43 protein-coding genes (2 of these 43 cut by a window edge) are annotated in these 57,671 nt (G+C 64.2%); 17 read left to right on the top strand and 26 right to left on the bottom strand.

Annotation, left to right across the window (positions count from 1 at the left end; translation table 11 throughout):
• The 10 genes from AC1RL5_RS03245 to AC1RL5_RS03200 all read right to left on the bottom strand — a co-directional run.
• A protein-coding gene (locus AC1RL5_RS03245) for an autotransporter domain-containing protein (protein WP_492588943.1) crosses the window boundary here: on the bottom strand, positions 1-2,889 show its 5' portion. 228 nt of this gene lie to the left of the window's left edge; only the first 2,889 of its 3,117 coding nucleotides appear in the window; the start codon lies at positions 2,887-2,889; its stop codon lies beyond the left edge, outside the window.
• 65 nt (positions 2,890-2,954) lie between these two features.
• Entirely contained in the window at positions 2,955-5,933 is a 2,979-nt protein-coding gene (eprS, locus tag AC1RL5_RS03240; protein ID WP_492588944.1) for an autotransporter serine peptidase EprS, read from the bottom strand.
• Positions 5,934-6,141: 208 nt separating this feature from the next.
• Positions 6,142-7,827: a polyurethane esterase B gene (gene pueB, locus AC1RL5_RS03235; protein WP_011061489.1), complete on the bottom strand. Its 1,686-nt coding sequence runs from the start codon at positions 7,825-7,827 to the stop codon at positions 6,142-6,144.
• Between the two features lie 49 nt (positions 7,828-7,876).
• Positions 7,877-9,226 (bottom strand): TolC family outer membrane protein, encoded by a 1,350-nt coding sequence (locus AC1RL5_RS03230; RefSeq protein ID WP_370059185.1) that lies wholly within the window; start codon positions 9,224-9,226, stop codon positions 7,877-7,879.
• A gap of 14 nt (positions 9,227-9,240) precedes the next feature.
• Entirely contained in the window at positions 9,241-10,557 is a 1,317-nt protein-coding gene (locus AC1RL5_RS03225; RefSeq protein WP_373366087.1) for an HlyD family type I secretion periplasmic adaptor subunit, read from the bottom strand.
• Between the two features lie 14 nt (positions 10,558-10,571).
• Positions 10,572-12,353 carry a type I secretion system permease/ATPase gene (locus tag AC1RL5_RS03220; protein ID WP_011061492.1) on the bottom strand — a complete coding sequence of 594 codons (1,782 nt, stop codon included), beginning with the start codon at positions 12,351-12,353 and terminating at the stop codon, positions 10,572-10,574.
• A gap of 209 nt (positions 12,354-12,562) precedes the next feature.
• Positions 12,563-12,949 (bottom strand): AprI/Inh family metalloprotease inhibitor, encoded by a 387-nt coding sequence (locus AC1RL5_RS03215; RefSeq protein WP_011061493.1) that lies wholly within the window; start codon positions 12,947-12,949, stop codon positions 12,563-12,565.
• Between the two features lie 93 nt (positions 12,950-13,042).
• On the bottom strand, positions 13,043-14,491 hold the full coding sequence (locus AC1RL5_RS03210; protein WP_011061494.1) for a serralysin family metalloprotease: 1,449 nt from the start codon (positions 14,489-14,491) through the stop codon (positions 13,043-13,045).
• 299 nt (positions 14,492-14,790) lie between these two features.
• Positions 14,791-15,891: a DmpA family aminopeptidase gene (locus tag AC1RL5_RS03205; protein ID WP_072450232.1), complete on the bottom strand. Its 1,101-nt coding sequence runs from the start codon at positions 15,889-15,891 to the stop codon at positions 14,791-14,793.
• 9 nt (positions 15,892-15,900) lie between these two features.
• Entirely contained in the window at positions 15,901-17,265 is a 1,365-nt protein-coding gene (locus AC1RL5_RS03200; RefSeq protein ID WP_011061496.1) for an APC family permease, read from the bottom strand.
• A 204-nt stretch (positions 17,266-17,469) separates the two neighbouring features.
• Between AC1RL5_RS03200 and AC1RL5_RS03195 the strand changes: the two genes are divergently transcribed.
• A complete protein-coding gene (locus tag AC1RL5_RS03195) occupies positions 17,470-18,273 on the top strand; it encodes a helix-turn-helix transcriptional regulator (protein WP_072450231.1) in 804 nt (267 codons plus the stop codon).
• A 206-nt stretch (positions 18,274-18,479) separates the two neighbouring features.
• On the opposite strand, the gene feaR is transcribed toward AC1RL5_RS03195, so the two are convergent.
• From feaR to AC1RL5_RS03175, 4 genes are all read right to left on the bottom strand, one after another.
• Entirely contained in the window at positions 18,480-19,418 is a 939-nt protein-coding gene (gene feaR, locus AC1RL5_RS03190; RefSeq protein ID WP_019095317.1) for a transcriptional regulator FeaR, read from the bottom strand.
• Between the two features lie 149 nt (positions 19,419-19,567).
• Positions 19,568-20,161: a DUF3156 family protein gene (locus AC1RL5_RS03185; RefSeq protein ID WP_103407281.1), complete on the bottom strand. Its 594-nt coding sequence runs from the start codon at positions 20,159-20,161 to the stop codon at positions 19,568-19,570.
• Entirely contained in the window at positions 20,127-21,647 is a 1,521-nt protein-coding gene (locus AC1RL5_RS03180) for an APC family permease (RefSeq protein ID WP_072450229.1), read from the bottom strand. Before AC1RL5_RS03180 ends, AC1RL5_RS03185 begins: the two co-directional genes overlap by 35 nt.
• A gap of 251 nt (positions 21,648-21,898) precedes the next feature.
• Positions 21,899-23,386 carry an aldehyde dehydrogenase family protein gene (locus AC1RL5_RS03175; protein WP_011061501.1) on the bottom strand — a complete coding sequence of 496 codons (1,488 nt, stop codon included), beginning with the start codon at positions 23,384-23,386 and terminating at the stop codon, positions 21,899-21,901.
• A gap of 284 nt (positions 23,387-23,670) precedes the next feature.
• Here AC1RL5_RS03175 and AC1RL5_RS03170 point away from each other — a divergent pair, with 284 nt between their 5' ends.
• The 5 genes from AC1RL5_RS03170 (at position 23,671) to AC1RL5_RS03150 (ending at position 28,977) form a co-directional block, all read left to right on the top strand.
• Entirely contained in the window at positions 23,671-25,005 is a 1,335-nt protein-coding gene (locus tag AC1RL5_RS03170; protein ID WP_492588945.1) for an aspartate aminotransferase family protein, read from the top strand.
• A 175-nt stretch (positions 25,006-25,180) separates the two neighbouring features.
• A complete protein-coding gene (locus tag AC1RL5_RS03165; RefSeq protein ID WP_019095321.1) occupies positions 25,181-25,855 on the top strand; it encodes a helix-turn-helix transcriptional regulator in 675 nt (224 codons plus the stop codon).
• 87 nt (positions 25,856-25,942) lie between these two features.
• Positions 25,943-26,758, top strand: a complete 816-nt coding sequence (locus AC1RL5_RS03160; RefSeq protein WP_377706128.1) for a molybdenum cofactor biosynthesis F family protein — start codon at positions 25,943-25,945, stop codon at positions 26,756-26,758.
• A 78-nt stretch (positions 26,759-26,836) separates the two neighbouring features.
• Complete coding sequence (locus AC1RL5_RS03155; protein ID WP_072450226.1) at positions 26,837-28,219, top strand: aspartate aminotransferase family protein; 1,383 nt, start codon at positions 26,837-26,839, stop codon at positions 28,217-28,219.
• Complete coding sequence (locus tag AC1RL5_RS03150) at positions 28,216-28,977, top strand: SDR family oxidoreductase (protein WP_145711961.1); 762 nt, start codon at positions 28,216-28,218, stop codon at positions 28,975-28,977. Before AC1RL5_RS03155 ends, AC1RL5_RS03150 begins: the two co-directional genes overlap by 4 nt.
• Before the next feature lie 164 nt (positions 28,978-29,141).
• On the opposite strand, the gene AC1RL5_RS03145 is transcribed toward AC1RL5_RS03150, so the two are convergent.
• Genes AC1RL5_RS03145 through AC1RL5_RS03130 form a run of 4 tightly spaced genes read right to left on the bottom strand, consistent with a single transcriptional unit; the run spans position 29,142 to position 32,953 of the window.
• The gene (locus AC1RL5_RS03145) at positions 29,142-30,233 is read right to left on the bottom strand and encodes a polyamine ABC transporter substrate-binding protein (protein WP_492588946.1); all 1,092 of its coding nucleotides are present in this window, start codon (positions 30,231-30,233) and stop codon (positions 29,142-29,144) included.
• 47 nt (positions 30,234-30,280) lie between these two features.
• Positions 30,281-30,622 carry a cupin domain-containing protein gene (locus AC1RL5_RS03140; protein WP_019095326.1) on the bottom strand — a complete coding sequence of 114 codons (342 nt, stop codon included), beginning with the start codon at positions 30,620-30,622 and terminating at the stop codon, positions 30,281-30,283.
• A 57-nt stretch (positions 30,623-30,679) separates the two neighbouring features.
• Positions 30,680-32,086, bottom strand: coding sequence for an NAD(P)/FAD-dependent oxidoreductase (locus tag AC1RL5_RS03135; protein ID WP_093403400.1), 1,407 nt, complete (start codon positions 32,084-32,086; stop codon positions 30,680-30,682).
• 51 nt (positions 32,087-32,137) lie between these two features.
• Entirely contained in the window at positions 32,138-32,953 is an 816-nt protein-coding gene (locus AC1RL5_RS03130; RefSeq protein ID WP_011061511.1) for a helix-turn-helix domain-containing protein, read from the bottom strand.
• A gap of 277 nt (positions 32,954-33,230) precedes the next feature.
• On the opposite strand from AC1RL5_RS03130, the gene AC1RL5_RS03125 reads away from it, so the two are divergent.
• Positions 33,231-33,500, top strand: a complete 270-nt coding sequence (locus AC1RL5_RS03125; protein WP_011061512.1) for a DUF1652 domain-containing protein — start codon at positions 33,231-33,233, stop codon at positions 33,498-33,500.
• 45 nt (positions 33,501-33,545) lie between these two features.
• Here the strand turns inward: AC1RL5_RS03125 and AC1RL5_RS03120 are convergent, their stop codons facing one another.
• Positions 33,546-36,011, bottom strand: a complete 2,466-nt coding sequence (locus AC1RL5_RS03120; RefSeq protein ID WP_492588947.1) for a UvrD-helicase domain-containing protein — start codon at positions 36,009-36,011, stop codon at positions 33,546-33,548.
• Between the two features lie 275 nt (positions 36,012-36,286).
• Between AC1RL5_RS03120 and AC1RL5_RS03115 the strand changes: the two genes are divergently transcribed.
• On the top strand, positions 36,287-36,982 hold the full coding sequence (locus AC1RL5_RS03115) for a pirin family protein (RefSeq protein ID WP_011061514.1): 696 nt from the start codon (positions 36,287-36,289) through the stop codon (positions 36,980-36,982).
• 59 nt (positions 36,983-37,041) lie between these two features.
• On the opposite strand, the gene pgm is transcribed toward AC1RL5_RS03115, so the two are convergent.
• Positions 37,042-38,688: a phosphoglucomutase (alpha-D-glucose-1,6-bisphosphate-dependent) gene (gene pgm / locus AC1RL5_RS03110; RefSeq protein WP_072450222.1), complete on the bottom strand. Its 1,647-nt coding sequence runs from the start codon at positions 38,686-38,688 to the stop codon at positions 37,042-37,044.
• Between the two features lie 211 nt (positions 38,689-38,899).
• The gene (locus AC1RL5_RS03105; protein ID WP_011061516.1) at positions 38,900-39,922 is read right to left on the bottom strand and encodes a zinc-dependent alcohol dehydrogenase family protein; all 1,023 of its coding nucleotides are present in this window, start codon (positions 39,920-39,922) and stop codon (positions 38,900-38,902) included.
• Between the two features lie 269 nt (positions 39,923-40,191).
• On the opposite strand from AC1RL5_RS03105, the gene AC1RL5_RS03100 reads away from it, so the two are divergent.
• A complete protein-coding gene (locus AC1RL5_RS03100; RefSeq protein WP_011061517.1) occupies positions 40,192-41,106 on the top strand; it encodes a LysR family transcriptional regulator in 915 nt (304 codons plus the stop codon).
• 166 nt (positions 41,107-41,272) lie between these two features.
• On the opposite strand, the gene AC1RL5_RS03095 is transcribed toward AC1RL5_RS03100, so the two are convergent.
• Positions 41,273-42,343: an SDR family oxidoreductase gene (locus tag AC1RL5_RS03095; RefSeq protein WP_072450221.1), complete on the bottom strand. Its 1,071-nt coding sequence runs from the start codon at positions 42,341-42,343 to the stop codon at positions 41,273-41,275.
• Positions 42,344-42,417: 74 nt separating this feature from the next.
• Between AC1RL5_RS03095 and AC1RL5_RS03090 the strand changes: the two genes are divergently transcribed.
• The 8 genes from AC1RL5_RS03090 to AC1RL5_RS03055 all read left to right on the top strand — a co-directional run bounded on the left by AC1RL5_RS03090 (position 42,418) and on the right by AC1RL5_RS03055 (position 54,656).
• Complete coding sequence (locus tag AC1RL5_RS03090) at positions 42,418-42,807, top strand: MerR family transcriptional regulator (protein WP_492588948.1); 390 nt, start codon at positions 42,418-42,420, stop codon at positions 42,805-42,807.
• A 282-nt stretch (positions 42,808-43,089) separates the two neighbouring features.
• Entirely contained in the window at positions 43,090-44,337 is a 1,248-nt protein-coding gene (gene mexE / locus AC1RL5_RS03085) for a multidrug efflux RND transporter periplasmic adaptor subunit MexE (RefSeq protein ID WP_011061523.1), read from the top strand.
• A 15-nt stretch (positions 44,338-44,352) separates the two neighbouring features.
• Positions 44,353-47,532, top strand: coding sequence for an efflux RND transporter permease subunit (locus AC1RL5_RS03080; protein ID WP_011061524.1), 3,180 nt, complete (start codon positions 44,353-44,355; stop codon positions 47,530-47,532).
• Entirely contained in the window at positions 47,529-48,950 is a 1,422-nt protein-coding gene (locus AC1RL5_RS03075) for an efflux transporter outer membrane subunit (protein ID WP_019095825.1), read from the top strand. The genes AC1RL5_RS03080 and AC1RL5_RS03075 overlap by 4 nt, the downstream gene beginning before the upstream one ends.
• A gap of 310 nt (positions 48,951-49,260) precedes the next feature.
• Positions 49,261-50,160, top strand: a complete 900-nt coding sequence (locus AC1RL5_RS03070) for a bestrophin family protein (protein ID WP_123577883.1) — start codon at positions 49,261-49,263, stop codon at positions 50,158-50,160.
• Positions 50,161-50,234: 74 nt separating this feature from the next.
• Entirely contained in the window at positions 50,235-51,290 is a 1,056-nt protein-coding gene (locus AC1RL5_RS03065) for a tetratricopeptide repeat protein (RefSeq protein ID WP_011061527.1), read from the top strand.
• 196 nt (positions 51,291-51,486) lie between these two features.
• A complete protein-coding gene (locus AC1RL5_RS03060; protein WP_011061528.1) occupies positions 51,487-52,989 on the top strand; it encodes an ATPase domain-containing protein in 1,503 nt (500 codons plus the stop codon).
• Complete coding sequence (locus AC1RL5_RS03055) at positions 52,986-54,656, top strand: ATP-binding protein (protein WP_072450218.1); 1,671 nt, start codon at positions 52,986-52,988, stop codon at positions 54,654-54,656. The genes AC1RL5_RS03060 and AC1RL5_RS03055 overlap by 4 nt, the downstream gene beginning before the upstream one ends.
• 10 nt (positions 54,657-54,666) lie before the next feature.
• Here the strand turns inward: AC1RL5_RS03055 and AC1RL5_RS03050 are convergent, their stop codons facing one another.
• From AC1RL5_RS03050 to AC1RL5_RS03035, 4 genes are all read right to left on the bottom strand, one after another.
• Complete coding sequence (locus tag AC1RL5_RS03050) at positions 54,667-55,044, bottom strand: response regulator (protein ID WP_011061530.1); 378 nt, start codon at positions 55,042-55,044, stop codon at positions 54,667-54,669.
• Positions 55,045-55,144: 100 nt separating this feature from the next.
• A complete protein-coding gene (locus tag AC1RL5_RS03045) occupies positions 55,145-56,326 on the bottom strand; it encodes a hybrid sensor histidine kinase/response regulator (protein WP_011061531.1) in 1,182 nt (393 codons plus the stop codon).
• Positions 56,316-56,924 (bottom strand): chemotaxis protein CheB, encoded by a 609-nt coding sequence (locus tag AC1RL5_RS03040; RefSeq protein WP_011061532.1) that lies wholly within the window; start codon positions 56,922-56,924, stop codon positions 56,316-56,318. The genes AC1RL5_RS03045 and AC1RL5_RS03040 overlap by 11 nt, the downstream gene beginning before the upstream one ends.
• Positions 56,921-57,671: the 3' portion of a CheR family methyltransferase gene (locus AC1RL5_RS03035; protein WP_011061533.1), read on the bottom strand. It continues 65 nt past the right edge of the window; the window shows 751 of its 816 coding nt (coding positions 66-816); its start codon lies off the right edge, out of view — the gene reads right to left on this strand; the stop codon is at positions 56,921-56,923. Before AC1RL5_RS03035 ends, AC1RL5_RS03040 begins: the two co-directional genes overlap by 4 nt.

The following is a 57,671-nucleotide window of genomic DNA, read 5'->3' as shown; positions in this document are numbered from 1 at the left end:
CCAACCCAGGGTAGCCGACAGCTCCAGGCTTCGGGTCGAGCTCAGTTGCAGGCGTTGGCCAGCGCGCAGGCCCAGGGTCGTGAGCCAGGCCTCGCGGTGGTCAGCCGCGCCCCTCAAGGCCGCGTCGCCGCCCTTCTCCTTGAAGCTGTCGCTGGCCACATTGACATAAGCCAGGTTAGCGAAGGGTTCAAGCGCCAGGGGTTGCAGGTCCAGGCTCCAGGCGGCCTCGGTGAACAGCTGGGCGCTCTGGGCGTCACGCTTGGTCTTGAGCCGCTCGGATTCCCCGGCAAACTGCAACTCGCGCTTGACGTCGATGCGGTGCCAGCTGTAGGAACCGCCCACACTCAGGCGCACGGCATCCAGTTGCTGGCCGACATAGGCCCCCAGGTGGTAGCTGTCGACCTTGGCCGAGGAATGGGTACCGTCGCCCATGTTCAGGGAACTGTCGCTGTAGCCACCGAACAGCCCCAGGCGCCGGCCCTCGCCCACTTCACCATCCACCCCGGCCAGCAAGCCGCCGATGGAGGTGTTGTAGCCGGCCTGGGAATGCCCGCCATCGGCCTTGCCCCAGGCGCCCAGGACCTTGAACCAGGCGCCTTCATCAAGGCTCTGGGTGCCGTTGCCGACAGCCCCGGCGTCCTGGCGCAGGCGCTCGCCCATGGTGTCGCGCAGGTGACGGCCCTGGTTGATCAGGACACTGGCCACCGCCGGGTGGATCTCCCCGGACAATTGCTGGAAGGCCTGCTGGGCACTGGCGGCAGTCGGCGCCAGCAGCAGGCTTTCGAACAGCGGGCTGCCGGCCCCCAGTTGCTCGGCGGCAGCCGCCACCGACACCTGGTTGTCGGTCAGGCCGACACTGGCGAACGAGCGTGCACTGCGCTGTACCGCCAACTGCACACCAGTGGCCGAGTAGTCCAGGCTGCCGGCAAGGAACAGGTAGCTGGGCAGCACCGTGCCGAAGCTGCCCTGGATCCCCCCTGCCGCATCGAGGATGTCGAACTGGCGCCCCAGCACGCTGCCGCTGCCAGTGCTCGAAGGCTCCAGGACCATGGCCAGGTTGGCCCCGGCAATGGTCACCTGGCCGCTGCTGACGATCCGGTCGCTGGCGGTCGGCGACACCTCCACGGCGTAGGTCGAGCCCGGCTGGAAGGTCACGTCGCCGGCCACGTTCAGGGTGCCGATGGAGTTGCCCGGGGCCACCGTGGCCCCGGCGTTGGCCGTCAGCCCGCCGATCCGGCCATTGCCGCCGAGGGTTGCGCCCTGGTTCACCGTCACCGTCGACGTCAGGCTGCCGTTGACCGCCAGGCGGCCCTGGTTGACCAGGGTCGGGCCGGCGTAGCTGTTGTTGCCGCTGAGCACCAGGGTGCCGATGCCCTCCTTGGTCAGGCCGCCATGGCCGCTGATGTCGTTGCTCCAGATGTCGAAGCCGCAGTTGAACTGGGTACAGCGCCGCTGGGTGGGCTTGCCGGCGTCCAGTAGCGCTCCCACCCCCGGCAGGTTGGCTACCCACTGGGACGAGCCATAGGCGCCATCGATCCGCAGTTCCTGGGGGATATCCTGCTCGGTGACCAGCATGCCCGGGCCGCGAATGCCCTTTTGCAGGTCGATCATGCCCCAGCCATACAGCTCGTCGATGCCCGGGGCGCCCATGTCCCGGGCGGTGGTGCGCAGCACCCCGGCGATCTGCGCCGCATCCATGTAGGGAAAGCGCTCCATCAGTACCGCTGCCGCACCGGCGGCATGGGGCGCGGCCATCGAGGTGCCGTTCTTGTTGGCGTAGCCGACCGTCATGTCTTCCAGGCTGGTGCCACCGATCACGGCGCTGTAGATCCGTGTACCCGGGGCCGAGACACAGAAGCTCGCGGTGTAGCCGCAGCGTGAGGAAAAGGTACTGATGGTGTAAGGCTCGGCGCTGCTGGTGTCCGGGTTCTGCTGCAAGGCCGCCACTGTCAGCCACTGCGGGGCGATTTCCGGGACGAAATAGCCCAGCCCGGCGATGGCGTCCGGGTTGTTCAGGTTGTAGTCGTTGCCGGCGGCGAAGATGGTCAGCACGCCACTGCGGGCCGCATTGATGGCACCGTCATAGGCACCGCCTTGCAAGGTGCCGAGCAAGGGCCGGATCTGGCTGAACTGGGCCTGGGCGTCACTCAGGCCGAAGTGCGGGAACGCCGGATCGCGCCCGCCCTTGGCGAATGCGTCGGTGATGCCGATGCCCCAGCTGTTGTTGATGATCCGCGCGCCACTGGCTACCAGGCCGTCCCAACCGGCCTTGTACACCGCCCCATCGTTGCCCAGGATGATGCCGTCCTCGGGGCCGGGGTCGCCGTTCTCGGCACTGATGATCTGGGCGTCGAAGGCCACCCCGTGCATGGCGCCGCCATCGCGGCTGCCGGCGGCGATACCACCCACGTGAGTGCCGTGGGAACCGAGCTTGCCGTCCGAGCCCACCGAGGGCGTGCCGTCATAACGGAAGGCGTCTCCAGCCTTTACCGGAATGTAGGGATCGGTGTACTGGCGGATGCCGCTGGTCACCAGGGTGATGACCTTGTCGCTGCCGGCGAACTCGGGGTGCTGGGCATACACCGGCTGGTCGAAGATCCCCAGCTTGATGCCCTGGCCGGTGTAGCCGGCGGCATAGGCACTGTCGGCATGTATCGCCCCCAGGCCCCAGTCGGCCTTGAATTCGGCGCTGCGCCAACTGGCGGCGTCGCCGAGCTTGCCGGTTTCCACATAGGGCGCCGCCTGGGCACCAGTGGCCAGGGCCAGGCAGCCGGCCAGGGCGCTGGCCAGCGGGCTGTACGCCCAGGGTAGCTGCCGGCAGCGAGGCCATCCGGAGCGGGGATTACGAAGATGCGGTTGTCCAGGTTGAAACTGCTTCACTACGACCATCCTTAGTTGTATGGGCAATCGACCGGCGCGACGACGCTCTGCGCCGGGGTATGGCGACCGGCGCTTCAGAAGCGCCAGTCGAGGTTCAGCCCCACGTTGTGGAACTGTTCGGCATTGCCCAGCCGGCCCTGGTAATCCAGGCTCAGGTCCAGCTGGGCGGTGACTCCAAGGCGCGCCTGAAGCCCCAGCAGCGCCGCATCCCGGGACGCGCTTGCACTGTCCACGGCAAAGCCCGGGCCGCCGCTGGCGAATGCCAGGTGCTGGCTGGAAGTGTCATGCCCCAGGCGGTGCTGCCAGGCCAGGCTGCTGGACAGCTCCAGGGGCTGGCCGCGGCTCAGGCTGAGCCGCTTCAGGCCCCGGGCCCCCAGGCTGCCCAGCAGGGCCTCGGCGCTGTCGTCCCCGGCGCGCAGGGCCGCGGCGTCGCCCTTCTCGTGGAAGGCGTCACGCTGCAGGTGCAGGTAGGCCAGGTTGGCGAAGGGCTCCAACGTCAGGGCCGGTAGCTGCAGCCGATACGCCGCCTCGCTGAACAGCTGGCTGCTGCGACCGTCGATCCGGGCCTTCTGCTTGGCGCTGGCTTCGGCGTATTGCAGGTCGCGGCGCACCTGGGCGCTATGCCAGCTGTGGCTGGCCCCCAGGCTCAGGCGCAGGTCGCCCAGGTCGCGCCCGGCATAGGCGCCCAGGTGGTAGCTGTCGATCTGCGCGCTGGAGTGGCTGGCGCCGCCCATGCGCAGCGTGGTGTCGCTGTAGCCGGCGGCCAGGCCGACCCGAGTGTCCGCGTCCAGGTCGCGGTCCAGCCCCAGCAGCACCCCACTGCCCTTGCCCTGGTAGGAACTGTGGCCCGAGTCGCCGTCAGTGCGCGCCTGTCCACCCAGGCCCTTGATCCAGAAACTCGCCTCGCCCTCCCCGGCATTTGGCCCCGGGCGCTGCAAGCGCTGGCCAAAGGCCTCGCGCAGGTCGCGGCCCTGATTGAGCAGGGTCTGCTCCAGGGCCGGGTAGATCTCCCCGGACAACTGTTGCAACGCCCCTTGAGCCGAAGCCGGCGAGGCCGACAGCAGCAGGCTTTCGTAGACCGGGTCGGCCGTGCCCAACTGCTCCACCGCCGAGGCCACCGCGCGCTGGTTGGGGCTGGCGGCCACGCTGGCAAAGGTCGCGGCGCTGCGCACCAGGCCCAGTTGCACGCCGCTGGCGGAGTAATCGACCACCGCGCCGAGAAACAGGTAGTTGGGTTGCACCAGGGCGAACTGGCCATCGATACCGCCCGCGGCCTGCAAGATGTCGAACTGGCGCCCGACCAGCCCCCGGACCTGCCCGGCGCTGAGCAGGTTGGCGTTGTGTTCCAGGCTCAGGCTGAGCTGGGCGCCCTCCAGATGCGCCCGGCCGCCGGCGACGATACGGTCGCTGGCGGTCGGCGACAGCTCCACGGCGTAGGTCGAACCTGGCTGGAAACTCACATCGCCGGCCACATTCAGGGTGCCGATGGAGTTGCCCGGGGCCACGCGCGCGCCGCGGGTCGCGGTCAGCGCCGCGACCTGCCCGCTGCCACCCAGGCTCGCGCCACTGTTGACCGTGACCGCGGATGCCAGGCTGCCATTGACCACCAGCAGCCCGCCATCGACCGTGGTCGGCCCGCGATAGCTACTGTCACCGCTGAGCAACAGCCAGCCGGCCCCGGACTTGACCAGGCTGCCCTGGTACAGGCGCTGCGCGGCCGCCGCATCCCGGGCCATGCCGACCGCGTAGTCGGTCAGTTCCTGCTGGCTGGCCTGGGCCCCCGGGCCCTGCTCCCAGCCACGATCCTTGAGGGTCTGTTGCCAGGCCTGGCGCTCGGCGGCATCCTCCACCTGGCGCTGGGCCAGGGCCTGGTCGGAGATGCCGTTGCTCCACACATCGCCCTGCCCGGCCTCCAGGTTGACCTTGAATTCCCCCAGCAACTGCCCGGGCCCGTGCAATGCCCGGCCCAGGTCCGGCACGCCCCAGCCCACCAGGCTGCCAGGGGCCTGGGTCAGCGAGCCATCGAGCTGGCGGGCGGTGGTCAGCAGCACCTGCAGGGCCTGCTGGTTGTCCAGATAGGGGTAGCGCTCCATCACCAGGGCCAGGGCCCCGGTGGCATGGGGCGCGGCCATCGAAGTGCCATTGTAGGTGGCGTAGCCGCCCCCGGGCACAGTGCTGGTGATGGCCGCGCCGGGCGTGGCCAGGCACCAGTACTTGGCGATCCCGCACTGGTTGTATTTCTGCTGGTTGTTCTTGTCCAGGCCCGAGACCGCCAGCCAGTGCCCTTCCAGCTCCGGCTGAAAATACGGCAGTGCCGATCGCACGCTGGCATTGGCATAGCCGCTGTTGCCGGCGCTGAAGACGTTGATCACCCCCTGGCGCGAGACCTGCGCCGCCGCGTCGAGCCAGGTGTCCTGGCCGAAGTGCTGGGCATAGGCGGCGTGCAGGCCCTGGAGGGTCTGGTAGCTGACGTCCTTGGGCTGGCTGCCCCAGCTGTTGTTGATGACCCGCACCCCGGCGTCGGCCAGGGCACCGTACACCGCCTGGAAATAGCGCGGGTCGGGGCCCGGGCCGAAGAGCATGTTGTCGTTGCCGTTGGTGTTGCCGACGTAGACCTGGGCATTGAAGGCCACCCCGTGCATGCCGTTGCCGTCGCGGGCGGCGCCCATGGTGCCGGTGACGTGAGTGCCGTGGGTGTCGTTGTTGGCGTTGAGCACCCCGGACACCTGGAACCCGCTACCGTCCTGGTAGTTGCCGCTGGCGATCACCGGGTGAAAGCGCAGGGACGAGGCTTCGGCATGGGCCACATCGAAGCCCGAATCCAGGGCACCGATCTTGACCCCGCTACCGGTAAGGCCGGCGGCGTAGGCCTGGTTCGCCTGCATCCGGTCCAGGCCCCAGTCCTGCAGGTATTCGGCGGAGCGCCAGCTGGCGGCATCACCGGGGCGACCGGTTTCCTGGTAGGTCGCCTGGGCCCCACCCGGCAGGTTCGCGGCAAACGCCAGGAACACCCCGGCCGCCAGCACATTGAGCTGATGAACATTCACATCCATGTTGATGACTTCTCTTGTTGTTGTTCTGGGATCGACTTTCCGTAACCGATCAGCAACCACGGCTTACTTCATGGGACTGGCTCCTTGAGGGTTCGCGCCCCACGCCCAGGGGCACCTGTGCGGCCATGGCGTTTTGCGGGCAAAGCTGTCGCCGCCGCAGCCCTTTTCAGGGGGCTGCGGGGTCTCTAGCACTGGATATCGGTGAGGGTCAGGCGAAGACCAGGCCCGAGCCCGAAAGGCTGTCCATGCCGACCCCCACCAGGGTCACCGAGAACTCGCCGACACTGAGCAGGGTGTCGTTGCCGTTCTGCGACAAATGCTGGCTGTAGTCGTAATGGGCATCGACTCCGGGCACGCCCATGAACACCAGCTTGTCGGTGTTCTGGTAGCCGTGGATCAGGTCGAAGCCGAAGTTACCGCTGAACAGGAAGGTATTGCCCCCGCCACCGCTGGAGTGCATGACGTCGTTGCCGGTGCCGCCGACGAAGGTCACGTTGGCCTTGTCGCTGCTCAGCAGGTCATCGCCGCCATGGCCGAACAGCCAGTCGCCATCGACGCTGGCTACCAGCGCATTGCCGTAGGCATCGCCGTTGAGGGAATGGTTGTAGGCGGTCCACTGGTTGCCGTTCTGCAAGCCGTCGGCGGTGACGCTGTGGCTCACGTCCTTGCCGAACAGTTGCCACCAGCTTCCGGTCTCGTGGCTGACCAGGGCGCCGACGTCTCGGGTCATGCTGATGCCGCCGTAGGCATCACGGATATACAGGGTGCCGTCGCCGTCATTGGCGATGGAAAAGTTCTTCAGCGGCTGCTGCAGTTCCAGCACGTTATGGCCCTGCCCGCCATGGATGATGTTGTAACCGCCGTCATCGCGGAAGCGATCATCGCCGGCCCCGCCATCCAGGTAGTCGTTGCCCTTGCCGCCGTGCAGCAGGTCGTTGCTCTGGGTGCCGATGATGAAGGTGCTACCGGTGTGTTTTTCCGCGTACAGGTTGAGGTCCTTGACCCAGACCTGATCGCGCTTGCCCTCGGACAGATTGGAAATAACCACGGTGGAGTCGCGGCTGGTCAGGTCATAGAAATCCGAGTTGATCAGGCGGTTGAGGCCGCCGGCATAGTCCACCGCGCTGTGGGCCGACCAGGACTGCGGATTGAGGATGCTCTGGGGAATCAACTTGCCGAGGAACGATGAATAGTGATCGGTGAAGCTGACGATGTTGTTGGTCGCCGACTCCTGGGGCTTGTCGTGGGTGCCCAGGGACGAGGCGTTGAAATGAGTGCCGTCCAGGGCGCGGAACACCGGGTCGTTTTCATAACCGATGTTCAGCACCTGCGAGCTGTTGGCGCTCTGGGTCGGCGAGGCGAAGGCCACGTAGCTGGCGTCCTGGTAGAAGCCGCCCCAGTGATCGCTGCTCATGGCCGCCAGGCTGTTGACCCCAAGGCCGCCCAGGCTGTGGCCGGTGACCAGCACATCGCTGCCGCTCAAGCCCTGGGCCGCGGCGAAGGCCGCGACCTTGCCCAACAGGTTGTCGAAGGCCAGGCGGCTGTAGTTGTCGGCAAAGCCGGAAACGAAGGCCGCCTGCAGGTCGTTGATACCGTCCTTGAGGCTGTCGGTGCCGCGAAAGCTGATGCCGATGGACAGCAGCTGCCCGCTGGCGTCGTATTTGCCCAGCACCTCGACCTGGGCGTCGCTGACAATCGCCTGCTCGCCGGAAATCGTGCCCTGGGCGCTGACGTTGCCCTGGTAGCCCAGCTGGCTGGCGCTGATGGGGCGCCAGGCGGTGCCCGGCAGCGCCTCGCCGGTGGGTGTGGAGGCGTACAGCGCCAGAGTAATGGCTTCGCTGTAGAGGGCCTTGCCGTCACCGCCAAGGGCGGTCTTGTAATCGAAGATACTCATGCTCATTCCTCTTTTTTATTGTCCCTGAGCCTGCGGTCGGCAAGGCCTCCTAAGGCTGCGCGCGCTGGCCGAAAGCCTCGTCGACCCTGGCCAGATCCTCTTCCCGCAGAGTGCCTGCGTAGTAGTGCAGCTTGGTCCAGGCCATCAAGTAGTCATAGCGCGCCTGGGCCAGGTCGCGGCGGGTGGTGTAGAGCTGCTGTTCGGCGTTCAGTGCATCGAGGTTGACCCGTTCGCCCCCCAGGATGCTCTGCTTGGTCGAGACCACCAGGGCCTCGGCCGAAGTCAGGGCTTTCTGGTAGGCCCGCAACTTGCTCACCCCCGATAGACAGGCACTGAATTGGCGGCGGAGTTCAATCAGGGTTTCCCGGGTCTTGCCGTCCAGTTCGTACTCGGCCTGTTCCATGGAGCGGCTGGCCTGGCGGGTCGAGGCCGAGACCCCGCCCCCGGCATACAGCGGCACGCTGACTTCGATACCGATGGTGTTGGTGTCGTAGCGCTGGTTGTAGGTGTTGCCGCTTTCCGATTCGTTCTGGCGCATGGTGGCGTAGGCGCTGAGCTTGGGCAGGTGCCCGGCGCGGTTGCGTTCCACCTCGTAGCGCGCGACCTCGACCCGCTGGCGCTGGGAAGCCAGCACCGGGTTGTTGCTCAGGGCCATCTCGTGCCAGGTGTCGTAGTTGGCCGGGGTCAGGGAGAAGGACTGGAAGTCTTCCTGCAAGGGGTCCAGATCCCGCACATCGAGGTTCGGCTCGCCGGTCAGGGCCGCCAGCTCGCGCAAGGCCGCGTCCTGCTCGTCCCGGGCTTCGATCTCTTCGGCGGTGGCCAATTCGTAGCGCGACTCGGCTTCGAGGATGTCGGTGCGGGTGCCCTCGCCCTGCTGGAACATGTGCCGGTTCTGCTGGAACTGCTGCTCGAAGGCCTTTTTCTTGGCCAGGGCGATGTCGATCTGGTCCTGGGCGAACAGCGCCTTGGTGTAGTAGCTCAGCACCCGCACCAGCAACTCCTGGCTCTTGCCGCGAAAGTTCTCGTCGGCAAACAGCGCCTGGGCCACGCCCTTGCGGTAATTGGCGTAGGCCTCGTAGTCGATCAGCGGCTGCTGCAGGGTCAGGGACGAACCGTAGCTGTCGTAGTTGCGTTTTTCGGTAATGGTGCCGCGCACCGTATCCAGGTAGCTGACCTTGGAGTTGTTATGGCCCTTGTTGTAGCTGTAGCCGACCTTGGGCAGCAGCCCGGCACGGCCGATGGCGCGGTTTTCAAGGCCGGCGTCGCGTTCCTTGATGGCGCCGAGGAACACCGGGTCGTTGCGCAGGGCCTGTTCGTAGATCTGGAACGGGCCCACCGCCTGGGCCGTCTGGCAGGCCAACAGCGCCAGAGCCGCCGCGAGAATGGAAAGCTTACTCATACGACGCGACATCCTTATTCTTCGGTCAGTGCAGAACCTGCCCGGTCGAGCAGTGGCTTGAACAGGTAGTTGAGCAGGGAACGCTCGCCAGTGCGCACGAACATTTCCGCCGGCATGCCGGGCTTGATCACCAGGCCGTTGAGCTTCTCCATGGCCTGGTCGCTGACACTGCTGCGCAGCACGTAGTAGGGCATGCCGGTTTTCTCGTCGAGCATCTGGTCGGCGGAAATCAGGCTGACTTCGCCCGGCACTCGTGGCGTGCGGCTCTGGTTGAAGGCGGTGAACAGGATGTCCACCGGCAAGTGGGTGCCGACCTTGTCCACCAGGTTCACCGGCAGCCGCCCTTCCACCTCCAGGTGAGTGCCCTGGGGCACGATTTCCAGCAGGGTCTCGCCCTGGCGCACCACCGCGCCCTCGGTGTGCACCCCGAGGTTGACCGCGATGCCGTCGGCGGTGGCGATGATCTCGCTGTGCTGCAGGTCGAAACCGGCAGAGGTCAGTTGCTGCTCCAGGGTCTGGGTCTTGAGCTGGGCTTCGGCCAACTGGCTGCGCACCTCTTTCTGGTACTCCTCGCTGTGCTGTTGCAGCTTGAGCCGGGATTCGAGGATGCCCTGCTCCACTCGCCCGCTTTCCCCGGTGTTCTGCGCCAGTTCCTGCTGCACCTGGGACAGTTGGCGCTGATATTCCAGCAGGCGGTTGCGCGGGATGTAGCCGTTGTCCGCCAAAGGTTGCAGGTTGCTCAGTTGCTGGCGCAGGGATTCGGCCTGGCTACCGAGGTCGGTGCGGGCCCGGCGCATGCCGGCCAGTTGCGCGGTGGCGCCTTCGATATTGGCACGGATGCCCGCCTGCTCCCGGGAGAATGCCTCGCGCCGGCTGCTGAACAACTGGCGCTGGCCCTCCAGCACCAGGGCCAGGCGCGGATCGTCGCTGTCGCTCAGGGGCGCGGGGAAATCCACCTGCTTGAGGTTGTCGCGCTCGCTGCGCCAGCGCGCCAGGCTGGCCATGGCCATGCGGTACTGGGCTTGCAGCGATTGCACGTCCGCCGCCACCTGGGTCTGGTCCAGGCGAAACAGCGGCTGGCCCTGCTTCACGCTTTCGCCCTCGCGCACCAGGATCCGGCTGACCACCCCGCTGCTCATGGACTGCACCGCCTTGCGCTTGCCGGACACCACCACCGTGCCTTGCACCGGAATGCCCTGGTCCAGGGGCGCCAGCGCCGCCCAGACGAAGAAACTGCCCGCCCCCACCAGGGCCAGGATCCAGCCCATGCGGGCGAAAAAGCCCGCGTCACGCTCGACCCGTTCCGGCGCGTAATCCTCTTCGATCATCATGTTGCTGTCCTTGCTCATGCGCCTGAATTCCGTGTCGGAGCCTGGTATTGCCGGCTCATGCTGAGGCCGCCGGGCGCCGCTGCAACGGGCTTGGGCGCCTCCTGGGCCTGGGCTTGCTGGCCGCCGGCCAGGGCCTTGAGCACTTCCTGGCTCGGGCCGAAGGCCTGCAAGCGGCCTTCGTTGAGTACCAGCAGTTTGTCGGCCAGGGCCAGCACCGAGGAACGGTGGGTCACCAGCACCACGCTGGTGCCCCGGGCCTTGAGTTGGGCAATGGCCGCCGCCAGGGCACTTTCGCCCACGGTATCGAGGTTGGAATTGGGTTCGTCCAGCACCACCAGGCTCGGGCTGCCATACAGCGCCCGGGCCAGGGCCACCCGCTGCTTCTGGCCACCGGACAGGCCGCTGCCGTCATCGCCGAGCACGGTGTCGTAGCCCTGGGGCAGGCGCAGGATCAGCTCATGCACCCCGGCCATCTGCGCGGCCTGGACCACCTGCTCCGGGTCGGCCTGGCGAAAGCGTGCGATGTTCTCGGCGATGCTGCCGGTAAACAGCTCGATATCCTGGGGCAGATAGCCGATGTAGGGCCCCAGTTCGTCGCGGTTCCAGCGATGGATATCGGCCCCGTCCAGGCGCACGGTGCCGCCCAGGGTCGGCCATACGCCCACCAGTACCCGGGCCAGGGTCGACTTGCCGGAACCGGAGGCCCCCAGCACGCCAAGCACTTCGCCGGCATTGATGCTGAAGTTCACCTGTTGCAGGGTCGCCATCCGCCGTCCGGGCGGGCCGGCGCTGACCTGCTCGAAGCTCACCTGGCCCTTGGGCGCCGGCAAGGACATCGCCGTATCGCTGGGCGGGAACTCGCGCAGCAGTGCATCCAGGCGGCCGTAGGCCAGCTTGGCCGAACTCCATTGTTTCCACACCGCGATCAACTGGTCGATGGGGCTCAGCACCCGGCCCATGAGGATCGAACCGGCAATCATCATCCCGGCGGTCATGTCGCCCTTGATCACCAGCAAGGCACCCAGGCCCAGCACCAGGGATTGCAGGCACAGGCGCAAGGTCTTGCTCAGGGAGCTAATCACCGAGCCGGTATCGCTGGCCTGGTTCTGCAGGCCGAGGAAGCGCGAGTGCACGGCGAACCAGCGTTTGCGCAAGGCGCCGAGCATGCCCATGGCCTGGATGGTTTCGGCGTTGTGCAGGTGGCTGGTGGCCAGCTGGGTGGAACGCTGCGAAAAACCGCTGGCCTCGGCCAGGTCCTTCTTGGTCATCGCTTCGTTGAGGTACGCCAGGGCAATCAGCAACAACGCGCCTACAGTGGCGAACACTCCGAGCCAGACGTTGAAGGCGTAGATCACCAGCAGGTAGATGGGGAACCAGGGTGCATCGAAGAAGGCGAACAGTGCCGGCCCGGTGAGGAACTGGCGAATATGGGTCAAATCCCCCAGGGACTGCCCCGCATGGCCTTCGCCCCGGGACAGGTTGCGCTCGAACGCGGCCTGGTAGACCCGCAGGTTGAAGCGGCGCTCCAACTGGCTGCCGATGCGGATCACGATAAAGCTGCGCAGCACTTCCAGAAGACCGATAAAGACGAAGAAGCCCACCACCATCAACGACAGCATCACCAGGGTGGTTTCATTCTGCGACGACAGTACCCGGTCGTAGACCTGCAACATATAGATGGAAGGCACCAGCATCAGCACGTTAATCAACGCAGTGAAACAACCGACACTGATGAGGATGCCCTTATATTCGCCCAGTGCCTTGAACAGTGGTGCAGGATGATTGTTCTTCACCATTTCTAACATTTTCCCTGAGCTGTTAATCCGCGCCCGCTAGCGTGGAACCAATGTAGCCTACAACTAACAACCCGCACTACTTAGTTGCTGAATCCTGCGGACACGAATAATTCGGACAGCTGTATCCAACAGCAGCCCGAACATGTTCCTGCCGGCCAAGAGAGTGGCGATATAATGGCCGTCGTTTATTAGACGAACACACTCATCGCTTAATTAGCGGCGCGTTGTAACACAATCAGACCGTCGGCTTTCAGGCGGGCTTCGTAGAGGCCCTCTTTCTGGCGACTGAAGAAAATGATTTTCGAGCCTTCGCGGCCGGTAATGGCAATGCCATCGGGCTCCGGGAACCAGCCCACCGCGGCTTCCCCGAGCCATTTCGACAGGCAGTCGGCGCCGTCGCCCAGGGCGGCGTTGTGCAACAGGTCCAGGGTGCAACCTTCAGCGGGTGCGGCTGCCTGTTGCAGCTGCCAATGTCCAACCAGTTCCGAGGGGTCCGCCAAGCGCAGGCTGCTTGCCATGGTGATTGCTCCATAAAAGATCATCAGTGTCGCCAGCAGCCATCGGGCCGCCCGGCAACAGGAAATATGCAGGGTCATAGGGTGCTCCGTTCGCCCGGTAGACTCGCTCAGGCCAGGGCCCAAAGCAAGAACGCAGAGCCGCTCGACTGCGCGGCCCTGTGCTCATTTCACTCAGGCGACGATGTCGCTGACCGCTGCCTGGCCCACGGTGCTGACCAGGAAGTCCGCCACGCCATGCCCGGAGAAGTCCACGGACAAGGTGCTCACGCCCCCGGAGGTGGTGAGGATCGCGTCACCCGCCGCGCCGGTGAAGGCGTTGACGAAGTGCAGGCCGGCGCCCTTGGTGATCCCGGTCAGATCGATCTTGTCCAGGCCGCTGACAAAATCCATGATCTGGTCGGCCGCACCCGGCTTGGAGTCGGTGCTGGCGGCGAACACGAAGGTGTCCGAGCCCGAGCCGCCCCACAGCTGATCTGCACCGCCGGCGCCGTAGATGATGTCGTTGCCGGCACCACCCTTGAGCACGTTGGCGGCGTTGTTGCCGATCAACAGGTCGTTGCCCGAACCGCCGATGGCGTTCTCCACGGTCACGCCCTGAGCGATGGAAACGTTACCCACCATGCCGCCAACGTCGGAGAACGAGGCTTCATTGAGGTTGATCTTCTGGTTCTGGGTGAAACCGGAGAAGTCCAGGGTATCGTTGCCGCCACCGTCCCACACCGAGAACACCAGCTTGTCGGAAGACGAGCTGGCGCTGTAGAAATCACGCCCGGTGTTGGAGTTGAAGCCGTAGGTGGTATCGCCGGCACGGGTGCTGTAGTTGGCACCGTAGAGTTTCTGGATAGCCGCGATATCGTCCATCAGCGGGCCGGACGAATAGGCTTCGACCCCGCCCTTACTGAAGTTCTGGCTGGTATTGCTTTCACTCCAGTAGCTCATGACGCTGTAGCCACGGGTGTCCTGGCCGTAGCTGGCGTCCTTGTAGCTGGGGTTGCCTTCGCCGGCGTTGTAGTCGCCAGGGTGAGCCAGGCCCAGGGTGTGACCGATCTCATGGGTCAGGGTCTGACGGCCATAGTTGTTCAGGTCGGGGTTCTTGTTCTGGGTGTAGCTGCTGTTGATCAGGTACCACGAGGTGCCGTCGTAGCCGGCGCCGGTACCTGGCAGGTAGGCAAATGCCGCCGCGCCATCCTGGCCACCGCTGTAGTTGCCGAAGGTCATGTGGGCGTCGCCACCCGAGGCTTTCTCGGTAAACACGACGTTGGCCACGTCTGCCCAGGACTGCATGGCCAGGACTGCCTGGGCCTTCTGCTGGGCGCTGAACTGGCTGAACCCGGAGATGCCATGCTTGTACATGGTGCTCGAGGAAGCCGAGGTCAGGAAGGTATAGGTCAGATCGATCTTGCCGTTACCGTTCAGGTCCTTGTAGGCAGCGCCGTCACGCAGCAGTTGCGTGGCGGCCTGGTCGACCGAGAACGAAGGTTTGCCATTGACCGTGAGATTGCCGCCACGATCGTATTGGTGGCTGAAGCTATTGATCTGGTTATACGCCGAACTTGCTGCGGCCAAAGGCACCAGTTGTTGTTCGGCAGATGCAATAGCGTTCTCTGTTACTTTCGACATAAACACACTTCCTTGTAATCAATGGAACAGTTTTTGTCAGATAGCGACAATCCCTGGCGAGATCGTCCTATCACTCGCCCTAAGCAGGCGCAAGAAAACTGACACAATTTGAAATCAGGCGTCCACTACTTTTTTGACGTCAAATCTCACTGTTCCAGCGAACTCCAGCAAACAATGACTGTACAGTCGAAAGATTCTTTTCCAACTGATTAACGGCAGTCATTGTCCGACAATCTACAATTTAATTATTAAATATCCATATAAACAGTTATGTCGACCGCGTCGCACTTCTTAGTCCGTTAACTTCTGTTCCAACCAGTTAGTTCCAATGTTTCCAGCAACACTTGCGCAGTCAGGGCCGGCACTTGCACGCCGTCGGCGCTGGTCATGGGCACCCCCGCCAGCAGGGCGTTGATGATGGCTTCCTCCACCGCTTCGGCGGCTGCGCTGAACAAGGGCGAGATGTGATCGTTGTTGAGCATCGCCAGCGGCGTGCTGAAACCCAGGCCCTTGCGCCCGTAGTCCGCCGTCGGCAAGTCCCGGTTTCCCGTGGCAAAGGCCAGGAAGATATCGCCGCTGGAATCCTCGGTGCCTCCGCCGGTGCGGGCGATGCCGATGGATGCGCGCTGGGCCAGGCGCTGGCACTGGTGCGGCAACAGCGGCGCATCGGTGGCCAGTATCACCACGATCGAGCCCATGCCCGGGGTCCCGCGCTCGGCAAACGGCGAAGGGATGTGCCCCAGCCGGCGCCCCACTGGATAGCCATCGACCCGCAGTTCCTCGCGCTTGCCGTGGTTGGCCTGGACCAGGGCGCCGACGGTGTAGCCGCCCTGCTCGGCCGTCAGCCGCCGCGACGCCGTACCGATGCCGCCCTTGAACTCATGGCAGATCATCCCGGTGCCGCCGCCGACCGCGCCCTCGGCCACCGGCCCGGACTCGGCGCAGGCCATCGCTTCGCGCACCTGCTGCACACCCACATGCTGGCCCCAGATGTCATTCAACAGGCCGTCGTAGGTTTCCATTACCACTGGCATGCACCAGTACACCGCCGGGTCTTGCAACGCCTCGCGCTCCAGGGCGATCAAGGCATCGCGCACCACGCCCACACTGTGGGTGTTGGTGATCGCCAGCGGCGTGGTCAGGGTGCCGGCCTCGCGAATCCACTCCAGGCCCGTGGCATCGCCATTGCCGTTGAGCACATGGCAACCGGCAAAGCACGGCTGCTGGCGGGCGTGCCCGGCCCGGGGCTGGACCAGGGTAACCCCAGTGCGCACCTGCTTGCCGTCCACGCTGGCATTCAAGGTGCTGTGGCCGACCCGCACCCCGGGAACATCGGTGATCGCATTGAACGGGCCTGGCGTCCCCAGGCCCAGGCGGATGCCCAATTGACGTGCTCGCATAACCACTCCTTACAGTTTCTGAAACGCCGGGCTGTACCGGCCGTTGGTGCCATAGAGGATCACCGACAGCGCCAGCAACCCGATGATGACCATGATGTCCCGCAGGGACGCTTCGAGGAACAGATTGACCAGCAGGTAACCCGCGCCGAGCACCGCCAGCAAGGCCGGCAGCGGCCACAGCGGCATGCGGTAGGGATGCTCGCGGTCGCGCAGCAGTACCCGGCTCATCAGCGCGCTGAGGGCGACGATCAGGTACACCAGCATGATCAGCAGCACGCTGAAGGACGTCAGGTCCGCCAGGTTCGAGCTGAAGCTCAGCACCGCCGAGGGAATGGCCAGGAACAGGGTCGCCAGCCAGGGTGAATCCCAGCGCGGGTGAATGCGGGTGAACAGGCGATTGATAGTGGGCGTCCACAGCGCATCGCGGCCACTGCTGAACACCACCCGACCGATCTGGATGACGATGGCGACAATGGCATTGAACACCGAAAGGAAAATCCCGCCGCTGACCACCCGGGCCAGGGTCTCGTTGCCATGGCTGGTGAGCAGGTAACCGATGGGGTCGGGGCTGGCGAGCATCGCGCTCAAGGACGGCGCGCCGATCAGCAGCGCGGTGAGCGGCACCAGTTCGATGATCACCACCAGCACCAGGGACCACAGCACCGCCTTGTGCACCCCGCGGCCCTTGCATTTCATGTCTTCGGCCAGCAGCACCGCCGGGCCGTAGCCGTTGTAGGAAAACAGGCCGATGCCCACCGCGCCGATCACCAGTGCCCAGGGCGCCAGTTGCAAGGCGCCGTGATCGACGATCTGCGGTTGCAGCAGAATGCTCACCGGCTGCGAGGCATTGCCGAAGCCGAGCCAGACGATCACCAGCAAGGCCGCCACTTCCAGCAGCAGGCACGTGCCGGTGATCCAGGCATTGAGCTTGATATTGAGGATGCCCAGCAGGTAACTGCAGACCACGATAACCAGGGCCACGGTCTGGGAATCGAAGTTCGTGCCCAGGGCGTTGTTCAGGTAGGTGGCGGCACCAGTGGCCAGCACCGGCGGAATGAACAGCAGCATCACCAGCACCGTGAGGAAGGTGGCATAACCGGCCATGCCGCCGAACACTCGCTTGGCGTATACATACTCACCGCCGGCGCTGTTGTGGGCGCGGCCCAGCTCGGCGTAGCAAAAGGCGAACATCAGGGCCAGCAACCCGGCCATGACGAAGGCCAGGAACACCCCGCTACCGGCCTGATGGATGGCGAAGGGGGCGATCACGAACACTGAACTGGCGGGGGTCACACCGGACACGGTGATGGCCACCACATCGAACACACTCAAGGTAGGTTTCAGCGCACCGTCGGGCGCAGAGGGAGAGCTCATATCGTTATCCTCGTGTTTATTGTTGGTCTGAGGCAGAAACGAAATTCATCGGGCGGGTGCGTTCTGGGGCGCACTTGCTGGGAGCTACTCTAGGCAGATGCAGACCATCACCCAATTCCCCTATTGGAGTACTCCCCTTGACGACGGCGGTTAAATCGACGAAACCGGGCCACGACATTTCAGCGGATCAACGGAGCAACAGCTTTGAGTGACCTGTTCAGGGAAGTGGGCCTGCATGCCGGCCTGGGCCGCACCCTCACATTGATCGGCAATCCACGCTTCTGGAAACAGCTGATCCTGCTGCTGCACCAGGCTACGCCGTTCGACAACGCCCTGGCGATCTTCTACCCGCTGGACGGCCCGCCCCGGGCCCTGGAGGAATATGACGCCGAACCCAGCAGCAAGCCGGCGTCCATGCTCACCTACCTCAACGGCCTGTACCTGCTGGACCCCTTCTTCCAGGCCTGTCGCGAAGGCTACCCCAGCGGCCTGTACCGCCTGGAAGAAGTGGCCCCGGACCATTTCCGCCAGAGCGAATACTTTCTCAGCTACTTCCACGACAACGTCCTGGAAGACGAAGTGCAGTTGATTCTGCAACTGCCCGAGGCCGGCACCCTGTCGCTTTCCCTGGGCAGCCAGCGCGTCTTCAGCCACGACGAGATCGGCCTGCTCACCACCTTTTCAGCCTGGGTACTGCCGCTGATGGAGCAGCACTGGCAACACAGCCAGGCCCGCCCCCAAGGCCCCGCGCCCCAGGAAATGGCCAGCCAGATCCGCGACGCCTTGAGCCATTTCGGCAGCGCCGTACTTTCGGAGCGGGAGCTGGAGATAGCCCGCCTGATCCTCCGGGGGTTTTCTTCAAAGGCCATGGCGGAACGGCTGAAGATCTCGCCGGACACCATCAAGGTCCACCGCCGCCACCTCTACGCCAAGCTGGATATCTCCAGCCAGCCGGAGCTGTTCTCGCTGTTTATCCAATCCCTGGGGCACGACCTGGAAAATCCGTGATTGCCGGTCTGCCAACGGCTATCTGCTATCTGCTATCTGCTATCGGTAGGAGCTGGCTTGCCAGCGAAGGCGCCCTCAAGTTCGACGCATGCCTTACGGCCTTCTTCGCCGGCAAGCCGGCTCCTACAGGCGAAGGCGCATTCAAGAGCGGCGCATGCCTTGCGGTGCGGCCGCCGGCAACGACGGCGGCCGCAAGGGCCATGCCGTCAGGCGTTCAGGGACCGGGCGCGGAAATCCCGGGGCGATTGTTCGAAATGCTTCTTGAAGGTGCGGCTGAAATGCGCCGAATCGGTGAAGCCCCATTTGAAGGCAATGTCGGTGATGGATTCGTTGCGCAGGTGCGGATTGCTCAGGTCCGCGGCGCTGCGCTTGAGCCGCGAGCGCTGGATGAAGCGGCAAACGCTGTCCCCCTGCTCCTCGAACAGCCGGTACAGCTGGCGCACCGAGATATTCAGCTGGCCGGCCAGTGATACCGGAGTCAGGCCCGGCTCATTGAGGGACTGGCTGATCAATTGCCGCGCCTGATCACGCAGGCATCCGCCATGCAGGCCCTCGTCAAAGCCATCCAGGCTGTTGACGGTCTGGCGCAAGGTCGGACCGAGCAGGGCAATCAGGGCTTCCTGCAAGGCCTGCCCTTCCTGCTGGGCCGCACAACCCTGCAATTCGCCGGCGCAGATCTGCTCCACCAACAAACGCATCAGGCGCCCGCTGGCGCAATTTTGCGACAGCTTGCCGAACTTGCGCTGCTGGGCCGGCAGGTGGCGATAGACCTCCTCCCGGCACAGATGGAACGAAGCATGCTCGATCAGGCCATGGGGCACGATCTCGCAGGCTCCGGCGGAGTCCAGCAGCGCCATGTCCCCCGGGGCCAGTTCGACACTTTCGCCGCCCTGGCTCAAGCGCGCATGGCCGCTGCGCTGGATGATGAGGAAGCAATGGCGATCGTCCTCATGATCGACCTTGGTGCTCTGGCGGGAGATCAGCCCGGCGTTGGTGCGGATCTGCGCCACCTCCAGCCCGGCGTAATCCTGCATGCCCACTTCACCAATGAACAAGGCGGGATTGCGCGCCGGACGGGCATCGAATCGACCGCAGACGCCCTGCAGGGCGCCCACCCAGGAACTGAAACTATGCGAAGCAAGCACTGTGCACCTCCAGAAGCCGGTTCCAACCGCCTTTGTTGTTATGGCGATATCATTAACATGTTATCTATTTGCCAGGCAAGGCGCCTGACAGCATGGATAGTCTGTTATGGCTTAAGCAGGCTGTATGCCAGCGCTTACGGTTATGTCCCTCAGAAATCTCGCAGTAGCTTGTACAACTCAGTGAAGCTGCCCAGTAGCGCCGCCCGCTGTTCAGCGCTCAAGCGGATATAGCGGCGGAACCCGGGCAGGCGGTTGACCACTTCGCTGGCGCCGAAATGCTCCAGGTGCACCTGCCAGCCCTGGGCATCGCGCCGCAATTCCAGGTGTTTGAAATCCAGGGGCAACAGGTGCTCCAGCAAGCGCTGGTCACTGCACAGGCGCTGTAGCAGCGGCGCCCATTCAGCGTCCTCCCCCGTGAGCAGCCGAGCCGCGACCCCCTGACGGCGGATCGCGCCAGTGTGACGCAGACGGATCCGCGCCTGCCGGGCCGTGTCGCAGGGCACCGGCAGGCGGCACTCACAGGCCACGATGTGCATCAGGAACTGCGCCTGGGCGCGCTCTTGCACCTCGAACCTCAAACCGTTTTGCGGGCAATGAAAACCGCCCTGCACCTGGCTCTGTGGAGTGAAATCGAGCCCCGCCAGATCCCGACGCAACTGCCCCAGGGTCAGCCCCGGGCGATAGCCCGATGGCGCGCGGTTCCACAGTTCAAAGAGGTTTTGCCGCCAGCTTGAAAGATTCATCAGGCACGCTCTCCTGTGGGTTATGGGCGGTATCCGGGTCCAGGCCCAGCGCCTGTTCCAGCACCTCCTCCACCGGCACCGGGCGAAACGGATTGACCTTCTGCACCAGCAGGGTCCAGACCAGCGCATAGATCGCGGTCAGGCCCAGCATGCTGCCGAAAGGCACATAGATGTCCCGCGGATTCATGCCCGGCGGCGTAATGAACCACATGCCCAGCAGGATGCCCACCGAAGACAGGATCTGCGGCAGCGGAAACCACGGCGACTTGTAGGCCCGGGGCAGGTCCGGCCGGCGAATCCGCAGCATCACCACTGACAGGGTCACCAACAGATAGGCAGTGCTCCAGGCACAGACCGCCGCCAGCACCAGGTGCATGATGCTGTCGGTGCTGCCCCCCAGCCACCAGGCATGCAGGCAGGGAATCAGCACGGCTACGGCAATGCACAGCAACGGCGTCTTGAAGCGCGGGTGCAGGTAAGTGAAGACCTTCGGCAACGCTCCATCCAGAGCCATGCCGTAAAGGATTCGCGGCAAGCCGGCCATCAGCGTGTTGATGGTGGCGGCGCCGGCGAACAGCAGGCCGATGCCCAGCCAGATACGGCCGAAGGGCCCCATGATCTGCTCGGCAAAATGCGGAATGGCCATGGGCGTATCCAGCAGGTGCACGCTGCCATCCTCGCTCAGGGCGATGTTTTCCACCTGGCGCTTCATCGCCGCGCCATAGATGAACATGCACACCGCTACCCCCACCAGTCCCAGGGCCATGGCCCGGGGAATGGTCCGGGCGGCCTTGCGCACATCCGGCGTCAGGGGCGTGACGAATTCACAGCCGACGAACATGAACATGGCCATGCCCACCAGGGACAGGATGGTCGGCAGGTCGGTACCCACCATCGAGGCGCCGAACCAGCCATCGAGCTGCACCGCCGGGGCCTTGAGCACCCCGAGCACGCCAAAGATGATCAGGGTGGTCCACATGCCGAAGGTCAGGATCACCTCGGCACGGCTGAAGGCGGTGATGCCCACGGCGTTCAGCGCACCGAAGAACAGCACCAGCCCCACCCCCACCAGCCAGGCACTGCCGCTCTGCTCCAGCAGGGTGTTGAGGGACTCGAAGTTAACCAGGGCCATGACTCCACTGAGAATGGTCTCCGCGGTGCCGGCGAACACGTGCACGATCAGGTAGGCGGACAAGGTCCCGGTGATGGCGAAAAAACGCCCCAGGCCACAGGCCAGGTAGTCATAGACCGAACCGTTGGTGGGCAGCAGGCAGGCCGCTTCGGCGAAGGTGGTCGATTGCGCCAGCATCATCACCAGGGCGATCACCATCGCCATGGCAAAGGCGCCACCGCCGATACCAAAGCCCGTGGTGGCCGTGAGGATCACCGGGCTGGCCATGATCAAGCCCACGGCACTGGCCAGGGCCGTGGGAAAGCCGACTACACCTTGATCCAGGTGGCGACTGAGTCTGTCGTTGAGCGACATGGTGGTAAACCTCGAAAGCATGGGTTGATGATTGTTGTTCTAGGCATTTCAAGGGCACGCCTGATGGCGGAGTGCTTGGCTGTCTGACGCAGCTGTCTTCATGTTCACACCCTGTAGGAACTGGCTCGCCACGAAGGCGTCGGCAAGATCACCGCCCAATCCAGGGGCCTCTTCGTCGGCCAGCCGGCTCCTACAGTAAACCGGTTGGCCCTGCCCCCGCAGGGGCCGGCTGGCCGGCGAAGGCGTTCGGCTCAATAAGCGATGCACACCGACTTGTTCTCGGTGTAGGCCTCGATGGCCGCATGGCCCATCTCGCGACCGATGCCCGACTGCTTGTAGCCACCGAAGGGCATCGACGGGTCCAGCATGTTGTGTGTGTTGACCCAGACAGTGCCGGCCTTGATCTGCGGAATCAGCTGCATGACCCGCCCCAGGTCGTTGGACCAGATGCTCGCCCCCAGCCCGTACTGGTTGTCATTGGCCAGGCCCACCACTTCGTCCAGGGTGTCGAACGGCGTGGCCACCACCACCGGGCCGAAGATCTCCTCGCGCACCAGTTGCTGGTCGGCGTGCACATCGGCCACCACCGTCGGGCGCACATAGAAGCCCCGCTCGCCATGGGCGACACCGCCACAGAGCAGCCGGGCGCCCTCTTCGACTCCGCGTTGGACCATCTGCAGCACGCGCTTCTGCTGCTTGGCGGAAATCAGCGGATTGATCTGTGCCTGCTCGTCCAGCCCCGGCCCGATGCTCAGGGACCCGGCAATGGCCACCAGGCGCTCCAGCACCTCGTTATAGATGCGGCGCTGGATATACAGCCGCGAACCCGCCGTGCACACCTGCCCCTGGTTGAAGAAGATCGCCCCGGCGGCGCCGGCGGCGGCGGTCTGCGGGTCGCAGTCGTCAAGCACGATCACCGGCGATTTGCCGCCCAGCTCCAGGGAAAAACGGGTCATGTTGTCCACCGCGGCATGGCCGATCAGCTTGCCCACCTGGGTCGAGCCGGTGAACGCCAGTTTGTCGATTCCCGAATGGGCGGCCAGGGCCGCGCCGGCCTGGGCGCCACTGCCGGTGACCACGTTGACCACCCCGGGGGCGATCCCCGCTTCCAGGCACAACTGGCCCAGGCGCAACGCGGTCAGCGGGGTTTCGTCCGCCGGCTTGAGCACCACGGTGCAGCCACAGGCCAGGGCCGGAACGATTTTCCAGATGGCCATCAGCAGCGGGAAGTTCCACGGCACTATGGCCCCCACCACGCCCACCGGCTCCGGCACGGTGTAGGCCCGGTACTGCGCCCCGGGCACTGCGGCGATGGAGACATCCAGGCTCTTGCCCTCGATCTTGGTGGCCCAGCCGGCCATGTAGCGGGTGAACTCCGCGGCCGCTCCCACCTCCAGGGCCCGGGCCAGGTGGATCGACTGGCCGTTGTTGAGGGTTTCCAGTTGCGCCAGTTCCTCGCCATTGGCCTCCAGCAGGTCCGCCAGCTTCAGCAGCAGGCGCTCGCGGTCGGCGGGGCGCTGCGCCTTCCAGCTCCCCTCGAAGGCCCGACGTGCGGCGTTCACCGCCAGGTCGATATCGGCCTGGGCGGCTGCCGCGACCTCGGCCAATTGTTCGCCACTGGCGGGGTTGTACACCGCCATCCGCGCACCGCTGAGGGCCGGCTGGCTGTGACCGTCGATCAGCAGGCCATGCTGACTGTCTATGAATGCAGCGACACGTGGGTCGATGGCAACGCTCATCTTGAATCCTCGCAGGTAGACCTAGTTCGAGATGGACTTTGAGCGCAAAGGCGCACGCCGTCTTGACCCTGGCTGCCGCGAAACTTGGCCCTGGCTGCCAGCCCCGCCAGGGCCTTCGCTGGCAAGCCAGCCCTTGCAGGTGCATGCCATTTACCAGCGAACAGGCCCGCAAACCCGCCACTGGCAGCCTGGGTCAAGTGCCCTGGCACACAGAGGCAAGCCAGGGGCGTATAAATGACGCACTAATATCTCCACGCTGTCCGTGCGTTATCAGGAGACTCAACGTGAGCGAACCAAGCCGTTTCTGGCACCCCATGCTGCACCCCAACGAAATGAAGCAACGCGAGCCGATCCGCATCGTCCGTGGCGACGGCTGCTATGTGTATGACGACAAGGGCCACCAGCTGGTGGATGGCGTTGCCGGGTTGTGGAACGTCAACGTCGGCCACAACCGCAAGGAAGTGAAGGCGGCGATCACCGCGCAACTTGATGAACTGGAATACTTCCAGCTGTTCGACGGGGTCAGCCATCCCCGGGCCGAAGAACTGTCGCGGGTGGTGATGAACCTGCTGGAACCCGAGGACATGCGCCGGGTGGCCTTCAGCTCCGGCGGCTCGGACGCCATCGAAAGCGCTTTGAAGCTGGCCCGCCAGTACTGGAAGCTCGAAGGCCAGGCCGACCGCACCAAGTTCATTTCCCTGCGCCAGGGTTACCACGGCACCCACTTCGGCGGCGCCTCGGTCAACGGCAACACGGTGTTCCGCCGCAACTACGAGCCGCTGCTGCCGGGCTGCTACCACATCGATACCCCCTGGCTGTACCGCAACCCCTACAGCCAGGACCCGGAAGAGCTGGGCAAGATCTGCGCCGACCTGCTGGAGCGGGAAATCCAGTTCCAGAGCCCGGACACCGTCGCCGCCTTCATCGCCGAGCCGATCCAGGGCGCTGGCGGCGTGATAGTGCCACCGGCCAACTACTGGCCGCTGATCCGCGAAGTCTGCGACAAGTACGGCGTATTGCTGATCGCCGACGAAGTGGTCACCGGCTTCGGTCGCAGCGGCTCGATGTTCGGCAGCCGCCTGTGGGGCGTCAAGCCCGACATCATGTGCCTGGCCAAGGGCATCACCTCGGGCTACATCCCCCTGGGCGCCACGGTGGTCAACCGGCGCATCGAAGAAGCCTTCGAGAAGAACGCCAGCTTCACCGGGGCCATCATGCATGGCTACACCTACTCCGGGCACCCGGTAGCCTGCGCCGCCGCCCTGGCGTGCCTGGACATCGTGGTCAAGGAGGACCTGCCGGCCAACGCCGCGAAAATGGGCGACTACATGCTCGACAAGCTGCAGCCCTTCGTCGAGTGCTTCGACACCGTCGGCGAAGTGCGCGGCAAGGGCCTGATGCTGGCCCTGGACCTGGTGGCGGACAAGACCACCCGCGAACCCATCGACCCCATGAGCGGCTACGCCAACCAGGTGGCACAGATCGCCCGGGACAACGGGGTCATGGTGCGCCCGGTGGGCACCAAGATCATTCTCTCGCCGCCCCTGGTAATCCAGCAGGCACAGGCCGATGCCATAGTCGACGCCCTGGCCGAAGGCTTGAGCAAGGCCCGCCGCTAACCCCGGCCGCAGGCTGCGATCGAGGCAATCACGATCGCAGCCTGCGGCGCTGGAGGCTTGCCAGGCACGCCCAGCAGGGTTTCCCTGTGCCAGTCCGGGTTCCGGACAGGATCAATCCACGTCCTTGCGCCCCTTTCACCGAGCCACTGCCCCAGGTGCAGCCAGGAGCCATCCGATGAACGCACCCGCGTCCCTGCCCGGCCCCCATGAACTGGGCCACCGCTGCATCGCCGCTTTCACCCGGGTAGTACCCGCCAGCCTCTGCGCCTTCTACCGCATCGATGCCCAACTGCAGGCCCGGGATTTTTCGCTGTACCGCATGCCGGAGCAGATGCACCAGGCCTACCTGCAGCACTTTCGCCACTACGACCCCCTGCAACCTCGTCACTGCGCCGCGGCGGGGCGCCCGGTGCTGTCTCTGCACATGGGCATGGCCCACCAGGGCCATCACGAGAGCGAGGTTTATCAGGGGTTCCTGCAGCGCCATGGGGTACTGGATGTGGTGGAAATCCTGGCCCGCGATGGCGAACGGCCGGTCGCCGGCCTGTCGCTGCTGCGCGACGTCGGGCTGGGGCACTTCAGCGTGGAGGAACTGGGCACCCTGCATGCCTTGCAGGGCCTGCTGGAGATTGCCGCCCTGGCGCCCTGGTCCCAGGTCGATGAGCGCCTGTCGGGCCTGACACCCCGGGAGCGGGAAATCGCCTGGTTGCTGCGCGACGGCGCAGACAACAAGACCATCGCCCGGCGCCTGGACCTGGGCCTGCCCACGGTCAAGACCCACTTGATCAACCTGTTCCGCAAGGTCGGCGCCAGTAACCGTACGGAGCTGGTCAGGGCGCTGTTCCTGTAAAGCCCGGGCACTTCAACCATAAGGTTGATGGGCAACCCGGGGCCGGCGGCCGAACATGCAGCTCTCCTTGCTGACAAGAGCCTTGCCATGAACCCGCAACCTGAATGGATCACCGTCGGAGCCCTCGCCGATGGCTTTGCCGAAGACAATCACATCCTCCCGGCGGTCGACGACCTGGCCGGTCGCCACCTGACCCTGCACTTCGACAACCACTGGCAGATCGAACACCATTTCGCCGCCCACACCCTGCGCTGGAACAACGTCGGGGAAGCGGCCGGCGCCGAGTTGCCCTATCGCGCAACCTGCCTGCGCCCCGGCATCTACCTGGTGGACTTCCTCAAGCACGAACAGGGGCAGATCCACTCGGTGAGCCTGGTCCTGGACCTTGAGCAGCAATGCTTCAGCGCCGTCATCGGGCAGATGCCCAGCCAGGCCGAATCCAGCGTCGACCTGTTCAGCCGGGCCCTGGCCGGTGGCGAGCTGACCTCGGTCAAGGCCCAGTTTCTCCACGGCGCCATCGACACGCCGGTCACCACCAGCACGCCACGCCATGAACCCACCGATGAACTGGTGGGCCTGCGCAACCGGTACATCTACAGCGCCAGCGAGGCCTACGAGCACATCTACCTGAATGCCAACTTCTACAGCTGGCAATGCCTGCGGGGCGTCGAACAGGGGCTGGCGGATACCGACCGCTGCCACTACTACAAGATCGCCGAGCAGCTGTACCTGTTCGTCTGGCGAGAAAAGATCGTCCCGACCCTGGGCCTGGTGCTGATCGACCTCAAGGCCGGTCGCAGCGACGGCAAGATCTTCGGCTACCAGGGTGCCGACTTCAGCAGCGCCGCCAACTTTCCGGTGGGAGCCCTGGCAGAGGTGCTCAACCGTACCCGGCACCGCTGATACCCGCCCCCTGGCTCCAGGCTGCCGGCCCAGGCCAGCACCTGGGCCAGCCAGCCCTCTTCCTCACAGGACACTGCCATGACTCTGGGCCTCGATCTGCAACGCGTCGCAAGTTGCTACCAGACCGAACTGCAACTGTTTGCCGAGAAACACCCGCGCTCCGGCGCTTTCTACCAGGAAAACCTCCAGCATTGGCTGTACGGCGCGCCCTTGCACTGGATGCAGCAATGGCCCGGCTCCTACCCGATCATGGTGGCCGACGCCCAGGGCGCGACCCTCACCGATTGCGACGGTCATCACTACGTGGACTTTGCCCTGGGTGACACCGGAGCGATGTTCGGCCACGCCCAACCGGCGGTCGCCGCTGCCATCGCCGAACAGGCACTGCATGGTTCGACCCTGATGCTGCCCACGGCCGACAGCCTGTGGGTCGGCAAGGAACTGACCCGGCGCTTTGGCCTGCCCTACTGGCAGGTCACCACCTCGGCCACCGACGCCAACCGTTTTGTCCTGCGCCTGTGCCGGATGATCACCGGGCGGCAGAAGGTCCTGGTGTTCAACTGCAACTACCACGGCAGCGTCGACGAGTCCCAGGTGGAGTTCGACGCCCAGGGCCAGATGATCCCGCGGGACGGCGTGCACGCCAACGGCCTGCAGCACCAGGCCACCACGCGGCTGGTGGAGTTCAACGACCTGCCGGCCCTGGAAGCGGCCCTGGCCCATGGCGACGTGGCCGCGGTACTCACCGAACCCTTCATGACCAACGTCGGCATGGTGCCGCCAGCCCCGGGCTTTCATGATGGCCTGCGGGAGCTGACCCGGCGCTACGAGGTGCCGCTGATCATCGACGAGACCCATACCCTGTCCTGCGGCCCCGGCGGCTATTGCGGCGAGCACGGGTTGCAGCCGGACTTCTTCGTTCTCGGCAAATCCATCGCCGGTGGCATTCCCACGGCGGTCTGGGGCGCCAGCCAGGCCATGGCCGAACGGATCTGGCAGGTGCTGCCGCATTTCCAGCCGGGCCAGGCGATCAACCATTTCGGCTTCGGCGGCACTCTGGCCGGCAACGCCCTGCAGATGGCGGCCATGCGCGCCACCTTCAGCGAAGTGATGAACGAGGCCAGCTACGCCCATATGTTCCATCTCGCCGAGCGCCTGCGGGCCGGGGTCGAAGCCATCATCCACAAGCACCGCCTGCCCTGGCACGTAACCCGCATCGGCGCCCGGGTCGAATACCTGTTCATGCAGCAGCCTCCGCGCAACGGCGGCGAGGCCCATCATGCCCGCCATGGGCTGATCGAAGCCTATCTGCACCTGTACCTGCTCAATCGCGGGGTGTTGCTGACGCCGTTCCACAACATGGCGCTGCTGTGCCCGACCGCCAGCGAGGCGCAGGTCGACCTGCACAACCGCCTGCTGGACCAGTGCCTGGCCCAGGTTCTGCCAGGAGCCGCCTCATGAGCCAGGATCTGCGTGGGCGTATCGCCCTGGTCACCGGTTCCGGCCAGGGCATCGGCCGGGCCATCGCCCAACTGTTCGCCGCCCAGGGGGCCAGGGTCATGCTGGCGACCCGCAGCGCGGCATCGGGCGATGAAACCCTGCGGCTGATTCGCCAAGCCGGCGGCACCGCCGAACTGCTGCCTGTGGACCTGGGCACCCGCAATGCCGCCGAACAGGCAGTGGCGGCAACCCTGGAGGCCTTCGGCGGCCTCGACCTGCTGCTGCACAATGCCGCGATCTTTCCGATGCAGAAGCTGGCCGAACTGGAGGATGAAACCCTGGACAGCACCCTGGCGGTGAACCTGAAAAGCTGCTTCTGGCTGACCCGGGCCGCCTTACCGGCGTTGCGTCGGTCCCAGCAGCCGAGGATCGTCATCACCTCCTCGGTCACCGGCCCGCGCACGGCGATTCCCGGGCTCGCCCACTACGCGGCGTCCAAGGCCGGGGTCAATGGTTTTATCCGCGCTGCCGCGCTGGAGCTGGCGGAATATACAATCACGGTCAACGGCGTGGAGCCCGGGCTGATTGCCACCCAGGCCATGGACAATCTCGGCGACGCTTCGACCCTGGCTTCGAGCATTCCCCTGAAGCGCCTGGGCAGTGCCGAGGATATTGCCTGGGCCATGCTGTTCCTGGCGTCACGGCAAGCGGGCTATATCACCGGCCAGACCCTGGTAGTGGATGGCGGCGCCCTGCTCCCGGAAAACACCCAGCTATAGAAACTGCCGCCCCCCCACACCGGCACCTAAGAGGCGGACCGGCTGGCGCCCTCCATGGAGAACAACGGGCGTAGGAGCTGGCCTGCCAGCGAAGGCGGCCCCGAGCGCAACACAAGGCTTGAGGCCCTCTTCGCCGGCAAGCCGGCTCCTACGAAGGGGTCAGGTCAGCTGCCGCTGCGGATCTTGTTCCACAGGCGGGTGCGGATGCGGTCGATGTCCAGCGGCATGGCCTCCAGGGCAAACAGCTTGTCCATCATTTCCGGGCTCGGATAGACCTTGGTGTCGTTCTTGATGGCCGGGTCGATCAGGCTGTCGGCCTGCAGGTTGCCGTTGGCGTAGTGCACGTAGTTGCTCACGCCGGCCATCACTTCAGGGCGCAGCAGGTAGTTCATGAAGGCATAGCCGGCCTGTTCATCCGGGGCATCCACTGGCATGGCCACCATGTCGAACCAGATCGGCGAGCCTTCCTTGGGAATCGAGTAGCCGATCTCCACCCCGTTCTTCGCCTCCCTGGCACGGCTTTCCGCTTGCAGGATGTCGCCGGAGAATCCCACCGCCACGCAGATATTGCCGTTGGCCAGGTCGCTGGTGTACTTCGACGAGTGGAAGTAGCTGACATAAGGCCGGACCTTCATCAGCAACGCCTCGGCCTGCTTGTAGTCAGCCAGGTTCTTGCTGTGGTGCGCCAGCCCGAGGTAATTGAGAGCGGTAGGGATCAGTTCCGGGCCATTGTCGAGGATCGCCACCCCGCACTTCTGCAGCTTCTGCATGTACTCGGGCTTGAAGATCAGGTCCCAGGAATCCAGTGGGGCATCGTTGCCCAGCACTTCCTTGATCTTGGCCACGTTGTAGCCGATGCCGGTGCTGCCCCAGAGGTAGGGGAAGCCGTGCTGGTTGCCCGGGTCGTTGACCTCCAGGGCCTTGAGCAGCACCGGGTTGAGGTTCTTCCAGTTGGGCAGCTGGCTCTTGTCGAGCTTCTTCAGTGCCCCGCCCTGAATCTGCCGGGCCATGAAGTGGTTGGAAGGAAACACCACGTCATACCCGGATTTTCCGGTCATCAACTTGCCGTCCAGGGTCTCGTTGCTGTCATAGACGTCGTAGGTGAAACCAATCCCGGTTTCCTTCTGGAAGGCCTTGGTGGTGTCCGGGGCGATGTAGTCCGACCAGTTGTAGATCTTCACCGTATCGGCCTGGGCCAGGGACGTGGCCAGGAACAACGGGCTGAGCAATAGCAACGCGCAAGTCTTGCGGATCATGAGTCGATACCTGTGGCTGGTTTTGTTGTTGGCAGGCAATCAAGGGATCAGAAAATCAAGACGTAGGTCTTGCGCACCGTTTCCTGGATATCCCAGATCCCGGTGCTGTTGGCCGGCAACATCAGTGCATCGCCGGCTTCTATGTGCAGGGTTTCGCCATTGTCCGGGGTGAAGGTGCAACGGCCCTGGATGAAGTGGCAGAACTCCTGGGCGACGATCTGCCGCCGCCAGCGCCCCGGGGTGCATTCCCAGATGCCGGTCTCGACCCCGTCGTTGCGTTCGACGGCGGTCACCGAGGTCACGGCCACCGGAGTGCCCAGGGGCACCGCCACTGGTGCGGATTCGGCCAGGGTGGCGGTGGCGGTTTGCTTGAATTGGGTGATGCTCATGGTTCTACCTTTCGACGGAAAATCCGAACGGACAGCGTTCGGTACATAGAGGCCGGCTCAGTGCATGAAACCTTCCATGAAGCCGGCGATCCGGCTGGCCATCCTGCGCCGCCATGGAGCCGAGGCCGGGTTGGCCAGGGTCTGGTCCTCGTGGACGAAGCTGCGAATGATCGCGTTGTAGCCCAGCCAGCGGCACGGCTCCGGCTCCCAGGCCCGCAGGGTCTCCAGGCCGCACTCGGGCATGACCCAGGGCTGGTGTACCAGAGGGCTGTCGCGTTCCAGGATCAGGTCCGCCAGGGTCCGGCCGCCGAGGTTGCTGGCGCCCACGCCCTCGCCGCCATAGCCGCCGGACAGGGCGATGCCCTTGCGCCGGTCGCAGAGCATGTGCGGCTTGAAGTGCCGGGACATGCCCAGGTTGCCGCCCCAGGAATGGCTGATGCGCACGTTCTTGAGTTGCGGGAACAGCTCGCCGAACAGGTAGCGGCGCAGTTCCACTTCGTCACGGGTCAGGTCGAAGTCATGGCGCAGCTTGCTGGCGAACTGATAGCCGCCCCGGGCACCGAACACCAGCCGGTTGTCCATGGAGCGCTGGCCATAAGTCACCTGTCGGCTGCTTTCGCTGAAGGCCTGGCCCTGGCTCAGGCCGATCTCTTCCCAGACAGACTCCGCTAGCGGCTCGGTGGCCACCAGCAGGCTTTGCACCGGCAACTGGTAGCGGCCCAGGGGCGGCAAGGTGACCGAATAGCCTTCCACTGCCGGCACTATCCAACGGCTGCGCACCGAAGCCTGGGCCGTCTGCAGGCTGCCGGACTGCCAATGGGTCACCGGGCTGTTTTCATAGAGGGTCACCCCCAGGCGCTCAACCGCCCGGGCCAGGCCGCGCACCAGCTTGGCAGGCTGGATGGTGGCGCAATGCGGGGCATAGATACCGCCATAGGGCTTGGCCAGGCGGATCTGCTGGGCCAGTTGCTCGGGGTTGAGCCAGCGGTAGTCGTCCTGGTTCAGGCCCTGGGCATAGAGCTTGTCCAGATAGTGGCGCAGGCTGGTTTCCTGCTCCGGGTAGCGGGCGGCGCAATACAGCACCCCGCCCTTGCGGTAATCGCAGTCGATGCCCTCACGTTCGATGACATTGGCCACTTCATCGGGGATGCCGTGCAACAGGTCGAAGGAGGCCCGGCGCTGCTGCGGCGACAGAGCGGCCAGCAGCCGGTCTTCTCCCAGCAGGTTGCCCATCAGCCAGCCGCCATTGCGGCCCGAGGCACCAAAACCGGCGGTTTGCGCTTCGATCACCGCAATATTCAACTGCGGCGCCTGGCGCTTGAGGTAATAGGCGGTCCACAGCCCGGTATAGCCGGCGCCGATGATCGCCACGTCCAGGTCCAGGTCTTGCGCAAGCTGCGGCCGCGGCAATAGCGGCTCGTCGAGCTGGTCCATCCACAAACTGATACTGCGCCACGCTGGCATGCAAGCACTCCGCAACCCGAATTTCGAATGCGGCGATCCTAGTGCCTGGCCTCAGGGGCTGTCTTGCGCGCGTGCACGCAAAGAAATTTGCTTGGCGTAGGCCTTGGGCGACTGGCCGGTGTGCTGGCGAAAACAGCTGTAGAAGGCCGACAGCGAATTGAACCCTGCGGCAAACGCCAGCTCGTCGATGCGCAGCGGCGGCGTGGCCTGGTCCAGCGCTGCCAGCAGATGCTGCAGGCGCGCCTGGTTGACGTAGCGGTAGAAGCTCTGCCCCAGCACCTGGTTGAGCAGGTAGGAAATCTGGTTGCGGCTGTAACCGCATTCCCGGGACACCCTCTGCAGGTCCAGCTCGGGGTCCAGGTACGGCTGCTGGCGCTGGAAATACTGCTGCAGGTCCTCGGCCATGAAACTCAACTGGCGCGGCGACAGCCCCAGCCGGCTGGCCGCCGGGCGCAGTCTGGCGGAGGACTTGCTCGGTGCCGGCTCCCGGACCAGTGAGGCGTACTCGTTGACCCGCCAGATCAGCCCGTCGCGCACGGTGATCGCTTCACTGGAGCGAAATGACACCAGGCCCTGGCCTCCGCGCAGGGTCACCTGGTACTGGATAAACGCGGTGTTGCCATCCAGGCGGATGCGATCGCTGTGCTCCAGGGCCTCGTCGGGAGCCCGGGGCATGCTGGCCCGCACGTATTCGCGCAGTTCCTCCAGGCCCAGGGTACGGTTCTGGAAAAAGTCGTTGTACTGGATGTCCGGGTGGTACAGCGCCATTACTCCATCCAGGTCCCGGTGCTTCCAGCACAGGTGGTAGCGCATCACGGTTTCACCGGTGGCCTGGGTGTGCAGCGGCCCGTCATCGGGGGCAGACATAGGTTTCTCGAACAGGAAAAGGCGCAGCTTGCCGAACTTCGCCAAGAGCTTCAACGACCGGCCGCCGGCCAGATACGGCAGCCGCCGGGGGGGGCCTGGGAGACGACATGACTTGCATCAATAATCCGTGAGTGAACCGCCGGACGGTGGGCAAAAAAACTGCGAACCGTCACAAGCCAATGCTATTTTTAAAACCTCAACCGATCGGGTCATTGACGATCCGGTCGTTCCTACCGCGAGCACAAGGAAGCGCTCAATGAATCAAGGTGGGCCACCGATGAACAGAGTCTGGGCCAGTAAAGTCACCTTTCCCAACGCCTGCCAGCTGATGCGCTGGCATTTTCATCCCATGGGTTTCGAAGCCAGCATGGACGCGCCCGGCAGCATGATCGCCCGGCTCTTCGATCGCGCCAGCGGCGAAACCATGATCGCCATCGCCGGCATTCCCTGTGCCACGGTGATGAGCGCTGCGGATGTCGAACGAATAATCGAGGCGGTGGAAGATGAGCTGGAGGCCTTTTCCCCGTCCCTGGCACTCAAGGCCTGAAGCCCCGCTGCCTCACCCGAAGCCCGCCTCGCCAGCGGGCTTTTTTCATGTCGCCTGGCGCAAGTCCTGGAAGTACGGCTTGTCCCGCGGTACCCGGTCCGAAGCCTTGGGCGCATTGCCCGAGGGGCCTTCCTGGCGGTCCACATACCAGTAGCAATGCTTGGCGGCCCGGGTGATGCCCACATAGGCCAGCCGCAGGATCTCGTCTTTCTGTGCGCTGTCGTAGGGCTCGGCATCGCCGTCCTTGCCCAAACCGGCCATGCGATAGACCTGGTTCTTGTACGGCGAACTGCTCAGGTGCTGGCAGTCGCCCAGCAGGAATACCGCATCCGCCTGCAGTCCCTTGGCGCTGTGATAGGTCAGCTGTTTCAGGCGTCGCGACCCTGGAGGCAGACTAGAATCAACATTAACTATTTGTGAAATAACATTTTCAATCAATAACTTATCGCTACTTTTTCTAAATAACATCAAGATTGAATCACCCTGCTCATAGTGCTCAGCCAGACACTGGGCCAGGCCCTGGTCATCGCGATCGAGCACCTGCACCGGCCACAGCTCTGTAGCTTCGCCGCTGGCCTTGGCCTTCTTTCCGGCAATGGCCGGCGCCGCGCGGACAATATGCTCCGCGGCATCGATCACATGCTGATGGCTGCGGTAGTTCTCGCTGAGCATGACCCGGGTGGTGCCTGGGGACGGGAACTCCTTGTTGAACTCGATGAAGTACTTGGGCGAGCTGCCCCGCCAGCCGTAGATCGACTGCCAGTCGTCACCGACACAGAGCAGCGAGGAATGCTGGGCGGCGCGCCCGATGTGCAAGGCGGCGCCTCGGCTGCGGATCGCCGCAAGGCTGGCCCTGATCCAGGAAACGATCTGCGGCGAAACATCCTGGAACTCGTCGATCATCAGGTGTGACATCGGGCGCAGGCAGGCATCGCTGAGCAGCTTGAAGTTCTCCGGCGAGCGCTCGCTGAACAGGGCGAACATGCGGTTGTAGCTCATGATGGGCGGCGACTGATCCAGCAGATGGTCCTCCAGCGCTCGCCAGAACAGGCTCAGGGCCTCGAAGAAGAACCGGTCCGGATCGTCCTGGGCAAAACTCATGCCCGCGACGGCATCACCCACTTCCAAGCCCAGGTTCTCGATAAAGCCTGCGGCGGCGACAAAGCAATCGAGCAGCGGCGCCGACGCCAGCTCGCCCTTGACCTTGTAATCGAAACCCGGACCGCCATTGACCTGGGCCGAAAAGGCGCCGGCAGAACGCTTTGAAGCCTCGTAACTATCAAGCCAAATCAATGGCTTACGACAAAAAGCTTGAAACAGGGTGCGCTTTACAGCCCATTCCGCCCGCACCGTCAGCTTGGCCCCGGGCCGGGTCAGCTGCGGGCTCTCGCGCGGGTCGAAACCCAGCACCACCCAGGCGTCCAGCTCCGCACAATAGCCATGGCTGTGAAAGGTCGCACCGTTGATTTCGAACCGCTGGCGCTGCGGCTCGATGCCCTTGATCGGCCAGGCGCCCGCGCGAAACCACAGGTCTTCCACGGTGTCGCAGAGCTCTTCATCGCGCTTGGCCGCCAGTTCGGTCACCGCCATGCGCTTTTGCACGTCCGGGTGATCGCGCTCCAGTTCCTTGAGCTGCAGGGCGTGGCGCACCAACGGCTGCAACGCCAGGCGAAAGCGCGGGTCATCGCGGTACAGTGCCTGGTAGCAGGCATTCAGGTGCCGACGCTGGGCGTCATTGATGCGCAGATCGAATGGGTTGCTGTCCACCTCGTCTTCGCCGCCCTGGAGCCGATCGCTGAGGTTCTCGAAGGCCTGCAGGCGCTCGAAGCCCGGCAGGCTGCGGACCATGGGCAGAATCCGCGAGTGGAAGGTCCGCACCAGCTCCCGGGCTTCCCTGGCGCCCAGTTGCCGCCCCCACAGGGCAAAGACTTGCGTGAGCTTGGTGATGAAGTCCTTGCGCGACTCCCGGGTGAAGGTCACCACGGTCATGGCGTCCAGTTCGAAGCCCAGATAGTGATGCAACAGCAGCAGACGCAGCACCAGCGAGGTTGACTTGCCGGCGCCGGCCCCGGCGATCACCGCGGTGGCGGGTGTGTCGCTGAAAATCATCTTCCACTGCGCGGCGCTGGGTTGCGCCGCGGCGGGCAGCAGGCGGGCGACATCGGCCTTGAAGCGCTTTTTCAGCTCGGGGTTCAACGGCAGGCGCCAGTCATCGAACAGCCGGTCATCCACCCCGGGCGGGCGGTGCTCGGTGTTGCGGCTGTCGCGGATCAACAGCACCTGGCGGCCTTCCTCCAGCCCCTCGAGCCGGCCTTCCTGGTAGCCGTACTCCACGCCGGCAGTGTGGCCACTGCGAAAGCCATCGGCCTGACCATGCAGCCAGGAAGCCCGATGCTGGGCCCGCAGGCGGTTCAGGCCATGGCCGAAGAAGCGCGCCGCGAGGCGTTTCAACAAGGGCATCTGGGCCAGGGGCAAAAGCTCGGGGGGCAGATCGGGGGTGTGTTGCGACACGCGGACTCCAGGGTGTGAGGCTGAGCGGTAATCTTCGGCGGATTGTTCCACGGTATCCAGCCAATTGCTTGCAGGTCATTAACTTAAGCGATGAACCGAAGGTTTAACACCAACTTTGCGACAAAATAATCATCTAATTTTACGATTGGATTACGGCATTTTTTGCGCTTTTTATCGATCTATAGCTGATGGAAGATGCTCGCCATCAACCAACGGTTATCGTTTTCTGGCCCGGGTACAACGTGCCATGACGAGCCCTTAATGAGGAGAAGATCATGCTTGAACTCAGACCTTTCAGCTCCCTGGGCGGCGCGCACCATGGCTGGCTGGATGCCCACCACCATTTTTCCTTCGCCGAGTACCATGACCCCAAGCGCATGCACTGGGGCAACCTGCGGGTCTGGAACGATGATGTGATCGCCCCTGGCACCGGCTTCCCCCAGCACCCGCACCGGGACATGGAAATCATCACCTACGTTCGCGAAGGGGCCATCAGTCACCAGGACAACCTGGGCAACAAGGGCCGCACCGAAGCCGGTGATGTGCAGGTGATGAGCGCCGGCACCGGGATCGCCCACAGCGAGTACAACCTGGAAGCCACGCCAACCAAGATCTTCCAGATCTGGATCATCCCCAACCAGGCAGGCTCTGCGCCTTCCTGGGGTGCCAAGCCTTTTCCCAAGGGCCAGCGTGAAGGTTTCGTGACCCTGGCCAGTGGCAAGGCTGGCGATGAGGAAAGCCTGCGGATTCGCGCCGATGCGCGGCTGGTGGCGGCCAACCTGAAGGCCGGGGAAACGGCCGAGTATCACCTGGACGACGGGCGCCGGGCTTACCTGGTTCCGGCGACCGGCGCGATTGAAGTCAACGGCTTGCGCGCCGAAGCTCGAGACGGCGTCGCGGTTGAGAATGAGCCGGTGCTGCGGGTGACGGCGTTGCAGGACAGCGAGATCGTGCTGGTGGATCTGGCGTGAAATACAGCGGCCAATAAAAAGGGGCGACCGTGATGGTCGCCCCTTTTTTTGCCTGACGCTCAGTTGCCGCTGATGGCGGTGTCCACCAGGGTCTGGGCTTCCTGCACCAGCTGCTTGAGGTGGTCGCCGCCGATGAAGCTTTCAGCGTAGATCTTGTAGATGTCTTCAGTACCCGACGGGCGTGCGGCGAACCAGCCGTTCTCCGTCATGACTTTCAGGCCGCCAATGGCCTGGTCGTTGCCCGGTGCATGGCTGAGGATCTGCTGGATCGGCTCGCCGGCCAGCTGGGTCGAAGTCACCTGCTGTGGCGACAGCTTGCTGAGCAGGGCCTTCTGCTGCGGGTTGGCCTTGGCATCGACGCGGACCGAGAACGGCTCACCCAGCTCGTCGCACAGGGCGCGGTAGGCCTGGCTCGGATCGCGACCGGTACGCGCGGTCATTTCCGCCGCCAGCAAGGACGGGATCAGGCCGTCCTTGTCGGTGCTCCAGACGCCACCATCGCGGCGCAGGAAAGAGGCGCCGGCACTTTCTTCGCCGCCAAAGCCCAGTGAGCCGTCGAACAGGCCATCGGCAAACCACTTGAAGCCCACCGGCACTTCATACAGACGGCGGCCCAGGCGTGCAGCGACCCGGTCGATCAGGCCGCTGCTGACCACGGTCTTGCCCACCGCGGCATCAGCGCGCCATTGCGGGCGATTCTGGAACAGGTAATCGATGGACACCGCCAGGTAGTTGTTCGGCGCCAGAAGGCCGCCGCTCGGGGTGACGATGCCGTGGCGATCGTGATCGGGGTCGCAGGCGAAGGCCACGTCGAAGCGTTCCTTGAGGCCGATCAGGCCCTGCATGGCGTAGCTGGAGGACGGGTCCATGCGGATCTGCCCGTCCCAATCCACCGACATGAAGCGGAAAGTGGCGTCCACTTGCTTGTTCACCACCTCCAGGTCCAGGCGGTAGTGCTCGGCGATCGCCGACCAGTAGCGCACCCCTGCTCCGCCCAGCGGATCCACGCCCAGGCGCAGCTTGGCGTTGCGGATGGCGTCCAGGTCGATGACGTTGATCAGGTCAGCGACGTAGGTGTTGAGGTAATCGTGGCGATGGGTGGTGTCGGCCTTCAGCGCCTGTTCGTAACTGATGCGCTTGACCCCGGCCAGCTTGGCTGCCAGCAGTTCATTGGCCTTGGCTTCGATCCACTTGGTGATGTGGGTGTCGGCCGGGCCGCCGTTGGTGGGGTTGTACTTGTAGCCGCCGCTTTGTGGCGGGTTATGGGACGGGGTGATGACGATGCCGTCCGCCAGGCCCGATGTACGCCCACGGTTGTAGCAGAGGATGGCGTGGGACACCGCTGGGGTCGGGGTGTACTCGTCGCCGGCAGCAATCATCACGGTCACGCCATTGGCCGCCAGCACTTCCAGGGCGCTGGCCCCGGCCGGGGTCGACAGGGCATGGGTGTCGATGCCAACAAACAACGGGCCGTCGATGCCCTGGGATTCGCGGTACAGGCAAATGGCCTGGCTGATGGCCAGCACATGCCATTCGTTGAAACTCAGATCGAACGAGCTGCCACGGTGCCCGGAGGTGCCAAAGGCCACACGCTGGGTAGACACCGATGCGTCAGGCTGACCGGTGTAATAAGCCGTAACCAGTCGCGGGATGTCGACCAACAATTCAGCCGGTGCCGGTTTGCCCGCAAAAGGACTGAGAGTCATGCAAAACCTCTGGAAAAGGATGGTTCGGAAATGGGCCGCAGTTTACTGGCAGTTTGACCGCTGCGCGATGGAATCTATCCCGGCGCCCCAGCGCTTTTATGCAGCAGCCGCTTGCCGGTAAAAAGGATTCCCAGGGAGAAAACTAAAAAGCCGGCGCAAGGGCCGGCAAATCGAGGCAATAAAAAACGCCAGGCTTTGCCTGGCGTTGGGATCAGACCGGTTCGACCTGAAGCGCGACCCGTTCGCGGCATGGGCATTCATCCATGTAGCGGTGCGCCTCGACAAACTCGTTGAACGCGAATACCCGGGTCTTCAGGGGGAGCAGCACCCGGTCCGCGGTGAGCTGGTTGATGTCGCGCAACGCACGCTGCAGCGCGACCTGATCCTGGACAATTCCCAACTCCGGCTTGCCAGTGAAGTTGCCGATGCAATGGACGAAGAACTGGATGTTCTTCTGGAACGCCGCGCAGGCCGGGAACGGCGTCTGGTTGCCGCCTTGCAGGCCATAGAGCACCAGGCTGCCACGGGGCGCCAGGACATCGCCGAGCATGGACATCTGCGGGCCGCCCAAGCCGTCGAACACCACGTCGACGCCGCGGTTGTCGGTGAGCTTGTTGATCTGCATCAGCAGGTCCTGTTCCTCGGTGACAATCACCTTCTCGGCACCCAGGGACAGCAGGTATTCACGCTCTTCAGCGGTCTTGGTGGCGGCAATCACCCGCACACCCAAGGCCTTGCCCAACTGGACAAAGGACGGCCCGGCGCAATGGCTGGCGTCGGTGACCAGGGCAAACTGCCCCGGCTTGACCCGCGCCAGGTCGGCGTAGGCGAAATAGGCGATCAGCAGCGGCGTGTAATGAACAGCAGCCTCGATCGGGCTGAGAACATCGGGATAACGGGTCAGGGCCGAACGCGGCAGGACGATCAGCTCGCCATACACAGGGTAATCGTTGGGGCTTTCGGCGGGAAAACTCGCCACCTTGTCACCTACCGCCAGGTCGTCGACGCCCTCGCCCACGGCCGTGACCACACCGGCCATTTCGTGCCCGAGGCCCGAGGGCAGGCGCGCATGGGACGACGCCAGGTTCTGCCGCCAGAGCACGTCATACCAGCTGATACCGATGGCTTCGACTCGTACCTGCACTTCGCCTGGCGCAGGCAACGAGGCCGCATGCTCTTCGCATTTGAGCACCTCGGCCGGTCCAAACTTGTGAAAACGAATCGTGCGGGACATCGCAAACCTCGTCAAATTAACCTCTAATGCCGCGAACTTTATCCGGGCTTTGCAAGCAAGACTATCAGTGCCTATTAATAGTCGACATGCCTGGCATTGATTTCGTGCCCTTGAAAATCGGGGCGTACAGCGTGCTCGAACCTTGCCCGGCTACAAACAAACAACATTTAGCCGATGCAGAGTACCAGCCTTTCCCCGTAAGATTCACGCCGGCCATTGTTCCGATATGGTCGCTCCCGTCAAGCTCGCTGACTCTGCCAGGACTCCAGATGAATCGTAATGACCTGCGTCGTGTCGACCTGAATCTGTTGATCGTATTCGAAACACTGATGCACGAACGCAGTGTGACCCGCGCCGCCGAGAAGCTGTTCCTCGGCCAGCCGGCCATCAGTGCAGCCCTGTCGCGCCTGCGCAACCTGTTCGACGATCCGCTGTTCGTGCGTACCGGGCGCAGCATGGAGCCCTCGGCCCGGGCAGTGGAAATCTTCGCCCTGCTCTCGCCGGCCCTGGATTCGATCTCCACCGCCGTCAGCCGCGCCGCCGAATTCGACCCGGCCACCAGCACCGCCGTGTTCCGTATCGGTCTTTCCGACGACGTGGAATTCGCCCTGCTGCCGATGCTGCTCAAACGCCTGCGCGCCGAAGCCCCGGGCATCGTGCTGGTGGTGCGCCGCGCCAACTACCTGCTGATGCCCGCGCTTCTGGCCTCCGGCGAAATCTCCATCGGCGTCAGCTACACCGCCGACCTGCCGGCCAACGCCAAGCGCAAGGTCCTGCGCCGCAGCCTGCCCAAACTGCTGCGGGCCGACACCGTGCCCGGCCCCCTGACCCTGGACGACTTCTGCGCCCGCCCCCACGCCCTGGTGTCGTTCGCCGGGGACCTGAGCGGGTTCATCGATGAGGAGCTGGAGAAGCTCGGACGCAAGCGCCACGTCGTGCTCGCCGTACCGCAATTCAACGGCCTGAGCACCCTGCTGGCCGGCACCGACATCCTTGCCACCGTGCCCGACTACACCGCCGACGCCCTCACCGCCGCCGGCGGCGTACGCGCCGAAGACCCGCCGCTGCCAGTACGCAGCTTCGAACTGCACATGGCCTGGCGCGGTTCACAGGACAACGACCCGGGCGAGCGCTGGTTGCGTTCAAGAATTCAGATGTTCTTTGGCGATCCAGACAGTCTTTGATCAAGTGCCACTGGCATCCATAGATTCTTCTGAAAAGAGTCCTTTAGCGACTAATTCGGTCTGAGGCTTTCCCTCAGGTTCCGCTGGCTTGCGAAGTATTCGGGGGCATAAGTGGGGGCAAACCCTGGCTGCTTGAAAGGGATGCCCCCAAGGAAGAAGTCAGCGGCTAGCCCTTGGCTATGAAACATGAGTTGACGAACGTTGCCGTGTGCCGCAAGGCCTGACGGATATCCGGCTTGGCCAGCCCATGCCTGTTGGCAAATTGCTCGACGGCCGCGGTATCAAATCGAGTGGTCTGGATAAAGTCCAAGGCTTCGGGTTTTGTATTCATGAACCGCGCCACGAGAGGAATGCTCAGCAGCCACTTCAGCAATCGGAGCGAGATGTGATGCCTGGGAGGCTTTAAGCCCAAAGGTTGCGCCACCTGGACCAGGAGTTCTCGCAAATTGGGAGTTTGCGCATCCAGCGCCAGCAGTTCCTCACCCGCCATGGCGGGATCAAAAGCACAAGCCGCCACCAGCTCAACCAGGTAATCCACGGTAACCAGTGGCAGCCAGTGCTGGGCGGTACCGGGCACTGCCGTCAGTTTTCCCAGCACAAGGTTGCGGATCAGCTCCACCAGTGGCTGGCCGTCAAGGATATGCCCCGTGCGGCTGTGGCCACAAACCGTCGCGGGGTGGACAACGGTGATCTCCCCGCCCTTGGCGGACATGAGCTCCAAGGTCGCAAAATGCGCCTCCAGCTTGCTCGCCTCGTAACCACCGACATGGCGGTAGACGGCAGGCCAGTTCGTCCGCCGCGGATAACGAGGATCGATGCCGATGCGTTGCAGATGCTCATGGTTTTTCAGCATGTAGCCGCCGATCATCACTAACCGGCTGTTTTGCTCAGCCGCCAACAGCGCCACCCGTTTTGCCCCTTCGACATTCACCGCACGAGACTGCTCCAATGACAGCCCCCAGGCGAAGTGTGCGCCCAGGTGGAATACGACTCTGGCGTGCCTTAGCACTTCCCGGTCAGCAGGACTCAGCCCTAGGTTATCCCGCTCCAGATCGCCGGCCACGGCAAATACCCGGCTTGCGTCTCCTCCCAAATTGACGACTTGCTCCCGCAATTCAGCCAGTCGCTCTGGGCGACGCATCAACACCCCGACGGTGTGGCCTTTTGCGCTCAGGCATGCCAGCAAATGCTGACCGATGAAGCCGGTCCCCCCGGTGACAAAGCACTCCACGCTCATTTCCCTGTTCCTTGTTCAAGGTAAGGAACCAAACGTAAACTATCGACCCAACTCTATGGTCAAGCGGTGTTTTCATGAAAATTGGCGAAATCGAGGCCCGTAGCGGCGCCAGCCGCCATACGCTGCGTTACTACGAGCAAATCGGCCTGATCTCACCGCAGCGGCGAACTAACAACTACCGCGTTTACACGGCACAAACGCTGCAGGACCTGGACTTTATCCAGCGCGCGCAAAGCATGGGCTTTTCCCTGGGGGAGATAGGCGAGATTCTGGAGGCGCAGCGCAACCAGATGATCGATTGTGCGGACGGCGCCAAGCTCATTGAAAGGAAGATGGCAGAGATCGAACAGAAAATCGCCAACCTCCAAAGCATTTATCGGTACCTGGATCAAGAGCGTACAAACCTCGAAGCCAGTGCCGCCAGGCAACTTGAGCTTCAGCAACTCAACAGCTCTTCCATCTGATTGGAAATGCGCTACGAACTGAGCTGGCAGACCATGGACCTCGACGCACGGGGCTACGATGGCCAGCCAGCCGGCTCCTGTGACAACAGCCAATGTTGCGTCAGCCGCAATAACTAATTGCACGCCAGGGAATTGATAGCAGCCTAACGAAAGGTGCATGCTAGAGGGCTTGCTTGGCGCTTATATCATTCCGAATGATAGTTACCTTCGCTTCATTCGATTCGTGAGATACAACCCTGCCGAGCATCATCCGCCCATCTCAAATACAGTGGCGGATGCACCATGGACCAGTCAGTCAAACTCCTACGTTTTCCACTCGCCGTTCTCGCCGTACTGGTGATGAGCGCGTGCGGCAAAGCCCCTGAGACCGCCTCCGCCCCGCCCGCTGCCAAAGTCAGCGTGGCCAAGGTGCTGGAACAGCCGGTCAACGAATGGGATGAATTCACCGGGCGCCTGGAAGCCCCGGAAACCGTGGAGATCCGACCTCGGGTCTCGGGCCAGATCGATCAGGTGGCCTTCACCGAAGGCGCCCTGGTGAAGAAAGGCGACCTGCTGTTCCAGATCGACCCACGGCCTTTCCAGGCTGAAGTACGCCGCCTCGAAGCCCAGCTGCAACAGGCTCGGGCCACCGCGACCCGCAGTGCCAACGAAGCCCAGCGCGGCCAGCGCCTGCTGACCAGCAACGCGATTTCCGCCGAGCTGGCCGACACCCGCACCAGCGCCGCCCAGGAAGCCCGGGCCGGGGTCGATGCGATCCAGGCCCAGTTGGACGTGGCCAAGCTCAACCTGAGTTTCACCCGGGTGGTGGCGCCCATCAGTGGCCGGGTCAGCCGCGCGCAGATCACCGCCGGCAACCTGGTGACCGCCGATGTCACCCCGCTCACCAGCCTGGTCTCCACCGACAAGGTCTACGCCTACTTCGACGCCGACGAGCGCGTGTACCTCAAGTACACCCAACTCGCCCGCCAGGGCCAGCGCGGCCAGACCACCCCGGTGTACCTGGGCCTGTCCAATGAAGAAGGCCACCCGCACCTGGGGCAGATGAACTTCGTCGACAACCAGGTCAACCCCAAGACCGGCACCATCCGTGGCCGCGCGGTGTTCGACAACAGCGACGGCAGCTACACCCCGGGCCTCTATGCGCGCCTGAAACTGGTGGGCAGTGGCACCTACTCGGCGATGCTGATCAACGACGAAGCCGTGGGCACCGACCTGGGCAAGAAGTTCGTGCTGGTGATGGACGCCGACAACAAACCGGCCTACCGCGCCGTGGAACTGGGGCCGAAGATCGAAGGCCTGCGCATCGTGCGCAACGGCCTGAGCAAGGACGACACTATCATCGTCAAGGGCTTGCAGCGGGCACGTCCCGGCGCACCGGTCACGCCTGAAGTGATCCCCATGGCCAGCAAGGAAACCCTCGCCGCCCTGGCCCAACAACGCCAAGCACTGGAAGCCAGCAACCTGCCGCAGGTCACCCCTGCCAAGGCGGCTCCGGCTGTGAAACTCGCCGCTGCGACACCGCGCGGTTAAGGGACGACTCTCAAGATGAATTTTTCCCAGTTCTTCATTTCAAGGCCGATCTTCGCCGCGGTGCTGTCGCTGCTGATCCTGATCGCCGGCGCCATCTCGCTGTTCCAGTTGCCCATCAGCGAATACCCGGAAGTGGTGCCGCCCACCGTGGTGGTGCGCGCCAACTTCCCGGGGGCCAACCCGAAAGTCATCGGTGAAACCGTGGCCGCGCCCCTGGAACAGGCGATCACCGGGGTCGAGAACATGCTCTACATGTCCTCGCAATCCACCGCTGACGGCAAGATCACCCTGACCATCACCTTCGCCCTGGGCACCGACCTGGACAACGCCCAGGTGCAGGTACAGAACCGCGTGACCCGTACCCAGCCCAAGCTGCCCGAAGAAGTGACGCGCATCGGCATCACCGTGGACAAGGCCTCTCCGGACCTGACCATGGTGGTCCACCTGACCTCGCCGGACAAACGCTACGACATGCTCTACCTGTCCAACTACGCCCTGCTCAACATCAAGGATGAGCTGGCGCGCCTGGGCGGCGTGGGGGACGTGCAGCTGTTCGGCATGGGCGACTACTCGCTGCGGGTCTGGCTGGATCCGAACAAGACCGCTTCGCGCAACCTGACCGCCACCGACGTGGTCACCGCCATCCGTGAACAGAACCGCCAGGTCGCCGCCGGTGCCCTGGGCGCGCCGCCTGCGCCCACCGCCACCAGCTTCCAGCTATCGGTCAACACCCAGGGCCGCCTGGTGACCGAGGAAGAGTTCGAGAACATCATCATCCGCTCCGGTGAGGACGGTGAAATCACCCGCCTGAAGGACATCGCCCGCATCGAGCTGGGGTCGAGCCAGTACGCTTTGCGTTCCCTGCTCAACAACCAGCCGGCGGTGGCGATCCCGATCTTCCAGCGCCCGGGCTCCAACGCCATCGAGATCTCCAATGAAGTGCGGGCCAAGATGGCCGAACTCAAGCAGAGCTTCCCGCAGGGCATGGACTTCAGCATCGTCTACGACCCGACCATCTTCGTCCGCGGCTCCATCGAGGCCGTGGTGCACACCCTGTTCGAAGCCCTGATCCTGGTTGTGCTGGTGGTGATTCTGTTCCTGCAGACCTGGCGTGCCTCGATCATCCCGCTGGTGGCCGTACCGGTGTCGCTGATCGGTACCTTCGCGGTCATGCACCTGTTCGGCTTCTCGCTCAACGCCCTGTCGCTGTTCGGCCTGGTGCTGGCCATCGGCATCGTGGTGGACGACGCCATCGTGGTGGTGGAGAACGTCGAACGTAACATCGGCCTGGGCCTGAACCCGGTGGAGGCCACCAAGCGCGCCATGCGTGAAGTGACCGGCCCGATCATCGCCACCGCCCTGGTGCTGTGCGCGGTGTTCGTACCGGCAGCCTTCATCAGTGGCCTGACCGGGCAGTTCTACAAGCAGTTCGCCCTGACCATCGCCATCTCCACGGTGATCTCGGCCTTCAACTCCCTGACCCTGTCGCCGGCCCTGGCCGCGGTATTGCTCAAGGAACACCACGCGCCCAAGGACCGTTTCTCGAAGATCCTCGACAAGCTGCTGGGGGGCTGGCTGTTCAAACCCTTCAACCGCTTCTTCGATCGCGCCAGCCATGGTTACGTCGGCACCGTGCGCCGGGTCATCCGCGGCAGCGGCATCGCCCTGTTCCTCTATGCAGGCCTGATGGTGCTGACCTGGTTCGGCTTCGCCCACACCCCGACCGGTTTCGTCCCGGCCCAGGACAAGCAGTACCTGGTGGCCTTCGCCCAACTGCCGGACGCCGCCAGCCTGGACCGCACCGAAGACGTGATCAAGCGCATGTCCGACATCGCCCTGAAGCAGCCCGGCGTGGAAAGCGCGGTGGCCTTCCCCGGCCTTTCGATCAACGGTTTCACCAACAGCCCGAACAACGGCATCGTCTTCGTCACCTTGAAGCCTTTCGATGAGCGCAAGGACCCGAGCATGTCCGCCGGTGCCATCGCCGGCGCCCTGAACGGCAAGTACGCGGATATCCAGGACGCCTACATGGCGATCTTCCCACCGCCGCCGGTACAGGGGCTGGGAACCATCGGCGGCTTCCGCCTGCAGGTGGAGGACCGCAGCGGCCTGGGCTACGACGAGCTGTACAAGGAAGTGCAGAATGTCATCACCAAGAGCCGCAGCGTGCCGGAACTGGCCGGGCTGTTCACCAGCTACCAGGTCAACGTGCCCCAGGTGGATGCTGCCATCGACCGGGAAAAGGCCAAGACCCACGGCGTGGCGATCTCCGACATCTTCGACACCCTGCAGATCTACCTGGGTTCGCTGTATGCCAACGACTTCAACCGCTTTGGCCGCACCTACCAGGTCAATGTCCAGGCCGAGCAGCAGTTCCGTCTCGAGCCCGAGCAGATCGGCCAGCTGAAAGTGCGCAACAACAAGGGCGAGATGATCCCCCTGGCCACCTTCATCAAGGTCAGCGACACCGCAGGTCCCGACCGCGTGATGCACTACAACGGTTTCGTCACCGCGGAAATCAACGGCGCAGCGGCCCCGGGCTACAGCTCCGGGCAAGCGGAAGCGGCGATCGAGAAACTGCTCAAGGAAGAACTGCCCAACGGCATGACCTACGAATGGACCGAGCTGACCTACCAGCAGATCCTGGCCGGTAACACCGCGCTGTTCGTCTTCCCGCTCTGCGTGCTGCTGGCCTTCCTGGTGCTGGCCGCTCAGTACGAAAGCTGGAGCCTGCCACTGGCGGTGATCCTGATAGTGCCCATGACCCTGCTGTCGGCCATTACCGGGGTGATCGTCTCCGGGGGCGACAATAACATCTTCACCCAGATCGGCCTGATCGTTCTGGTGGGCCTGGCCTGCAAGAACGCGATCCTGATCGTCGAGTTCGCCAAGGACAAGCAAGAGGAAGGCCTCGACCCGCTGGCCGCGGTGCTGGAAGCCTGCCGCCTGCGTCTGCGGCCGATCCTGATGACCTCCTTCGCCTTCATCATGGGCGTGGTGCCCCTGGTGATCTCCAGCGGCGCCGGTGCGGAAATGCGTCATGCCATGGGTGTCGCGGTGTTCTCCGGGATGCTCGGGGTGACCTTCTTCGGCCTGCTGCTGACTCCGGTGTTCTATGTACTGATCCGCAACTACGTGGAGCGCAGCGAGGCGCGCAAAGCCGCCCGTGCTCTGCAACTGGAGGCGCAACAATGAGTTCCAAAGTCTTCCTGCCGAGCCTGCTGGTGCTGGCCCTGAGTGCCTGCGCCGTCGGTCCGGACTACCAGAGCCCAACCACCGAGGCGGCGCACATCAGCGCCGCCACCGATGGCGCTGCGGGCCAGAAGAACTTCGACCGCGCACGCTTCGAAGGCATCTGGTGGCAGCAGTTCGATGACCCGACTCTCAACCAGCTGGTGAGCAAATCGTTGCAGGGCAACCGTGAACTGCGGGTGGCCTTCGCCCGCCTGCGGGCCGCCCGGGCGATTCGCGATGACGCCAGCAATGACGCCATGCCCACCATAACCAGCCGCGCCAGCAGCGACCTGGCCAAGGGGCAGATCCCCGGCCAGACCACCAAGCGAGTGAACAGCGAGCGCTACGACCTGGGCCTGGACATGGCCTGGGAGCTGGACCTGTTCGGCCGCATCCAGCGCAACCTGGAAGCCACCGACGCCGACCAGCAGGCCGCCGAGGCCGACCTCTACCAACTGCAGGTGACCATGATCGCCGAGCTGGTGGACGCCTACGGCCAATTGCGCGGCGCACAGCTGCGGGAAAAGATCGCCCTGGCCAACCTGGACAACCAGCAGGAGTCGCGCAAGATCACCGAAAGCCTGCGCGACGCCGGGGTCGGCGACCAGCTCGATGTGGTCCGCGCCGACGCCCGCCTGGCTTCGGTGGAGGCCAGCGTGCCGCAGTTGCAGGCCGAGCAGACCCGCCAGCGCAACCGCATCGCCACCCTGCTGGGTGAACGCCCGGACAAGCTCAGCGTCGACCTGTCGCCGGCGCAGTTGCCGGCCATTGCCAAGGCCCTGCCGATTGGCGACCCGGGGGAGCTGCTGCAACGCCGGCCAGACATTCTCAGCGCCGAACGCAAGCTGGCAGCGGCCACCGCGCGCATCGGCGTGGCCAAGGCCGACCTGTTCCCACGGGTCAGCCTCAGCGGCTTCCTCGGTTTCACTGCCGGGCGCGGTTCGCAGATCGGCTCCTCGGCGGCCAATGCCTGGGCCCTGGGCCCGAGCATCACCTGGGCGGCCTTCGACCTGGGCAGTGTGCGAGCCCGCCTGCGCGGCGCCGACGCCAATGCCGACGGTGCCCTGGCCAGCTACGAGCAGCAGGTGCTGCTGGCCCTGGAGGAATCGGAAAACGCCTTCAGCGACTACGGCAAGCGCCAGCAACGGCTGATCTCCCTGATTCGCCAGAGCGAATCCAGCCGCGCCGCAGCGGACCTGGCCGAGATTCGCTACCGCGAAGGCACCGTGGACTTCCTGGTGCTGCTCGATGCCCAGCGTGAACGCCTGGCCGCCGAGGACTCCCAGGCCCAGGCCGAAGTCGACCTGTACCGCGGCATCGTCGCCATCTACAAGGCCCTGGGTGGTGGCTGGCAACCGGAGACGGTAGCCAGCAAGTAAGGATTTGCAACGAGCTCCTTTGGTTGGCCGCAACCAACCAATGTTTGGCCCCGTGGATCATTCGGTCGCGGGGCTTTTTTTTTGCCCGGCTCAAGGGCCTCTTCGCCGGCAAGCCGGCTCCTACAAGAGCCCGCGCAACGCATGGCCCCGGTAGGAGCTGGCTTGCCAGCGAAGGCGCCCGCCAGAACACCGCCCACCCCAAGCCCATTGATAGAGGCCGTCGATCACGCGGTTGGCCATTGCGATTGGACAGCCCCACAGCGCGCTCCTACTCTTCACTCGCCGCGTAATCGCCCTGGCCTCAGCCCCCATGATTGTCCGCCCCAAGCCGAACCTGATCGGCATCCTCTTCGCCCTCAAGGGCTCGATTGCCAAGCGCATTGCCCTGCGCTGCGTACTGGTCACACTGCTGGCCTCGGTGATCGTGCTGGTGGAAACCCTGCAACCGAGCTATTTCTCCAAGGTCAACGCCACACCCTTCACCTTGCTGGGGCTGTCGCTGTCGATCTTCATGAGCTTTCGCAACAACGCCTGCTACGACCGCTGGTGGGAAGGCCGCAAGCAGTTGGGGCAGTTGATCATCGAGGTGCGTTCGCTGATCCGTGAAAGCCTGATCATCGACGGCCACTCCGAGCGCGAGGGCATGCTGCGCGACCTGTGCGGCTTTGCCCACAGCCTGATCGCCCGCCTGCGCCATGAAGACGAGGCCGCCGCCCTGCGCCCCTGGGCCCAGGCCAGCCTCGACCCCGGCCACCCGAACCTCACCGACGCGCAGTTGCAACGCATCGGCCAGCGCTGCTCGCAGTGGGCCCAGCAGGGGCTAATCAGCGAATGGCGCTACACCCAGCTGGAAACCCGGCTGGTCAGCCTGAGCCTGGTGCAGGCCGCCTGCGAGCGGATCCAGAACACCCCGCTGCCCTTCCCCTACACCCTGCTGCTGCACCGCACCATCTACCTGTTCTGCATCCTCCTGCCGTTCGCCATGGCCGAGCCCCTGGGCTGGCTGACGCCGATCTTCACCGCCATTGTCAGCTACACCTTCCTGGGCCTGGACGAGATCGGCGACGACCTCGAAGACCCTTTCGGCTATGACGACAACGACCTGCCGTGCAGCGCTCTATTGCGCGGCCTGGAGCGCGAAGTCCTGGCGGCGCTGGGGCAAACCGAGCTGCCGCCGCTGCTGGAGCCGCAGGAGTACGTGCTGACCTGAACCCGGGTTTGACTCAAGCCGGTTCCTGACCGAAGCTTGCGCCTTCCAAAAGTTGCCAGCTTCCGGATTCCTGCATGTCCCAGCCCCGCCGCTACCTGCTGATCAGCCTGCTTACCGTCGTCGTCCTGGCCCTGGCCTGGAGCTTTCTGCGCAGCAGCCCGCCGCAGGTTCCCGAGGCCATCAAGCATGGCTACAGCGCGGCACTGGAAAAAGCCCGCAACGGCCAGCCTGGCGCGGCGCGCGTGCTCTACCAGCAGTTGGGCCGGCCCGACCTCGACGACCAGCAGCGCATTCGCCTGCTGGCAGTGCTGGCCAACTACCCCAGCCCCCAGGCACTGAAACTGGCGGACGCCGACCTCTATCACCCTTCCGCCGAGGTGCGCAAAGCAGCGATCAAGAGCGTGCTCGGCCTGGTGCCCAGCGGCCAGCGCAGCCTGCTGCTGGGGCCGTTGCTGGACGATCACGAACAGAGCGTGCGCTTCGCCGCGGTGGACGCCCTGCTGGGCCTGAGCCCCGACGACCAGGGCCTGTACTTCGGCCCGTTGCAGCAGGTGATCGACGAATACACCCAAGTGCTCAAGACCCGCGGCGACAACGTCGAGGCCCAGTACCAGCTGGCTCGCCTGTACCTGCACAATGCCGACCTGATCAAGGCCCAGCAGACCCTGGAACAGGCCCTGCGCCTGGCCCCGGACAACCTGCAGGCAGTGGTGCTGCAGATCGAAGTCCTGGACAAGCAGGGCCAAAGCGATGCCGCCCGCCAATTGCTGGCCAAGCAGTTGCAGGCACAGCAGGATTCGGCCTACCTGCAACATGCCCTGGGGCTCTGGCTGCTGCACCATGGCCAGGGTGAGTTCGCCCTGCTCGGCTTGTCCCGGGCGGTGGAACTGGAGCCTAACAACGCCGCCTACCGCTACGACCTGGCCACCACCCTGCACAGCGAACAAGAGCTGGAAGCGGCGCAGAAGCAACTGGAGGAAATCGTCCAGCGCCAGCCCTACAACCGCAAGGCGCGGGTGCTGCTGATCAGCTACTGGAAGGAAAGCGGCCAGTTGCAGAACGTCCAGGTCCTGCTGGCCCAGCTGGAACAGCAGAACCCCGACGACCCGGCCCTGCAGCAGGGCCTGTAGCCGCCCCGGGCCTTGCCTGGCAATCCCCAGCCTAACCTTTGGCGCCCTTGCCCCCCGCGCCTGCTGTGCTCAGCAGCGGCTCCACGGCGACAAAAGGTTGAACCGTGCCAGCGGCAGGCGGTCAAGTGATTTATCAGCGATATCAAGGTGCTCGACGCCGTCGCCGATCACTTGGACCTATTTGCGAGGGCATTGTTTGTCGACCTCATCTGCGTTGCTCAGCGAAAAAGCCGCCACCGGCATCGAAGGCCTGGACGATATCCTCTCCGGCGGATTGTCACGTAGCCATGTGTTCCTGCTGGAAGGCGAACCCGGTACCGGCAAGACCACCGTGGCCTTGCATTTTCTGCGGGCCGGCGCCGCCGCCGGCGAGCGCTGCCTGTACATCACCCTCTCGGAAACCGAGCGCGAGTTGCGCCAGGGCGCGCAATCCCACGGCTGGCAACTGGACGAGAACATCCACATCTTCGAGCTGATCCCGCCGGAAAGCCTGCTCAACGCCGAGCACCAGCAAAGCCTGCTGTACTCCTCGGACCTGGAGCTGGGGGAAGCCACGCGGCAGATCTTCGAAGTGGTGGAGCGGGTCAAGCCGACCCGGGTGGTGCTCGACAGCCTTTCGGAAATCCGCCTGCTGGCGCAAAGCTCCCTGCGCTACCGTCGGCAGATCCTGGCGATCAAGCACTACTTCGTGCGCTATGACGCCACCGTCCTGCTGCTGGACGACCTGACCACCGAATCCCTGGACAAGACCGTGCACAGCGTGGCCCACGGGGTGATCCGCCTGGAAGAACTGACCCCCAGCTACGGCGCCGAACGCCGGCGCATCCGGGTGGTGAAATACCGGGGCCAGAAGTACCGCGGCGGCTTCCATGACTTCACCATCATGGGCGACGGGGTCCAGGTGTTTCCGCGCCTGGTGGCCGCCGAGCACCGCGGTCAATACCAGCGCCTGACCCTGACCAGCGGCATCACCGAGATGGACGCGCTGCTGGGGGGCGGCATCGAGACCGGCTCCAGCACCCTGATCCTCGGCCCCGCCGGCACCGGCAAATCGCTGATCTCGATGATCTTCGCCGCGGCCGCCGTAGCCAGGGGAGAGAAAGCCGCGCTGTTCATCTTCGACGAGGAACTGGGGCTGCTGTTCGAGCGCATGCGCAACATGGGCATCGACCTCAAGGCGCTGCAGGCCAGCGGCAACCTGATCATCGAACAGGTGGACGCCGCCGAGCTCTCGCCGGGGGAGCTGTCCCACCGGGTGCGACGCTGCGTCGACCAGGAGCGGATCAAGACCGTGGTGATCGACAGCATCAACGGCTACCAGGCAGCGATGCCCGAGGAAAATGCCCTGGTGCTGCACATGCACGAATTGCTGCTGTACCTCAACCGCCAGGGCGCCGCCACCTTCATGACCGTGGCCCAGCATGGCCTGGTGGGCGACATGCAGGCCCCGGTGGACATCACCTACCTGGCCGACACCGTGGTCCTGCTGCGTTACTTCGAGGCCCTGGGCAAGGTGCGCCGGGCCATTTCCATCATCAAGAAACGCACCGGCAGCCACGAGTCGACCATTCGCGAATACCGCATCAGCGCTCGTGGCCTGACCATCGGCGAGCCCCTGGAAGCCTTCCAGGGCGTGCTGCGGGGCGTGCCCACCTACCTGGGCGAGAGCAAACCGCTGCTCAGGGATGAGGGCCAATGAGCCCCGACCTGGACTTTTCCGAACGGGCTCTGGTGCTCACGCCACACGGGCGTGACAGCCAACTGGCGCAGATGATGCTCAAGGAGGCCGGCTTCAACAGCCTGATCACCCCGCACCTGCCCGCCCTGTGCGAGCAGCTGGAGCACGGCGCCGGGCTGGTGATCATCGCCGCCGAAGCCTTGCGCGGGGTCGACCTGGAGCCCCTGCTGCGCCACCTGGAACAGCAACCGGCGTGGTCGGACCTGCCCATCGTGCTGCTGACCCAGCACGGCGGCCCCGAGCAGAACCCGGCATCGCGCTTCAGCGAGCCCCTGGGCAACGTCAGCTTTCTGGAACGGCCCTTCCACCCGGCGACCCTGATCAGCCTGGTCAGCGCCGCCCTGCGGGGCAGGCGCCGGCAGTACGACGCCCGCGACCGGCTGATCGACCTGAGCCAGAGCGAACTGCGCCTGCAACGCACCCTGGAGACCCTGGAACAGCAGGTGGAAGAACGCACCGCACAACTGCGACACAACGAAGAAGCCCTGCGCCAGTCACAGAAAATGGAGGCCGTGGGGCAACTCACCGGCGGCATCGCCCACGACTTCAACAACATGCTCACCGGCATCATCGGCAGCCTGGAGCTGTTGCGCCGGCGCCTGGCCCGGGGCCGCACCGAGGACCTGGACAGCCTGATCGACCTGGGGGTGACCTCGGCCAACCGCGCCGCCGGCCTGACCCACCGCCTGCTGGCCTTCTCCCGGCGCCAGTCGCTGGATTCCAAGCCGGTGGAGATGAACGCCCTGGTGACCTCCATGGGCGAGCTGCTGCAACGCAGCCTCAGCGAAAGCATCGAGCTGGACATGCGCCTGGACCCGCAGCTATGGGTGGCCGAAGCCGACCCCAACCAACTGGAAAGCGCCCTGCTCAACCTGGTGCTCAACGCCCGGGACGCCATGCCCAACGGCGGCCGGCTGCTGGTGGAAACCCTCAACCAACGCCTGGCCCCGGACTTCGCCCAGGCCCACGACAACCTCAAGCCGGGGGACTACGTGCTGCTGCGAGTCAGCGACAACGGCTGCGGCATGCCCGAGGCGATCATCAACCGCGTGTTCGATCCGTTCTTCACCACCAAGCCCATCGGCCAGGGCACAGGGCTGGGGCTGTCGATGATCTACGGCTTCAGCAAGCAGTCCCGCGGCCATGTGACCCTCAACAGCACCCTGGGCCGGGGTACCGAGGTCAGCCTGTACCTGCCGCGTTTTGTCGGCGACCTGGAGCAGGCCGAACACCCTCTGGTGCAACAACCGCCCAATGCGCAGAACGGTGAAACCGTGCTGATCGTCGAGGATGACCCGGCGGTGCGGGTGCTGGTCTGTGCGGTGCTCAGCGAACTGGGCTACGCCTTTGTCGAAGCCGGCGATGCCCGCAGCGCCATGCCGATCCTCGACTCGGCGCAGCGCATCGATCTGCTGATCAGCGATGTCGGGCTGCCGGGCATGAATGGCCGGCAACTGGCGGAAATCGGGCGGCAGATCCGCCCGGAGCTCAAAGTCCTGTTCATCACCGGCTACGCCGAGCACGCGGCGGCCCGTGGCGGCTTTCTCGAACCCGGCATGCAACTGATCACCAAGCCGTTCACCTTCGACCTGCTGACCGCCAAGGTGCGGGAAATGATCCGCGACTGATAGCCGGGCTTCAAGCCAGCAATTGCTGGATCTGTTCCTGCAGGCTGTTGAGGTCGAAGGGCTTGGCCAGGATCGGCGCCTTGCGGGTGATGGGGCTGCCGCATTCGAGGATTTCGTTGGGGTAGCCGCTGATGAAAATCACCTTCAGATCCGGACGCAGCTTCACGGCGGGCTCGGCGATCATCACCCCGGTGATCCCGCCCGGCAGGCGGTAATCGGTGATCATCACGTCCAGGTGCGGCTTGCTGGCGAGAATCTCGAACGCCTGCTCGCCATTCTCGGCCTGCAGCACCCGGTATCCCAGGCCCGACAGGTAGTCGGCCAGAAGCATCAGGATCACTGGTTCATCTTCGACGATCAGTACGACGTCTTGTGCATCTTCACTCATGGAAAACCTTTGCTCGGTCAATTGCTGCTGTTACGACCATTGGGTCACGCAGAGGTTGCGTGCGCGTTACGCTTTTAATGATTCACCGGCCAACGGGCCTCTACAGCGGCAGGCTGACGCGAAACAGCGCGCCCTCGCCGATCCGGCTCTCGACACTGATGGCGCCGCCGTGGGCGGTGACGATCTGCTCGGAAATGAACAGCCCCAGGCCCAGCCCCGCCGCCACGTGGTTGGCGCTGACCCGTTCGAACTGCTGAAAAATACGCTTCTGGTTGTCTTCGCTGATACCGATGCCGTGGTCACGCACCTCGACCCGAGCCTCGCCGTCCTGGGCATAGACCCGCACTTCGATCGGGCTCTTGGCGCCGTAGCGCAGGGCGTTGGTCAGCAGGTTGGAAACCACCTGTTCGATGCGGAACTCGTCCCAGTTGCCCTCCAGGGGCTGCTCGGCCTGCAGGCTCAGGGACGACTGCGCCGCTTCCACCTGAGGCGCGAAGTTTTCCACCAGCCCGCGCACCAGCTGCGCCAGATCGAACCGCGAGGGGCGGATCGACAGCTTGCCGGTACGGATGCGCGAGATGTCCAGCATGTCCTCGATCAGGCGGATCAGGCTTTTGATCTGGCGCTCGTCGCGGTCGACCATGGCGTGCATCTTGTCCAGGCTGAAGGCCGCGGCGTTCTCCCGGGCCAGGTGCATCTTGCGCAGCTGGGTCTCGAGAATCAGGCCATTGAGCGGCGTGCGCACTTCGTGGGCGACGATGGACATGAAGTCATCGCGCATGCGCACTGCCTGCTCCAGCTCGTTCTGGGTGGCCTGGAGCTTCTGGAGCAGCGCTTCCTGCTCGCGCCGGCTCTGCTCCAGGGCCTCGACCTGCTGCTTCATGGCCTTGCTCTGGCGGTACAGGTCGACGAATACGTTGACCTTGCTCTTCACCGCGTGGATGTCCAGGGGCTTGTGCAGAAAGTCCACCGCCCCGCTCTCGTAGCCCTTGAAGGCGTAGTTGAGCTCGCGCCCGGCGGCGCTGACGAAGACGATGGGAATGTTCTTGGTCTTCTCGGTGCCGCGCATCAGCTCGGCCAGCTCGAAGCCGTTCATGCCGGGCATCTGCACATCGAGGATAGCCATGGCGAACTCATGCTGGAGCAGCAGCGACAAGGCTTCGTCAGCCGACAGCGCCTTGTACACCGTACGGTCCTCGCGCTTGATCAGCGCCTCCAGGGCCAGCAGGTTCTCCGGCAGATCGTCGACGATCAGCAGCTTGGCTTGAATATTACTTAACATGGGTTCCTTCCAGCTCGGCAAGCAGACGGCTGATGCCGCGCAAAGGGAGAATGTAGTCCGGTTGATGCAGGGCCAGGGCGGCGTCCGGCATGGTCGAGACATGGGCCTCATTGGGATCCTGGACGATGGTCAGGCCACCCTGGCGCTTGACCTCGGCCAGGCCGCGGGCGCCATCCTGGTTGGCCCCGGTCAGGAGCACCGCGGCCAGGTTCCGGCCATAGGCATCGGCGGCGGACTCGAACAGGTAGTCGATGGCCGGGCGTGAGTGGTGCAGGCGTTCTTCCTGGCTCAGGGACAGGCTGCGGTCCTGCTCCACCGACAAGTGATAGCCGGGCGCGGCGAAGTACAGGGTGCCAGGCACGATCTGCTCCTTGTCGTCGGCTTCCTTCACCGCCAGCGCCAGACGCCGGTCGAAGACTTCGGCCAGCTGGCTGCGGCGCTCGTCGGGCAGGTGCAGGACCACGATCACCGGCAGGCGGAAACCCTGGGCGAAACCGCTGAACAGCTTCAGCAAGGCTTCGACCCCACCCGCAGAGGCCCCTACCACGATCGCCTCGATCTGCGGCCAGAAACCCTGGCTGACAATCTCCTGGCTCATGTCTTGCGATAGATCCGTTCTTGTTTGACCAAGGGCTCGAAGTGCTTGCCATAGGCGGAGAAGTCCAGGGTTTCCTTGCTGCCCAGCACCAGGAAACCACGATGGCAGAGGGACTCGTGAAACAGTCCGAAGGCACGATCCTGCAACTTTTTATTGAAATAAATCAATACGTTACGACAAGAAATTAATTGAGTTTCAGAGAATACACTGTCGGTCGCCAGGCTGTGATCGGCGAAGGTCACGTTCTCACGCAGGCTCTTGTCGAAGATCGCGTAGTCGTAGGCCGCGGTGTAGTAGTCGGCAAAGGAGCGCTGGCCGCCGGCCTGCTGGTAGTTGTGGGTGTAGGCCCGCACGTTCTCCAGGGAAAAGATGCCTTGCTTGGCCTTCTCCAGGGAGCTGGGGTTGATGTCGGTGGCATAGATGATGGTGCGCTCCAGCAGCCCCTCTTCGCGCAGCAGGATGGCCATGGAGTAGACCTCCTCCCCGGTGCTGCAGCCGGCGATCCAGATCTTGATCGAAGGATAGGTCTTGAGCAGCGGCACCACCTCCTGGCGGATCGCCAGAAAGTGCGACGGGTCGCGAAACATCTCGCTCACCGGAATGGTCAGGAACTGCAGCAACTGCATGAACGCGGTGGGGTCGTGCAGCACCCGCTCCTGCAACGCAGAAATGGTCTTGCATTCGAACTGGCGCAAAGCGTGGTTGACCCGGCGCTTGATCGAGGCACCTGAGTAGTCGCGGAAGTCG

It is taken from the genome of Pseudomonas sp. GW822-FHT06D10, assembly GCF_058799535.1.
Note: the sequence above shows the minus strand (reverse complement) of the source record. Positions and strands in the feature narration are given on the sequence as shown.

Coding starts and splice junctions, on each gene's coding strand:
- AC1RL5_RS03140 (WP_019095326.1), bottom strand. CDS start 30,622: ATGAGCATCACCCAATTCAAGCAAACCGCCACCGCCACCCTGGCCGAA.
- AC1RL5_RS03210 (WP_011061494.1), bottom strand. CDS start 14,491: ATGTCGAAAGTAACAGAGAACGCTATTGCATCTGCCGAACAACAACTG.
- AC1RL5_RS03155 (WP_072450226.1), top strand. CDS start 26,837: ATGACTCTGGGCCTCGATCTGCAACGCGTCGCAAGTTGCTACCAGACC.
- AC1RL5_RS03205 (WP_072450232.1), bottom strand. CDS start 15,891: ATGCGAGCACGTCAATTGGGCATCCGCCTGGGCCTGGGGACGCCAGGC.
- AC1RL5_RS03165 (WP_019095321.1), top strand. CDS start 25,181: ATGAACGCACCCGCGTCCCTGCCCGGCCCCCATGAACTGGGCCACCGC.
- AC1RL5_RS03185 (WP_103407281.1), bottom strand. CDS start 20,161: ATGAATCTTTCAAGCTGGCGGCAAAACCTCTTTGAACTGTGGAACCGC.
- AC1RL5_RS03105 (WP_011061516.1), bottom strand. CDS start 39,922: ATGTCCCGCACGATTCGTTTTCACAAGTTTGGACCGGCCGAGGTGCTC.
- AC1RL5_RS03065 (WP_011061527.1), top strand. CDS start 50,235: ATGTCCCAGCCCCGCCGCTACCTGCTGATCAGCCTGCTTACCGTCGTC.
- mexE (WP_011061523.1), top strand. CDS start 43,090: ATGGACCAGTCAGTCAAACTCCTACGTTTTCCACTCGCCGTTCTCGCC.
- AC1RL5_RS03050 (WP_011061530.1), bottom strand. CDS start 55,044: ATGAGTGAAGATGCACAAGACGTCGTACTGATCGTCGAAGATGAACCA.
- AC1RL5_RS03100 (WP_011061517.1), top strand. CDS start 40,192: ATGAATCGTAATGACCTGCGTCGTGTCGACCTGAATCTGTTGATCGTA.
- AC1RL5_RS03095 (WP_072450221.1), bottom strand. CDS start 42,343: ATGAGCGTGGAGTGCTTTGTCACCGGGGGGACCGGCTTCATCGGTCAG.
- AC1RL5_RS03075 (WP_019095825.1), top strand. CDS start 47,529: ATGAGTTCCAAAGTCTTCCTGCCGAGCCTGCTGGTGCTGGCCCTGAGT.
- AC1RL5_RS03130 (WP_011061511.1), bottom strand. CDS start 32,953: ATGTCTGCCCCCGATGACGGGCCGCTGCACACCCAGGCCACCGGTGAA.
- AC1RL5_RS03115 (WP_011061514.1), top strand. CDS start 36,287: ATGCTTGAACTCAGACCTTTCAGCTCCCTGGGCGGCGCGCACCATGGC.
- AC1RL5_RS03160 (WP_377706128.1), top strand. CDS start 25,943: ATGAACCCGCAACCTGAATGGATCACCGTCGGAGCCCTCGCCGATGGC.
- AC1RL5_RS03180 (WP_072450229.1), bottom strand. CDS start 21,647: ATGTCGCTCAACGACAGACTCAGTCGCCACCTGGATCAAGGTGTAGTC.
- AC1RL5_RS03040 (WP_011061532.1), bottom strand. CDS start 56,924: ATGAGCCAGGAGATTGTCAGCCAGGGTTTCTGGCCGCAGATCGAGGCG.
- pgm (WP_072450222.1), bottom strand. CDS start 38,688: ATGACTCTCAGTCCTTTTGCGGGCAAACCGGCACCGGCTGAATTGTTG.
- AC1RL5_RS03125 (WP_011061512.1), top strand. CDS start 33,231: ATGAACAGAGTCTGGGCCAGTAAAGTCACCTTTCCCAACGCCTGCCAG.
- eprS (WP_492588944.1), bottom strand. CDS start 5,933: ATGGATGTGAATGTTCATCAGCTCAATGTGCTGGCGGCCGGGGTGTTC.
- AC1RL5_RS03215 (WP_011061493.1), bottom strand. CDS start 12,949: ATGACCCTGCATATTTCCTGTTGCCGGGCGGCCCGATGGCTGCTGGCG.
- pueB (WP_011061489.1), bottom strand. CDS start 7,827: ATGAGTATCTTCGATTACAAGACCGCCCTTGGCGGTGACGGCAAGGCC.
- AC1RL5_RS03070 (WP_123577883.1), top strand. CDS start 49,261: ATGATTGTCCGCCCCAAGCCGAACCTGATCGGCATCCTCTTCGCCCTC.
- AC1RL5_RS03055 (WP_072450218.1), top strand. CDS start 52,986: ATGAGCCCCGACCTGGACTTTTCCGAACGGGCTCTGGTGCTCACGCCA.
- AC1RL5_RS03045 (WP_011061531.1), bottom strand. CDS start 56,326: ATGTTAAGTAATATTCAAGCCAAGCTGCTGATCGTCGACGATCTGCCG.
- AC1RL5_RS03135 (WP_093403400.1), bottom strand. CDS start 32,086: ATGCCAGCGTGGCGCAGTATCAGTTTGTGGATGGACCAGCTCGACGAG.
- AC1RL5_RS03090 (WP_492588948.1), top strand. CDS start 42,418: ATGAAAATTGGCGAAATCGAGGCCCGTAGCGGCGCCAGCCGCCATACG.
- AC1RL5_RS03225 (WP_373366087.1), bottom strand. CDS start 10,557: ATGATGATCGAAGAGGATTACGCGCCGGAACGGGTCGAGCGTGACGCG.
- AC1RL5_RS03230 (WP_370059185.1), bottom strand. CDS start 9,226: ATGAGTAAGCTTTCCATTCTCGCGGCGGCTCTGGCGCTGTTGGCCTGC.
- AC1RL5_RS03220 (WP_011061492.1), bottom strand. CDS start 12,353: ATGGTGAAGAACAATCATCCTGCACCACTGTTCAAGGCACTGGGCGAA.
- AC1RL5_RS03150 (WP_145711961.1), top strand. CDS start 28,216: ATGAGCCAGGATCTGCGTGGGCGTATCGCCCTGGTCACCGGTTCCGGC.
- AC1RL5_RS03200 (WP_011061496.1), bottom strand. CDS start 17,265: ATGAGCTCTCCCTCTGCGCCCGACGGTGCGCTGAAACCTACCTTGAGT.
- AC1RL5_RS03145 (WP_492588946.1), bottom strand. CDS start 30,233: ATGATCCGCAAGACTTGCGCGTTGCTATTGCTCAGCCCGTTGTTCCTG.
- AC1RL5_RS03175 (WP_011061501.1), bottom strand. CDS start 23,386: ATGAGCGTTGCCATCGACCCACGTGTCGCTGCATTCATAGACAGTCAG.
- AC1RL5_RS03080 (WP_011061524.1), top strand. CDS start 44,353: ATGAATTTTTCCCAGTTCTTCATTTCAAGGCCGATCTTCGCCGCGGTG.